This window comes from Streptomyces sp. NPDC051987 (assembly GCF_040680735.1).
GTDB lineage: Bacteria > Actinomycetota > Actinomycetes > Streptomycetales > Streptomycetaceae > Streptomyces.
The window spans coordinates 1-57,671 of sequence record NZ_JBFAXI010000027.1; the positions used below are offsets into that span (position 1 = coordinate 1).

Annotated in this window: 31 protein-coding genes, 1 tRNA gene and 1 pseudogene; 19 read left to right on the forward strand and 14 right to left on the reverse strand. The window is 72.2% G+C overall.

Going from position 1 to position 57,671, the window contains the following annotated elements; translation table 11 throughout:
- The 17 genes from AB0M11_RS16910 to AB0M11_RS16990 form a co-directional block, all read left to right on the forward strand.
- Window positions 1–831, forward strand: an 831-nt coding sequence (locus AB0M11_RS16910) for a biotin/lipoyl-containing protein (protein ID WP_365706018.1), incomplete at its 5' end; no start/stop codon positions are given.
- Window positions 832–895: 64 nt separating this feature from the next.
- Window positions 896–1,822 (forward strand): hypothetical protein, encoded by a 927-nt coding sequence (locus AB0M11_RS16915; RefSeq protein WP_365706020.1) that lies wholly within the window; start codon window positions 896–898, stop codon window positions 1,820–1,822.
- A gap of 62 nt (window positions 1,823–1,884) precedes the next feature.
- On the forward strand, window positions 1,885–3,342 hold the full coding sequence (locus tag AB0M11_RS16920; protein WP_365706022.1) for an FAD-dependent monooxygenase: 1,458 nt from the start codon (window positions 1,885–1,887) through the stop codon (window positions 3,340–3,342).
- A gap of 151 nt (window positions 3,343–3,493) precedes the next feature.
- Window positions 3,494–3,823: a TcmI family type II polyketide cyclase gene (locus tag AB0M11_RS16925; RefSeq protein WP_365706024.1), complete on the forward strand. Its 330-nt coding sequence runs from the start codon at window positions 3,494–3,496 to the stop codon at window positions 3,821–3,823.
- On the forward strand, window positions 3,820–5,094 hold the full coding sequence (locus AB0M11_RS16930; protein ID WP_365706026.1) for a beta-ketoacyl-[acyl-carrier-protein] synthase family protein: 1,275 nt from the start codon (window positions 3,820–3,822) through the stop codon (window positions 5,092–5,094). The genes AB0M11_RS16925 and AB0M11_RS16930 overlap by 4 nt, the downstream gene beginning before the upstream one ends.
- A complete protein-coding gene (locus AB0M11_RS16935; protein WP_365706027.1) occupies window positions 5,091–6,299 on the forward strand; it encodes a ketosynthase chain-length factor in 1,209 nt (402 codons plus the stop codon). The genes AB0M11_RS16930 and AB0M11_RS16935 overlap by 4 nt, the downstream gene beginning before the upstream one ends.
- Window positions 6,300–6,698: 399 nt before the next feature.
- Window positions 6,699–6,971: an acyl carrier protein gene (locus AB0M11_RS16940; protein WP_234535818.1), complete on the forward strand. Its 273-nt coding sequence runs from the start codon at window positions 6,699–6,701 to the stop codon at window positions 6,969–6,971.
- Window positions 6,972–7,065: 94 nt separating this feature from the next.
- Complete coding sequence (gene fabG, locus AB0M11_RS16945) at window positions 7,066–7,851, forward strand: 3-oxoacyl-ACP reductase FabG (protein WP_365706030.1); 786 nt, start codon at window positions 7,066–7,068, stop codon at window positions 7,849–7,851.
- Between the two features lie 29 nt (window positions 7,852–7,880).
- Window positions 7,881–8,819 (forward strand): aromatase/cyclase, encoded by a 939-nt coding sequence (locus AB0M11_RS16950; protein ID WP_365706032.1) that lies wholly within the window; start codon window positions 7,881–7,883, stop codon window positions 8,817–8,819.
- 3 nt (window positions 8,820–8,822) lie between these two features.
- Window positions 8,823–11,081, forward strand: a complete 2,259-nt coding sequence (locus AB0M11_RS16955) for an SDR family oxidoreductase (RefSeq protein WP_365706034.1) — start codon at window positions 8,823–8,825, stop codon at window positions 11,079–11,081.
- A gap of 4 nt (window positions 11,082–11,085) precedes the next feature.
- On the forward strand, window positions 11,086–12,681 hold the full coding sequence (locus AB0M11_RS16960) for an MFS transporter (protein WP_365706036.1): 1,596 nt from the start codon (window positions 11,086–11,088) through the stop codon (window positions 12,679–12,681).
- Between the two features lie 2 nt (window positions 12,682–12,683).
- Window positions 12,684–13,139: an acyl carrier protein gene (locus tag AB0M11_RS16965; protein ID WP_365706038.1), complete on the forward strand. Its 456-nt coding sequence runs from the start codon at window positions 12,684–12,686 to the stop codon at window positions 13,137–13,139.
- Window positions 13,140–13,147: 8 nt separating this feature from the next.
- Window positions 13,148–14,026: a 4'-phosphopantetheinyl transferase superfamily protein gene (locus AB0M11_RS16970; protein WP_365706040.1), complete on the forward strand. Its 879-nt coding sequence runs from the start codon at window positions 13,148–13,150 to the stop codon at window positions 14,024–14,026.
- A 115-nt stretch (window positions 14,027–14,141) separates the two neighbouring features.
- Window positions 14,142–15,653, forward strand: a complete 1,512-nt coding sequence (locus tag AB0M11_RS16975; protein ID WP_365706149.1) for an acyl-CoA carboxylase subunit beta — start codon at window positions 14,142–14,144, stop codon at window positions 15,651–15,653.
- Entirely contained in the window at window positions 15,650–15,913 is a 264-nt protein-coding gene (locus AB0M11_RS16980) for an acyl-CoA carboxylase subunit epsilon (protein WP_365706042.1), read from the forward strand. Before AB0M11_RS16975 ends, AB0M11_RS16980 begins: the two co-directional genes overlap by 4 nt.
- Window positions 15,914–16,049: 136 nt before the next feature.
- On the forward strand, window positions 16,050–16,631 hold the full coding sequence (locus AB0M11_RS16985) for a nuclear transport factor 2 family protein (protein WP_365706044.1): 582 nt from the start codon (window positions 16,050–16,052) through the stop codon (window positions 16,629–16,631).
- Window positions 16,632–16,635: 4 nt separating this feature from the next.
- Entirely contained in the window at window positions 16,636–16,947 is a 312-nt protein-coding gene (locus AB0M11_RS16990; RefSeq protein WP_365706046.1) for an acyl carrier protein, read from the forward strand.
- 284 nt (window positions 16,948–17,231) lie between these two features.
- On the opposite strand, the gene AB0M11_RS16995 is transcribed toward AB0M11_RS16990, so the two are convergent.
- The 13 genes from AB0M11_RS16995 to AB0M11_RS17055 all read right to left on the reverse strand — a co-directional run bounded on the left by AB0M11_RS16995 (window position 17,232) and on the right by AB0M11_RS17055 (window position 55,978).
- Window positions 17,232–35,660, reverse strand: coding sequence for a hypothetical protein (locus AB0M11_RS16995; protein WP_365706048.1), 18,429 nt, complete (start codon window positions 35,658–35,660; stop codon window positions 17,232–17,234).
- A complete protein-coding gene (locus AB0M11_RS17000) occupies window positions 35,657–36,022 on the reverse strand; it encodes a hypothetical protein (RefSeq protein ID WP_365706050.1) in 366 nt (121 codons plus the stop codon). Before AB0M11_RS17000 ends, AB0M11_RS16995 begins: the two co-directional genes overlap by 4 nt.
- 48 nt (window positions 36,023–36,070) lie before the next feature.
- A complete protein-coding gene (locus tag AB0M11_RS17005) occupies window positions 36,071–36,511 on the reverse strand; it encodes a YbaB/EbfC family nucleoid-associated protein (RefSeq protein ID WP_365706052.1) in 441 nt (146 codons plus the stop codon).
- A gap of 61 nt (window positions 36,512–36,572) precedes the next feature.
- A complete protein-coding gene (locus tag AB0M11_RS17010) occupies window positions 36,573–39,743 on the reverse strand; it encodes a hypothetical protein (RefSeq protein WP_365706054.1) in 3,171 nt (1,056 codons plus the stop codon).
- A gap of 89 nt (window positions 39,744–39,832) precedes the next feature.
- Window positions 39,833–40,375 carry a hypothetical protein gene (locus tag AB0M11_RS17015; RefSeq protein ID WP_365706056.1) on the reverse strand — a complete coding sequence of 181 codons (543 nt, stop codon included), beginning with the start codon at window positions 40,373–40,375 and terminating at the stop codon, window positions 39,833–39,835.
- Window positions 40,376–40,381: 6 nt separating this feature from the next.
- Complete coding sequence (locus AB0M11_RS17020) at window positions 40,382–40,669, reverse strand: WXG100 family type VII secretion target (protein ID WP_123973434.1); 288 nt, start codon at window positions 40,667–40,669, stop codon at window positions 40,382–40,384.
- 54 nt (window positions 40,670–40,723) lie between these two features.
- Window positions 40,724–41,065 carry a WXG100 family type VII secretion target gene (locus AB0M11_RS17025; RefSeq protein WP_365706058.1) on the reverse strand — a complete coding sequence of 114 codons (342 nt, stop codon included), beginning with the start codon at window positions 41,063–41,065 and terminating at the stop codon, window positions 40,724–40,726.
- Between the two features lie 157 nt (window positions 41,066–41,222).
- A complete protein-coding gene (locus AB0M11_RS17030) occupies window positions 41,223–44,681 on the reverse strand; it encodes a right-handed parallel beta-helix repeat-containing protein (RefSeq protein ID WP_365706060.1) in 3,459 nt (1,152 codons plus the stop codon).
- Entirely contained in the window at window positions 44,678–48,205 is a 3,528-nt protein-coding gene (locus AB0M11_RS17035; protein WP_365706062.1) for a hypothetical protein, read from the reverse strand. Before AB0M11_RS17035 ends, AB0M11_RS17030 begins: the two co-directional genes overlap by 4 nt.
- A gap of 4 nt (window positions 48,206–48,209) precedes the next feature.
- The gene (gene eccB, locus AB0M11_RS17040) at window positions 48,210–49,736 is read right to left on the reverse strand and encodes a type VII secretion protein EccB (RefSeq protein ID WP_365706064.1); all 1,527 of its coding nucleotides are present in this window, start codon (window positions 49,734–49,736) and stop codon (window positions 48,210–48,212) included.
- A 12-nt stretch (window positions 49,737–49,748) separates the two neighbouring features.
- Window positions 49,749–51,143 carry a type VII secretion integral membrane protein EccD gene (gene eccD / locus AB0M11_RS17045; protein WP_365706066.1) on the reverse strand — a complete coding sequence of 465 codons (1,395 nt, stop codon included), beginning with the start codon at window positions 51,141–51,143 and terminating at the stop codon, window positions 49,749–49,751.
- Between the two features lie 94 nt (window positions 51,144–51,237).
- Window positions 51,238–55,227, reverse strand: coding sequence for a type VII secretion protein EccCa (gene eccCa / locus AB0M11_RS17050; protein ID WP_365706068.1), 3,990 nt, complete (start codon window positions 55,225–55,227; stop codon window positions 51,238–51,240).
- A gap of 304 nt (window positions 55,228–55,531) precedes the next feature.
- Complete coding sequence (locus tag AB0M11_RS17055; protein WP_365706070.1) at window positions 55,532–55,978, reverse strand: DUF1772 domain-containing protein; 447 nt, start codon at window positions 55,976–55,978, stop codon at window positions 55,532–55,534.
- A gap of 92 nt (window positions 55,979–56,070) precedes the next feature.
- Here AB0M11_RS17055 and AB0M11_RS17060 point away from each other — a divergent pair, with 92 nt between their 5' ends.
- Window positions 56,071–56,649, forward strand: a complete 579-nt coding sequence (locus tag AB0M11_RS17060) for a TetR/AcrR family transcriptional regulator (protein WP_365706072.1) — start codon at window positions 56,071–56,073, stop codon at window positions 56,647–56,649.
- Window positions 56,650–57,015: 366 nt separating this feature from the next.
- Window positions 57,016–57,315: pseudogene (locus AB0M11_RS17065) on the forward strand (transposase); the annotation flags it as partial.
- 41 nt (window positions 57,316–57,356) lie between these two features.
- Here AB0M11_RS17065 and AB0M11_RS17070 read toward each other — a convergent pair.
- Window positions 57,357–57,432: transfer RNA gene (locus AB0M11_RS17070), tRNA-Arg, on the reverse strand.
- Between the last annotated feature and the right edge of the window lie 239 nt (window positions 57,433–57,671).

Here is a 57,671-nt window from a genome sequence, read left to right on the forward strand (position 1 = left end):
TTCCGGATCGCCGACGGCGAGGAACTCGGCTACGGCGACCCCGAGCTGCGCGGCCATTCCTTCGAGTTCCGCATCAACGGCGAGGACCCGGGCCGGGGCTTCCTGCCCGCCCCCGGCACCGTCACCCGCTTCGACGCCCCCTCCGGCCCCGGCGTCCGCCTGGACGCGGGCGTGGAGGCCGGCTCGGTCATCGGCCCCGCCTGGGACTCCCTGCTGGCCAAGCTGATCGTCACCGGCCGCACCCGCGCCGAGGCCCTGCAGCGGGCCGCCCGCGCCCTGGACGAGTTCCAGGTCGAAGGCATGGCCACGGCCCTCCCCTTCCACCGGGCGGTGGTCCGGGACCCGGCCTTCACCGGCGATCCCTTCCGCATCCACACCCGGTGGATCGAGACCGAGTTCGTCAACGAGATCGAGGCCTTCACGCCCGATCCGGCCGCCGGTCCGCAGCCGGCGGAGGCCGGTCGCGAGACGGTGGTGGTCGAGGTCGGCGGACACCGGCTGGAGGTCTCGCTGCCCGCGGTGCTGGGGCCGGTCCCGGACCGGACGCTCGTGGGGGCGGCCGCCGCGCCCCGCAGTCGCCGCCGCACCGCCGGCGGCTCCGCGCCCGCCGCCTCCGGGGACACGCTCACCTCTCCCATGCAGGGCACCGTCGTCAAGGTCGCCGTCGCCGAGGGACAGACCGTCGAGAAGGGCGACCTGGTCGTCGTACTCGAGGCCATGAAGATGGAACAGCCGCTCACCGCGCACCGGTCCGGCACCGTGACCGGCATCGCCGCCGAGGTGGGACAGGCCCTCGCCGCAGGCGCCGCGATCTGCGACATCAAAGACTGATCGCAGACTGATCAAGACCGATCGAGGACTGATCGCTTTGGCAGCACTCAGCTATACCGACGCCATGAACGACGCCCTGGAGCGGCTGCGTTCCGTGGGGTACGAGCACGGGCGCAGCTACGTCAACCACGCCCCGATGGCAGCCGAGGCCCTGGCCCACATGGGATACGCCGACGAGGTGGCCGACTGGGTGGAGGGCCATCTGCGCAGCCACACCTTCCACGACGTCCCCGAGCGGCGGTTCACCCTCGACCCGGCCGACGAGGCCGACTGGCGGCAGGCGCTCGGCGAGTTCGGCCGGGTCGCCGACTGGACCACGCTGTTCGAGCGTGAACTCGCCGAGAGCGCGTGGACCGACGTCCTGGTCCGCTGGTGGCCCCGGCTGCTGCCCGGCATGTCCGGGGTGCTCACCCACGGGGTGATCCGCACCGCGCACGCGGTCCGGGCGGTGGTGACCGCGGGACCCGACAACCGCAGGCAACTGGCCGAACTGGCGCAGGGACTGGGGTACTGGGCGGCCCGCTACTCGGAGGGCGGGGTCCTCGTCGAGGAGGACGCCGACGGGGGAGGGGACAGTGCCGGCGAGGACGCGGTACGGGCGCTGGACGGGCTCGTCGCCGAGTTCTCCGGCATCTACGCCACGCTCGCGCTCCCGCACCCGATCCCGCTGATCCACTCCGTCACCGGGCCCGCCGCCGTACGGCTGGTGGTGGAGCACCTGCCGGCCGACCAGCGGTGGCCGTCGTACCGGGTGGCGCGGGCCGTCAGCCGCACGATGCTGGGCTGGTTCCACGCCGTGCCCCGGCCCGAGGTCCCGCTGCCGGCCGCCCCCGACCCGGCCGCCCTGTTCGCCGAGGCGGTCCAGATCGGCGACGAGCACGCCATCAAGCTCGCCGAAGTGGCCGTACGGCACGAGGCCCTGGCGCCCGACCCGCGGCACGCGGCGGCCGCGCACGTCGCCAACCGGGCGATCGGCCGCCTGTACCGCTGACAGTTCGTCTTCGCCGACGGTCTCCCCGACGGGGCCGTACGGAACCGTTCCCGAGGAGTGTCATGGACGCACAAGTCATCGTCGTGGGCGCCGGGCCGGCCGGCATGATGCTCGCGGGCGAGCTACGGCTCGCGGGCGCCGACGTCATCGTCCTGGAGAAGCTGCCCGCGCGCACCGGAGAGTCGCGCGGCCTCGGCTTCACCGCCCGCACCATGGAGGTCTTCGACCAGCGCGGACTGCTGCCCCGCTTCGGGGACATCGAGGTCAGCAACGTGGGCCACTTCGGCGGCCTGCCGGTCGACTTCGGTGTCCTCGACGGTGCGCACCAGGCTGCCAAAACGATCCCGCAGTCGGTCACCGAGACCGTCCTGGAGGAGTGGGCCGGCCGCCTCGGCGCGGACATCCGGCGCCGCCACGAGGTGCTGTCCGTCAAGGAGAAGGAGGACAGCGTCGAGGTCGAGGTGCGCGGACCCGAGGGCGTGCACCGGCTGCGCGCCGAGTACCTGGTCGGCTGCGACGGCGGCCGCTCCACCATCCGCAAGGCCGCCGGGTTCGACTTCCCCGGCACACCCTCGACGCTGGAGATGTACCTCGCCGACGTGAAGGGCATCGAGCTGGAGCCCCGGATGATCGGGGAGACCCTGCCCGGCGGGATGGTCATGGTCGGTCCGCTGCCCGGCGGCATCACCCGGCTGATCATCTGCGAGCGCGGCACCCCGCCGCAGCGCCGTGAGAAGCCGCCCACCTGGGCGGAGGCCGCGGCGGCCTGGCAGCGGCTGACCGGCGACGACATCTCGCACGCCGAGCCGGTCTGGGTGTCCTCCTTCGGCGACGGCACCCGCCTGGTCACCGAGTACCGGCGCGGCCGGATCCTGCTCGCCGGCGACTCCGCCCACATCCACCTGCCGGCCGGCGGCCAGGGCATGAACACCAGCATCCAGGACGCCGTGAACCTCGGCTGGAAACTGGGCGCGGTGGTGCGGGGGCGGGCGCCGGAGACGCTGCTCGACACCTACCACGACGAACGGCACCCGGTCGGGGAGCGGCTGATGATGAACACCCGGGCGCAGGGGCTGCTGTTCCTGTCCGGTCCCGAGGTGCAGCCGCTGCGCGACGTCCTCAACGAGCTGATCCGCTACCCCGAGGTCAGCAGGCACCTGGCGGCGATGGTGTCCGGGCTGGAGATCCACTACGACCTCGACGGGGGCGGGCATCCGCTGCTCGGCCGGCGCCTGCCGAACGTGCCGCTCACCGGGCATCGGAGGGTGGCCTCCAGCACGGAGGCGCTGCGCGCCGGGCGGGGCGTGCTGCTCGACCTCGCCGACAACGAGCGGCTGCGGGAGCGGGCGTGGGCCTGGCGAGACCGGGTGGATGTCGTGACGGCGGTGCCGGCCGACGGTGTGCTGGAGGGCACGTCCGCGGTGCTGGTGCGGCCCGACGGTTATGTGGCCTGGGCGGCGCCCGGGAGTCATGCGGATCTGCCGATGGCCCTTGAGCGGTGGTTCGGGCCTGCGCGCTGAGGGCGCCGCCGGGAGTGCCGGGTCGTGTCGTGTTGCGGCTGCCCCGCCGTCGTGGCCGGTCGCGCCCACGCGGCGGCAGCCGCAGATCAAATGCAGCCTCGCGCCCCTTTGTGGGGCGCATTTTGCTGGACCCCTCTAAGGAGTGAACCCCATGCACAGCACTCTGATCGTCGCCCGGATGGAACCGGGTAGCAGTGCGGAAGTCGCTCGGCTGTTCGCGGAGTTCGACCGGACCGAGATGCCGCATCTGATGGGCACGCGGCGTCGTGAGCTCTTCGCCTACCGCGGGCTGTACTTCCACCTCCAGAGCTTCGACACCGACAACGGCGGTGAGCTGATCGAGGAGGCCAAGAGCGATCCGCGGTTCGTGCGGATCAGCGAGGACCTCAAGCCGTTCATCCAGGCGTACGACCCCGCCACCTGGCGGTCCCCCGCCGACGCGGTCGCCACGCGCTTCTACGACTGGGAGGGCCGGGCGTGAACGCCAGGCGAGTGGTCATCACCGGGGTCGGCGTCATCGCCCCCGGCGGTGTCGGCACCAAGAACTTCTGGAACCTGCTCAGCGAGGGCCGCACCGCGACCCGCGGCATCACCTTCTTCGACCCGTCGTCCTTCCGGTCCCGGGTCGCCGCCGAGGTCGACTTCGACCCGGAGGAGCACGGGCTGAGCCCGCAGGAGATACGGCGGATGGACCGGGCGGCGCAACTGGCCGTCGTCAGCGCCCGCGAGGCCCTGGCCGACAGCGGGCTCGACCTGTCCGGCGCCGACCCCTACCGGGTCGGGGTCAGCATCGGCAGCGCGGTCGGCGCCACCATGGGCCTGGACCAGGAGTACCGGGTGGTCAGCGACGGCGGCCGGCTCGACCTCGTCGACCACACGTACGCCGTCCCGCACCTCTACAACTACCTGGTGCCCAGCTCGTTCGCCGCGGAGGTGGCCTGGGCCGTGGGCGCGGAGGGCGCGGCCACGGTCGTCTCCACCGGGTGCACGTCGGGGCTCGACTCCGTGGGCCATGCCGTCGAGCTGATCCGTGAGGGCTCCGCCTGCGCGATGATCGCCGGCGCCACCGACGCCCCGATCTCCCCGATCACCCTGGCCTGCTTCGACGCCATCAAGGCCACCACCCCGCGCAACGACGACCCCGAGCACGCCTCCCGCCCCTTCGACGGCACCCGCAACGGGTTCGTGCTGGGGGAGGGGTCGGCCGTGTTCGTCCTGGAGGAGCTGGAGGGGGCACGGGCCCGCGGGGCGCACATCTACGCGGAGATCGCCGGCTACGCCTCCCGCTGCAACGCCTTCCACATGACCGGGCTGCGGCCCGACGGCGCGGAGATGGCCGAGGCCATCACGGTCGCCCTCGACGAGGCGCACCTGAACCCCGAGGCGATCGACTACATCAACGCGCACGGCTCCGGCACCAAGCAGAACGACCGGCACGAGACCGCCGCGTTCAAGAAGAGCCTCGGCGACCACGCCTACCGGACCCCGGTCTCCTCGATCAAGTCGATGGTCGGGCACTCGCTCGGCGCGATCGGCTCCATCGAGATCGCCGCGTCCGTCCTCGCCATGGAGCACAGCGTCGTGCCCCCGACGGCCAACCTGCACACCCCCGACCCCGAGTGCGACCTGGACTACGTGCCGCTCACGGCACGTGAGCACCGTACCGACGCGGTGCTCACCGTGGGCAGCGGGTTCGGTGGCTTCCAGAGCGCGATGGTGCTCGCCCGACCGGAGAGGAGCACCGCCGCATGAGCACGCGGACCGTGGTGACCGGGCTCGGCATCGCCGCGCCCAACGGACTCGGCACGGACGACTACTGGGCCGCCACCCGCGCCGGGAAGAGCGGGATCGGCCGCATCACGCGGTTCGACCCGTCCGGCTACCCGGCGAAACTGGCCGGTGAGGTGCCCGGGTTCAGCGCCGGGGAGCACCTGCCGAGCCGGCTGCTCGCGCAGACCGACCACATGACCCGCCTCGCGCTCGTCGCGACGGACTGGGCGCTGGCCGACGCGGACGTCAGCCCGGCCGACCTGCCCGCCTACGACATGGGCGTCGTCACCGCCAGCTCCTCCGGCGGCTTCGAGTTCGGGCAGGGGGAACTGCAGAAGCTGTGGAGCAAGGGCAGTCAGTTCGTCTCGGCATACCAGTCGTTCGCCTGGTTCTACGCCGTCAACAGCGGCCAGATCTCCATCCGCAACGGGATGAAGGGCCCCAGCGGGGTGGTCGTCTCCGATCAGGCCGGCGGCCTTGAGGCGCTCGCGCACGCACGCCGGCAGATCCGCAAGGGGACACAGCTCATCGTCTCCGGGGCGATCGACGCGTCCATCTGCCCGTGGGGATGGGTGGCGCAGCTCGCCAGCGACCGGCTGTCCACGTCGGAGGAGCCGGACCGGTCGTACCTGCCGTTCGACCCCGCGGCGGCCGGGCACGTGGCCGGCGAGGGCGGGGCCATCCTGATCCTGGAGGCCGCGGAGACCGCCGCACGGCGGGGCGCCCGGGTGTACGGGGAGATCGCGGGGTACGGCGCGACGTTCGACCCGGCGCCGGGCAGCGAACGGCCGCCGGGGCTGCGCAAGGCGATCGAGCTGGCGCTCGCGGACGCGGGGGCCGACGCGGCCGACGTGGACGTGGTGTTCGCCGACGCGGCGGCCGTGCCGGAGCTGGACCGGGTGGAGGCGGACGCGATCAGTGACGTGTTCGGGCCGCACGGGGTGCCGGTGACCGCGCCGAAGACGATGACGGGGCGGCTCTACTCGGGAGCGGCGCCGCTGGATGTCGCGACGGCGCTGCTGGCCGTCCGGGACGGGGTGGTGCCGGCGACCGTGAACGTCTCGCCGGAGGCGGGGTACGACCTCGACCTGGTGGTGGGCGAACCGCGGCAGACCGAGGTGCGGACGGCGCTGGTGCTGGCGCGGGGCTACGCCGGGTTCAACTCGGCGATGGTCGTCCGGGCGTAGCGCTCCCGCCGCAGGGGCTCGCGCCCCGACGCGGCCGCGGGCCGGTGGGGCTTCCCGCGCAGTTCCCCGCGCCCCTTGCGGGGCACTGCCCAGCCGCGGCTGCTCGTGACGCTTCTGCGCCGCGGGCAGGTGTGCCGTCCACGGGTTCGCGCCCCGACGCGGCCGCGGGCCCGTGGGGCTTCCCGCGCAGTTCCCCGCGCCCCTTGCGGGGCGCTGCCCAGCCGCGGGCAGGTGGGTGCGGCGGCATGCGGCGAGCGCCGGTGAGCGTCCCCACCCCCCGGTCCCGGCCTCGGGCCCGCTCAACCAGACCCGCCCGTCCTGGCCGGCCCCTCCCTCTCTCCCACGCCCGGGGCCGGTCGGACGGGCGTTCCCATTCGCAGTCGTGAAAGGAAGATCACCGTGGCAACCCAGTCCTTCACCCTGGACGACCTCAAGCGGATCCTGCTGGAGGCCGCCGGCGCCGACGAGAGCGTCGATCTCGACGGGGACATCCTCGACACCGACTTCGAGGAGCTCAGCTACGAGTCCCTCGCCATCCTGGAGACCTGCGGGCGCATCGAGCGGGAGTACGACATCACGCTCGACGACACCGTGGTGACCGAGGCCAGGACGCCCCGCGAGCTCCTGGCGCTCGTCAACGCACAGCTCGGCGACGTCGCCGCCGCGGCCTGACCTCTCTCCTCTCCCCTTCCCCTCCGCGGCCGTCGGCGCCCGCCCTGACCGGGCGCCGGCGGCCTTCCCACGCCCCTGAAAGGGAGCCGCAGACATGTCCGAACAGCAGCAGAGGGTCGCCCTGGTCTCCGGGGCCACCAGCGGAATCGGTCTCGCCACGGCACGCCTGCTGGCCCAGCAGGGCCACCGCGTCTTCATCGGCTCCCGCGACGCCGGGAACGTCGAGCGGACCGTGAAGGAACTGCGCGAGGAAGGCCTCGACGTCGACGGCACGGTCCTCGACGTGCGGTCCGCGCTGTCCATCGAGAACTTCGTGCGGGCCGCCGTGGAGCGGTACGGCACCGTCGACGTGCTGGTCAACAACGCCGGCCGGTCCGGCGGCGGGGTGACCGCCGACATCGACGACGAGCTGTGGTACGACGTCGTCGAGACCAACCTCAACAGCGTCTTCCGCCTCACCCGCGCCGCCCTCACCACCGGCGGCATGCGCGAGAAGAGCCGGGGACGGATCATCAACATCGCGTCCACGGCCGGCAAGCAGGGCGTCGTCCTCGGGGCGCCGTACTCCGCCTCCAAGCACGGCGTGGTCGGCTTCACCAAGGCCCTCGGCAACGAGCTGGCCCCCACCGGCATCACCGTCAACGCCGTCTGCCCGGGGTACGTCGAGACGCCCATGGCGCAGCGGGTGCGCGCCGGTTACGCCGCCGCGTACGACACCAGCGAGGACGCCATCCGCGAGAAGTTCACCGCGAAGATCCCGCTCGGCCGCTACTCCACCCCCGAGGAGGTCGCCGGTCTCGTCGGCTACCTCGCCTCCGACACCGCCGCCTCCATCACCGCGCAGGCCCTCAACGTCTGCGGCGGCCTCGGCAACTTCTGAAACCCCCGGCATCCTCTAGGAGTTCACCCATGTCCCAGCCGAAGGAAGTCGAGCACGAGATCACGATCTCGGCGCCGGCCGCCGAGGTCTACCGGCTGATCGCCGACGTGGCCAACTGGCCGCGGATCTTCCCGCCGACCATCTACGTCGACCACCTGGAGCGCTCCGGGAACGAGGAGCTCATCGGCATCTGGGCCACCGCCAACGGCCAGGCCAAGAACTGGACCTCGCGCCGCGTCCTCGACCCCGAGGGCCTGCGGATCACCTTCCGGCAGACCGTCTCCACCCCGCCCGTCGCGAGCATGGGCGGCACCTGGATCATCGAGCCGCTCGACGAGGGCACCTCGCGCGTGCGGCTGCTGCACGACTACACCGCCGTCGACGACGACCCGGCCGGGCTCGCCTGGATCGACGAGGCCGTCGACCGCAACTCCCGCTCCGAGCTGGCCGCGCTGAAGACCAACGTCGAACTCGCCACCGCCTCGCAGGAGCTGACGTTCTCCTTCGAGGACACCGTCCGGGTCGACGGGGCGGCCAAGGACCTCTACGACTTCGTCAACGAGGCCGACCGCTGGTCCGAGCGGCTGCCGCACGTGGCGACCGTCCGGCTCACCGAGGACACCCCGGGCCTGCAGACCCTGGAGATGGACACCCGCGCCAAGGACGGCTCGACGCACACCACCAAGTCGTACCGGGTCTGCCTGGACGGCCGGAAGATCGCCTACAAGCAGACCACCCTGCCGGCCCTGATGAACCTGCACACCGGCTACTGGACCTTCCGCGAGACCGACGAGGGCACCTTCGCCTCCTCGCAGCACACCGTCGTGCTGCGTCCCGAGAACATCGCGAAGATCCTGGGTCCCGACGCGGGCGTCGCCGAGGCCCGTGAGTACGTGCAGGGCGCGCTCAGCACCAACAGCCGCGCCACCCTGAACCACGCCAAGGCGTACGCCGAAGCGAGGCGCTGACCCATGGCCGGTGCCGACGCGTTCGACACGCACGTCCTGGTGGTCGGCGCCGGACCCGTCGGGCTGATGCTCGCCGGGGAACTGCGCCTCGGCGGCGCCGACGTGACCGTCCTGGAACGGCTGGCCGCGCCCACGACGGAGTCCCGGGCGTCCACCCTGCACGCCCGGACGATGGAACTGCTGCTCCAGCGCGGGCTGCTGGACGGCCCCGGCGGCTTCGCCGACCCCGAGCCGCCGCCGCACGAGCCCCGCGGCCACTTCGGCGGGCTCCCCCTCGACCTCACCCTGCCCAGCAGCCACCCCGGGCAGTGGAAGGTCCCGCAGACCCGCACCGAGGAACTCCTCGGCGCCTGGGCCGAGCGGCTCGGCGCGCGGGTCCTGCGGGGCCATGAGGTCCTGGAACTGGTGCAGTTGCCGGACCACGTCCGAGTCCTCGCCGAACACCAGGGCGCGCGCCGGGAGTTCACCGCCCGGTACGTCGTCGGCTGCGACGGCGAGCAGTCCGCCGTGCGGCGTCTCGCGGGCATCGCCTTCCCCGGCAACGACGCCGAACGGGAACTGATCCGCGCCGACGTCGACGGCATCGACATCCCCAACCGGCGGTTCCAGCGGCTGCCGAACGGGCTCGCCATCGCCGCCCGGCGCGGGGACGGCGTCACCCGGGTGATGGTCCACCGCTTCGGCACCCCGCCGCGCGCGGGGCAGGCCGGCTTCGCCGACATCGTCACCGCCTGGCGGGAGGTCACCGGCGAGGACATCGCCCACGGCACCCCGCTGTGGGTCAACTCCTTCGGCGACGCCTCCCGGCAGGCCGAGCACTACCGCGCGGGCCGCGTGCTGCTCGCCGGCGACGCGGCCCACCAGCAGATGCCGATCGGCGGCCAGGCCCTCAACCTCGGCCTCCAGGACGCCGTGAACCTCGGCTGGAAACTCGCGGCCACCGTCCGCGGCCGGGCTCCGGCGGGGCTGCTGGACACCTACCACGACGAACGGCACGCCGTCGGCCGCCGTGTCCTGTCCAACATCCGCGCCCAGGCGCGGCTGCTGCTCGGCGGGCCCGAGGTGGAGTCGCTGCGCTCGGTCGTCGGCGAACTCACGTCGTACGAGAGGGTCCGGGCGCACCTCGCCGGCATGATCAGCGGCCTCGACGTGCGGTACGGGGACGACGAGAACGCGCTGGTCGGCGCGCGACTGCCCGAGACGCGGCTCGACTCGGGCGCGACCACGGCCGAACTGCTCTGTTCCGCACGCGGGTTGCTGCTGGTGACCGACCCCGCGCTCGGCGGGGCGGCGGCGGACAGGTCGGCGTCCGTGGACACGGTCGTCACCCGTCCCACGGGGCCCCTCGACGGCCACGCCGCCGTGCTCGTACGCCCGGACGGCTACGTCGCCTGGGCCGGCGACACGGCGGACGGCCTGCGCGCGGCCCTCGACCGCTGGTTCGCACCCGACCTCCCGCGTCCCTCCCACACACCACAACCAACCGTCAGGAGAAGGAAGATGGGCAACCTGACCGGAAAGACCGCGCTCGTCACCGGCGCCAGCCGGGGCATGGGCCGGGCCACCGCCGAACGGCTGGCCGCCGACGGCGCGCTGGTCGCCGTGCACTACGGCACCAGTGCGGAGGCAGCCGCCGAGGTGGTCGCCGGGATCGAGAAGGACGGCGGGCGGGCGTTCGCCGTCGGGGCCGAACTGGGCACGCCCGGCGACGTCCACGAGCTGTTCCTCGCGCTGGAGGCGGGACTCAAGGAGCGCACCGGCGACACCGAGCTGAACATCCTGGTCAACAACGCGGGCGTGATGGGCGGGGTCAAGGCCGAGGACACCACGCCGGAGCAGTTCGACCGGATCTTCGCCGTCAACGCCAGGGCGCCGTTCTTCGTCATCCAGCGGGCGCTCGCCAACATGCCCGACGGCGGCCGGATCGTGAACATCTCCTCCGGGCTGACCCGGTTCGCCAACCCCGACGAGATCGCCTACGCGATGAGCAAGGGCGCCGTGGAGCAACTGGCGCTGCACTTCGCCAAGTTGCTGGGCCCGCGCGGGATCACCGTGAACAGCGTCGCGCCGGGCATCACCCGCAACGGCAACCCGCTGTTCGACATCCCCGAGGCCGTCGAGGCCATGTCCGCGCTGTCCGCCTTCAACCGCGTCGGCGAGCCGCAGGACGTCGCCGACGTCATCGCCTTCCTCGTCTCCGACGACGCCCGCTGGGTCACCGGCTCCTTCGTCGACGCGAGCGGCGGCACGCTCCTCGGGTGACGCGGTGACGACGACCCTTCCGGCTCCGGCCGCCACCGGCCGGCTGTGGGGGCTGCTGCTCGTCCTCGCCGGCAACATGCTCATCGACGCGCTGGAGGTGTCCGTGGCGGTGGTGGCGCTGCCCGCCATCGGCACGGACCTGGGGCAGCCGCCGACGGTCACCCAGTGGGCGATGACCGGCTTCGCGGCCGGCTTCGGCGGCCTGCTCCTCTTCGGCGCCCGCGTGGTCACCCTGCTCGGCCGCCGACGCGTCTACCTGGCCGCCCTCCTCGCCTTCGCCGCCGCCTCCGCCCTCAGCGCCCTCGCCCACGACCCCTGGCTCCTGCTGGCCACCCGCCTGCTCAAGGGCTTCTGCGCCGCCCTGACGGCCCCCACCGGCCTGGCCATCATCACCTCCGCCTTCCCGGAGGGCCGCCCACGCACCCGGGCGGTCTCCGTCTACACCCTCTTCGGCGCGGGCGGCTTCACCACGGGCCTCCTCCTCTCCGGCTGGCTGACCGAAACCTCCTGGCGCTATGCCTTCGCCTTCCCGGCCCCGGTGGTCCTCCTGCTCTTCGCCTTCGGACTCCGCCTGATCCCGAACGAGCACCCCGCCCCCAGCACACCGAACGAGACCCCCCCGAAGGACCTGGGCACACCAACCGCCCTGAAGGGACCGGCCGTCTCGACCGAGGCTGCGCTGAGCGCCCTGAAGGGGCGCGGGGAACTGCGCGACCAGCCCCCACCTCCCCGCACCCGAACAACGGCCCGGAACTTCGGCATCCCCAGCGCCCTCACCTTCCTGGGAGCCCTCCTGGCCCTGGTCCAGGGCATCACCCAACTCCCCACCCACCCCTGGACCACCCCGCAGACCGCCGCCCCCCTCACCGCGGCCCTCCTCCTCCTGCTGCTGTTCCGGCACATCGAGCACCGCTCCACCGCCCCCCTCCTGAACATCGGCCCCTCGCTGCGCCGCAACCCCGCCCTGCTCCGCTCCGCCGCCGGCGCCGCCTGTCTCAACGGCTCCTACCTGGGCCTCCTGTTCGTGCTGACGTACCAGACCCAGACCCTCGCCGGCTGGTCCCCCCTCCGCACCGCGCTCGCCCTGCTCCCCGCCGCCGCGCCCCCGGCGCTCACCGCACTGGTCTCCGGCCGCCTGGTCACCAGGTTCGGCGCCCCCCGCCTCATCGCGGCCGGCGCCGCCTGCGCCTTCGCCGGCTTCCTGCTGCAACTGCGCCCGCACGCCTGGCCGTTGGACTACCCGGGCCGGATGCTCCCGACGCTTCTCCTCGTCGGCGTCGCCTTCGTGCTCTCCTTCGCCGCGCTCAACATGCAGGCGATGTCCCGCCTCACCCCCGCCGACCGGCTCACCGGCAGCGGCCTGTACCAGACGGCCGTCCAGCTCGCCGCGCTCCTCGCGGTCGCCCTCGTCGCCGCCCTGCTCGCCGCCCACACGCCGGCGCCCGGCGCCGGTCCGGCCGCCGCGGCCGCCGCCTGCCGGCCGGCGCTGACCCTGGTCGCCGCCCTCGGCTTCCTGGGCCTGCTGGCCGGCCTCACCGGCCTGACCCGCACCGCGACCCCACCCGCGACCACACCCTCCTCACTCCACCACGGGGAATGACCATGGACCAGACAACCCAGACCTGGGTCTTCGACGACCTGGACGACGAACTCGACGACCTCGACTACGAGTTCGAGCACGACGAGATCGTCGAGGTGGTGCCGCCCAGCCTCACGCACCTCGCCTCCGTCGGCCTCGCCGAACGCACCCGGCTCATCGACGCGTACGTCCGCGGCGAGCTCGCCCGGGTGCTGCGGGTGACCCCGGAGAGCATCGACACCGTGGGCCGTCCGATGAACAGCCTGGGCATCGGGTCCATCACCGGCCTGGAACTGCAGCGCCGGATGGAGGCCGCGCTCCGCGTCGACGTCAACCTCAACCGGCTGCTGCGCGCCAACAGCGCCGCCGAGCTGGTCGACTGCCTCGCCGGACAGCTCGGCCCGGAGGACAGCCCGCACAAGCACGCCGGCCGGGACGAGCACCACCTGGTCGCGCACGACGTGCCGAGCCCGAGGTGATCGGGGAGATGCCGGTCCTGGAGTTCGGCCCGGCGGCCACCGGCCTCGCCGCCGGGCCGGGACTGCCCGCCGCCGGGCAGCTGGACGTCTGGCTGGTCCGCCGGGCCGCCCTGGAGACCGCGGCCGAGCTGCTCGACCTGTCCGAGCTGAGCGAGCCGGAGCGCCGGCGGACCGCGTCCTTCGTCCGGCCCGCGGACGGGGTGACGTACGCCTCCGCGCATGTCGCCCTGCGCCGGCTGCTCGGCGCCTACCTGGGGCTGGCCCCGCGGGACGTGCCGTTCGTGCGCGAGCCCTGTCCGGGCTGCGCCGAGCCGCACGGCCGTCCGGCGGTGGCCCACCCCGACCCGCCGCTGCACTTCTCGCTCGCGCACAGCCACGGCATGGCCGTGGTCGCCGTCTCCCGTACGGTCGTCGGCGCCGACGTGGAGCGGCTGCCGCGCGCCGAGACCGTCGAGGTCTGCACCCCCGCACTGCACCCTGGGGAGCAGGCGGAGCTCGCCGCGCTCGACGACGCCGGGGAGCGGCGCGCCGCCTTCGGGCGGCTGTGGACCCGCAAGGAGGCCTATCTCAAGGCGCTCGGCACCGGGCTCTCCCGCGACCCCGGCCACGACTACCTGGGCGCCGACCCGCACCGCAGGCCGGCCGGCTGGACGCTGCTCGACCTGCCGTCCGGGCCCCGGCACAACGCGGCCGTCGCGGTGCGCGGCGCGGCGCCCGACCAGGTCACCGTGCGCTGGGTGCCGCCGACCGCGCTGCACGCGGGCGGGACGGTCGACCTGGACGCCGACGGGACGGTGGGCGTGCCGGTGGCCGTACCCGCGGCTGCGCCCGTGCCTGCGCCCGTGCCTGTGGGTGTGACCACCCGAGTATCCGACTGGGGAGCGTGACCCGCCAATGTCACTCGAACAGAAAGCCGATCGTGGGGCCGGGCGCCCGAGCCTGCACGACCGTGAGCACCGCGGTCAGTGGACCGCGGCCGAGCGCATCGAGGAGCTCGGCCTGATGAAGGAGGCGGCCCGGCACGGCGACCCGCTCGCCACCGAGCGCCAGCACGCCAAGGGCAAGCTCACCGCGTACGAGCGTATCGAACTCCTGCTCGATGAAGGGTCGTTCAATGAGGTCGAGATGCTCCGCCGCCACCGCGCCACCGGCTTCGGCCTGGAGAAGAAGCGGCCGTACACCGACGGGGTGATCACCGGCTGGGGCACGGTCCACGGCCGTACCGTCTTCGTCTACGCGCACGACTTCCGCATCTTCGGCGGCGCCCTCGGCGAGGCCCACGCCCAGAAGATCCACAAGATCATGGACATGGCCATGGCGGCCGGCGCGCCGCTCGTGTCGCTGAACGACGGCGCCGGCGCCCGCATCCAGGAGGGTGTCTCCGCCCTCGCCGGCTACGGCGGCATCTTCCAGCGCAACACCCGCGCCTCCGGGGTGATTCCGCAGATCAGCGTGATGCTCGGCCCGTGCGCGGGCGGCGCCGCCTACTCGCCCGCCCTGACCGACTTCGTCTTCATGGTGCGGGACATCGCCCAGATGTTCATCACCGGACCGGACGTGGTGAAGGCGGTGACCGGCGAGGAGATCACCCAGAACGACCTCGGCGGCGCCGACGTCCACGCCGGCGCCTCAGGGGTGGCCCACTTCGCCTACGACGACGTGCGAAGCTGCCTGGAGGACGTGCGGCACCTGCTGTCGCTGCTGCCGTCCAACAACCGTGAACTGCCGCCCCGGTCGGCGACCACCGACCCGGCGGACCGCCGGACCGACCGGGTGCTGGAGCTGGTCCCGGACGACCCCGGGCGGGTCTACGACATCCGGACCGTCATCGAGGAGATCGTCGACGACGGCGACTACTTCGAGGTCCAGCCCGACTGGGCCACCAACGTGGTGTGCGCGCTGTCCCGGCTGGACGGCGAGGTCGTCGGCCTGGTCGCCAGCCAGCCCGCCTCCTTCGCCGGCGTCCTGGACATCGACGCCAGCGAAAAGGCGGCGCGGTTCGTGCAGTTCTGCGACGCCTTCAACATCCCGCTGGTCACCCTGATCGACGTCCCCGGCTTCCTGCCCGGCGTGGACCAGGAGCACAACGGCATCATCCGGCGCGGCGCCAAGCTGCTCTACGCGTACTGCAACGCCACCGTGCCGCGGATCTCCCTGGTGCTGCGCAAGGCGTACGGCGGCGCGTACATCGTCATGGACTCCCGGTCCATCGGCACCGACCTCGCCCTCGCCTGGCCGTCCAACGAGATCGCCGTGATGGGCGCGGAGGGCGCCGCGAACGTCATCTTCCGCCGGGAGATCGCCGCATCGGACGACCCCGAGTCCACCCGGGCCCAGAAGATCAAGGAGTACCAGGCGGAGCTGATGCACCCCTACTACGCGGCCGAGCGCGGTCTGATCGACGACGTCATCGACCCGCGCGAGACCCGCTCCACCCTCATCCGCGCCCTCGCGATGCTGCGCAGCAAGCAGGCCGACCTGCCGTGCCGCAAGCACGGCAACCCGCCGCAGTGAGCGCCCCGGAGACCGCGGGCGACGCGGACGGCGCGGACGGCGCGGACGGCGCGCTGGTCATCAGGATCGTGAAGGGGCAGGCGAGCCCCGCCGAGCTCGCCGCCCTCACCACCGTCCTGCTCGCCCGCGCGGCCGCCCTGGCCGCGGTGCACCCCTGCCCCCTGGAACCCCGCCCGGTGGCCGGCTGGCGCCGACCGGAACGCCTCCCCATTCATCGCGACCCCCGCGGCTGGCGCCTCACAGGCACCCGAGCGGCCTGACCGACGCCGAGCGGTCCGGCCGGCGGCCGTTCTCCCGCGCGGCGCAGCCACGGTCGTGCGGCTCTGCCGGTGGTGCCGGGTGGCGTGATCGGCCTTCTCCAACCGAATCCCCGACGAATCGAAAGTCACGGACCCCATGACCTCCCCGACCACCACGTCCCTCGACCACGCCGCCACGCTCTCCCATCTGCGCTCCGAACTCGACGCCCTGCGTGCCGAGTTCGGAGCGCTCGCCGACCGTGCGGCGGTCGCGGAGCTGATCGACCGCTACATCACCCTGCTCGACACCCAGGACGACCACGGCTTCGACCCCACCTGGCCGGCCACGGTCTTCACCCCGGACTGCCGGCTGGAGTTCCCGGTCGGCACCGTCGAAGGCCGCGACCAGGCCGCCGCCTTCCACCACGACCGCAAGTCCCGCTTCGCCCGCACCCACCACCTGGCCGCCAACTACGGCATCCACGTGGCGGGGGACACCGCCCGCGTCCGCGTCCACCTCATCGCGTCCCATGTGCACCACGAGGACGGCCCGGACCCGGACGGCCGCTTCGACATCGGCGGCTACAGCGAGGGCGAGGCGGTCCGCACCCCGGACGGCTGGCGGCTGCGCCGCTGGCGGTTCCGGCTGCTGTGGTCCGACGGCGCCGGCCCCCGCCCCGGCCCCGACCCCCGCGCACTGCGCAGCTCCCAGCCCCGACCACGCCAGACGAAAGGATGAGCCCGTGTCAGGCATACCAGCCACCTCCGCGCTGAACCTGGGCGCCCTGCGCGACACCTCAGGCGACGACCGCAGGCAGGTGTTCGAGACGTTCCTGTGCCGCAAGCTCGCCCAGCACCTGGACATCCCCCCGGCCCACCGCATCGCCCGCAACCGCCCGCTCTACACCCAGGGCATCGACTCCCTCACCGCGCTGACCCTCCAGCGCACCCTGGAGTCGGCCCTGAACATCCCGGTACCGGCCCACCACCTGCTGCGCGAGCAGTCGGTGGGCGAACTGGCCGCGACCCTGAGCGACCTGGTCGACCGGGCCTGACACCCGGGTGCCGGAGGCCACCGGTGACCGTGCTCGTCCCACCGGTGGCCCCCGGCACCCGGGCCTCGTGACAACGTTGTCCAACTCACCGCTGCATCGTCCCGTGCCCGTCGCCCTTCACCGCCGACGACTGGCAGCGTTTGCGGAGCCTGAGGACGCGGTACGACCCGGACGGCGTCTCCTGCTCCTACCTGTCACCGGACGAGACCTCCAGGACCGGACCGCGCCGACCGGTGCCCGACAACGGCCGCCCCATGGCCGGAAAGGCGAGTCGGCGGCGGGGTTTATGAGGTCTCGTCGGTCTGGGGGCGGGGCAGGTCGATCAGGATGTGGGTGTGGCGTCGGGTGTTCGTCGGATCTGGGTTCGGTGTGCTGTCGGCGGGCAGCGCGTTGCCTTCGGTGCGCGTTGTGATCTCGATGTCCTCGGGGGCCATGACGGTCTCCGAGTCGGCCTGGAGACGTGTGAGATGGACTGCCAGCGCCGAGCGGAACATGCCGGCCACGCTGTCCGCGCGTGCCTGTCCGCGCCGGAGCGCCTCGCCGAAGTGCGGAAGACCGTCGCGCATTCCGTTGGCGTGGCCGACCACCTCGACGCGGGGCGGCGGGAAGCCCGCCCTGACGTTCGCCAGCGAGGCCCACGCCACCTCGGCGGCCAGCCGGTGCACCGTCTCCCGCTGGGGTCCCGTCAGCTCGGACGATCCGTCCGCGAACTCGACCCCTCCGATGGTCAGCCGCTCGTTGCGGTAGGACGGTTGCACCACGCTCTCCTGCGGCGCGGCATGCGCTGGTTGTGGTTGCGCCGGGTGCTGCTGCTCCTGCGGGGGCCGGGGTGCCCGGGGCTGTACGTCCGTGTTGCCCGGCCCCCGGCGGGAGCGGGTCGGCGGGGCCGCGGGGGCGTCGCCCTGCCGGGGATCGTGCACCGACACCGTCGTCCGGCTGCCCTGCTCGGTGGTGACCGTGACCGGGAAGTCGGCCGCGGTCAGATGCGGCTGTGCCGAACCGTGCTGGTAGTTGATGAGGTGGCGGTCCAGCCGGTCCCGGAGTTCCCGGTGGACGGTGTCGGCCCGGACCTGGGCGCTGTCGGGGAAGACCCCGCCCAGCGTGGGACGGCGGTTGGTGCCGCGCCCGGTCACGGTGAGCCGCGGCAGCGGCAGCCCGTTGTGGTGGTTCCACAGCCCGGCGCGCACCACGTGCTCGGCCACGTAGGTCAGTTTGCGCGCCTCGACCTTGTTGATCTGCCGGGAGCCCTGGTCGAACCCGATGTCCACCTGGGGGAGCCGGTGACCGTGCACGATCACGGACGTCAGCGGGTTGGCCTCGGCAGACGGAGTGGAGCTGAGGAGGTCCGCGCTCACCTCGTGCATGGTCTCACCGGGCCGCTGGGAGAACATCCGGAAGTGCCAGAGCTCGCTGCCCTTGGGCAGGTCCGCCGCCTGCTTCATCCGCGCCTCGGCGACCTTGACCGTACGCTCGTACTCCGCCTTGGCGGCCGCTTCCTGCGGACTCCCCGGAGCCGTCGCACCGACCGCTCGCCGCGCGTCCGCCGCCTTGGTGAGCGCGTCGACCAGGTCCAGATGGCGGCCCAGTCTCTTGAGCGTGGCTTCGTCGGCCCCCCTCGCCCGCTGACGGTCCAGCTCGTCGCCGACGGCGGCGTGCAGCCTCCGGAAACCGTTCGGCGAGGTTCTGGTGAGGTTCTCCGCCACGGCCGATCGCATGGTGCCCGCGATCTGGGCGCGCCGGGCGAAGTTCTCCAGCGTGATCTGGTGTTTGCCGTCCTCGCTGGCGAGCACGACGGCGGCGAAGTGGTAGCCGAAGTGGCGGCCCTCCGGCGCGCTCGGCTTGGCGTAGTTGTGCGCCAGGCTCGGGAAGCCGTTCTCGTCCAGCGCGTTGATCGAGTGCACGAGGTAGGTCTCGCCGACCTTCGCCCAGGCGTGCTCGTTGATGCCGATCCTGTGCGCCGCGTCGGAGAGCACGTCGCGTCGCGGGTTGTCCAGCGGGTCGTAGCTCAGCGCGCTGCCGTAGGACTCGCCCGGTGTGGGACCGTCGCTCTCGGCGATGAGCCGGTCGTCCCGCAGCACCTGGCGCGCGGCCCACGACGGATCCAGGGGCCCGGTCGGCTCCCGGCCGTCGGCCACCTGGCCGAGAGCCTCCGCGAGGTAGTGGATGCCGGTGACCTCGGTGCGTCCCAGTGCGTTGATCGGGCCCGTGGCCACCCCGGAGCCGTCGGGATCCCGGAAGACCACATGTGACGCGGGCACGCCGCCCGACACCATCTGGGCGAAGTCACGGCAGACCTCCTCCTCCGACTTTCCGGAGCGGGTGAGGAACTGCGGGGCGACACGGACCAGTTCGCGATGGCCGCCCTTGCCGTCGCCGACGTGCAGCGCCAGGCCGTCCGCCTTGAGCCTCACCAGGCTGCCCGCGAGCGACAACTGCCGGTTGGCCGCTTCGACGGCCTTGGCGGTGGCGAAGACCTGCTGGCCGTAGCCGTACTGACGGTGGGCCAGCGACAGGTCCCCCGAGACATGCAACGGCGGGTGCTCGTCGACCAGTGTCTGCCTCATGCCCTGCGCGGGCACCGTCAGCTGCGGGACGTTGTCGGAGCTTGTCCGGCGGTAGTCGAAGGCGGCGTGGTACATGCCGGTCGGTTCTTCGAACAGCACGGTGTCGGGGGTGGTGCCGATCACCCGGTAGTCGGTGGTCGTCAGCGGCCGGGCCCGGAGGCGGTCCACCAGATCCGTCGGAGACAGGGCCGACTCCCCGGCGTCCCGCGGCGGGTGCAGCTTGCTCGCGTAGTCGGGGCCACCGGGGTCGTGACCCGGTGCCACGGGGTGCGTCACCGGGGTGTGGTCCGGGGACACGAGGGCGGTGTGGTCCTCCGCGGCGGAGTCGTGGCCGAGACTGAGCCCGTCGAACAGGTCCGACAGGCCGCCCTCGCCGCCCAGGAGCAGCGCCCAGCCGCCGCTCCCCCCGAGCAGGTCGAGCTGTTCGGCTCCGGTCTCCCAGTCGGTCGTGACACGCACATGCGAGTCGGTCGACCACACGGCGGTCCCGGTCCGGGCCGCGATGGACTGGGCGAGCCCGTGGTCCTGCCCCTGGGAGACGACCAGCAGGATGTCCTGGCCCTCGCCGCGCAGCGGGTCACGGGCGACGAGTGCGGCGAACTCCTCCGGGTCGGTCACATGGATCGCGCGGCCGCCCGCCATCAGGACGAGGTGGTCCGGGGTCCCCTGCGCGGTGATCACATACGGGTCGTGCCACGGTGCCGGATGCTCTGTCGGCCGCCCGTCCGGACCGGTCACCGTGTACTTCGTCAGATCCGGCGGGTTCGCCCTCGAACCCGTCCAGTCGCGCCCGGCCGCGTATTCCGACCCGTCGGCCAGCACGGTGTGGTTGTCCAGCGCGCCGTGTTCCGTCACCAGGAAGTGCGCGGCGAGCGCGGAGGCGTCCGTGACCGACTCGGGTCCGGCGTTCGCGGTGAGCGACAGCAGGTGCCGGTAGTCGTCCTCGGTCGGCTCGGTGTCCAGATGCAGCACCTGGCGGGCCAGCGACTCCAGGTGCGTGCGGCCGGCCGTGTCCGGTGTCGCACCGGGCAGATCCATCGCCCGCAGCGTGAGGAGGGCGCCGTGGGCGCTCTCGTACGCCTCCGGGTCGAGTGAATCGCCGTAGAGGCGGTCCAGCCACTCGTACTCGCGTGCCCGTTCCTCCGTGTACTCCTCCAGGACCCGGGACCAGTCCTGCTCCTCGTCCCGGTACGTCCCGGGAGCGTCGTGCTCGTTCCGTGGCATGTGCGGGTCGCGGGCCGAGGTGTCGTGCTGCGAGGCCGTGCCGCGGTGCGGGTCGGTCACCGGGTCGACCCAGGCATGGCGCCGGGTCACCGGCGGGGCGGCCGAGCGGGCGTCGTGCCAGCGGGGGTCCCGCGACAGCGGGGTGCGGTCCGTGTACTGCCGCGCGTCCGGGGCGGGGACGTCGTCGGCGGAGGCCGACGACGTCCTCGGAGGCTCCTGGGTCTCGGGGTGGCCCGCGCTGTGGTCCGTGCCGGGCCCCCCGACGTCCCCGACGAGCGCGCCGAGCAACTGGAGGTGACGGCCGCGCAGCCCGCCCTGGGCGAGACCGTACGGTGCCGGTTGGTGGAAGTCGCCCAGCAGGCTGCCCGGCACCTGCGCGCGGCCCGGTCCCTCGTCGTCCTCGCGGTACTCGTCGCGCAGACCGAGCTGGTGGCCCAGCTCGTGGGCGTACGCGACGGGATCCGCGTCCGGCCACCAGGTGCGCTGGTCCATGGGGCGGTCGTGGCCGGCGAGATCGACGACCAGATGGGGATCGGCGTCCTCGGTCACGCGTTCCACCGTCACATGCAGCAGGCTGCCGTCGGGAAGGCGGTGCCCCGGGCGGTTGTAGTAGTCCTCGGCGCCCTGTTGCAGCCGCTGCCACGGGGTCTCGGTGTCATGCCCCGAGCCGCTCCGGAAGGCGACGCGCACGGTCAGGTCGGTGACGGTGTTCTCGCCCACGCGGAAGGCGCGCGCGTCGAAGGCGGATCGCACCACGAAGCGCGGTGCGTGGTTCAGGCCGCGACGGGGCGTGACGGTGGTCGGGGTGTGATGGTCGCCGTCGCGGGTCTGCCGGGGCGATGTGTCGTCGGCGGCCGGGGCGTGGGTGGTGCTTGTGGCGCTCGCGGTGGGGGCGGACAGGGGTGCCCTCGGGGCCTTGGGGGCGACCTCCTCGGTCATGACGGGCGGGCGCCGCGTCGGGGCCTGGCTGGCGTCGTAGTGGTTGCGGCCGTTGTAGTACACATCGGTCGAACGGCCGGTGTTCTCCGGTCCGACCGTGCGCAGATGGGCCGTGCCGCCGCCGGTCGACTGGAACGTACGCAGCTGGATGCCGAGGGTGTGGGCCACCAGCGCGGGGAACATCTCGCCCTCGGCGGTGTTCCACGCGTCGTTGCCCGGCACCCAGTTCTCCAGGGCCCTGATCAGCGCCCGGTGCTCCGCCTGCGTCAACGGCCGGTGCAGCGCCGAGTCGACGACGGCGCCGACCATACGGTCATGGCTGTCGATGTAGTCCAGGGGCAGGGGGCCGGAACGCCCGGTGACATAGGCGAACTGGGCGCGCGGTGCCAGGGCGGTGTCTCCCAGGGTCCAGTTGCCCTGGTGGTCCGTGGTCTCCGGTACCTCGTTGGCCGCCCGCTCGGCCGCTTCCTGCGCGGGGAGGTGGTGCGGTGCGCCCATCAGTTCCTGGGTCCGCGCGTCCACGTAGAGATTGCGCAGAGCCTCCGGACGGAGCCAGTCCGGGGACATGACGTGGTCGACCCCGTTGGCCTGCAACCGCGTCTGGAGGGCGTCGAGGTTCTGGGTCTGCAGTTGCTGCCGGAGCTGGTTCTCCTGGCTGCGGCGGTACAACTCGGTCACGTCGAACGGGAGATGCTCCGCCCGTGTCGTCTGTACATAGCGCAGCACCTCCTGGCGGAGGGCTTCCGCGGCGCGGCCCAGGGGGCTGTCGGACCTGACGGGGCCCTGCTGGGTGCGGATCTGGCGCAGCACCGCTTCGTGCTGGGTGTGCGCGTTCCCGGAGGAGCCCTGGCGCAGTGCGGCGGGCCAGTGCTCGGGCGGGGTGCTCGCCACCACGGCGTACAGCAGACACCGGCCGTCGCCGGGCACCTGGACGCGGGGCGTCGGCTGCTGGACGACCGTGGACTCCGACGTATCCGGTTTCGTCTGCTGGACGTCGGCGGTGACGTGGTGCGTGGTGGTGGGCGTGGTCTGGCTGGTGGTGCTTGTGCTTGTGCTTGCGGTCGCGGTCTTGGTCGTGGTCGCATCGTGCGTGGCGACCGGTGCAGGGGTTTCCGGGGCCGCCTCCGGTGCCTTCACCTCCGGTGCCTTCACCGGAGGCTTGACCATGTCCGGCGTCTCCTCGGCGGGCTTGACCGCCTCGTGCGTCTTCTCGGGTTCCTTGACGTCCTGAGGGGTCTTGGCCGGTGACTCGACGTCTCCCGAAGTCTTGGCCTGCTGCTTGGTGCCTTCCGCGTCCTTCACCTGCGGTGAGGTGGAGTCCGCGTCCTTCACCTGCTGCGTGGTGTCGTCGGTCTTCTTGGCCGTCCAGTAGTAGACGTGGCCGTCGGTCTGCGAGGTGTTCCCGTACGTGCCGTTCTCGTCGTACTTCTGGGTGGTCAGCCGCACCGGCTGCCGCATCAGCACATGCGCGCCCTTGAGCGTGGCCTTGCCGGGTTCGGTGGCCTCCTTGCCGTGCGGGAGGTCCGGAGGTGCGAGGGTGCGGGTCGGGACGCCGGGCGCGCGGGTCACCGGCGAGCTGCTCTCGAACGTCTGGTCGCGGTCGATCTTCAGGGCGTTCGTCGGGAGGGGAACGACGACGGCCGGGTTCTTGGTGGTCACGAGGCCGGCCAGAGGCGTCAGGCTCGCGTTGAGACCGTTGCTCGCGGTCGTGGACGCCTCGTGCTCCGTGGAGACGGTGATCTCGTCGCTGCCCTCGTCCCGAGTGGAGATCTCCTGTGCCTCCCCGGTGGGCTGCAGACGGACTTCCAGGCCGGTCCTGCCGTCGGCGCCGAACGGGACCGTGCGGTAGCCGTTCGCGGTGTCCTTGAGCTGGTGGAAGACCGTGGGCAGGGTGGACGAGGACAGTGCCTGGCGCAGCGACACCTGCTGCTCCAGCGGCAGGCGCTGCTCCCTGACCAAGGGGTTGCCGGTGCCGTCCAGCCGAGGGTCGGAGATGAAGGAGCTGACCAGCTTGTGCGCGGCCTCGGGGGTCATGGCCCCGGCCCAGCGGCCGACCGCCGAGGCGACCGAGCCCAGCCCCCAGGAAATGGTCGACCCCGCCTTGCCGAGTGCGCTGTCGGACCAGGGACGGGGCGTGGTGAGCACCGTCTGCGCGTGGTCGAGCAGTGCGTCGGGGTTGTCGAAGCCCACGAGGTCGTGGGCGGAGTCCAGCGACGCCTGCCAGCGGTCCCGGTCGGCCTGCGAGGCGGTGACCGGCTGCATCTCGATGGTGTTGCCGCCGTCGTGGACCTGGGGCGGCTGCGACGACTGCGGGTTCGGCTCCTGCGGGCGTGCGGCGGCCTGTTCGGCGGTCTCGGTGAGCGACTTGGGGACGTAGGCATGAACCGGCCACGACGGGTCGACGGGCCGGGGCTTGGCGAGGTTGACGAAGCGTCCGTACTCGAAGCGCTGGGTCACGGTGACCTCGAAGCGCATACGGTTGGAGAACTTCACCGTGTCGCCGAACTTCGACGTCTTGTGCTCGACCTTGGTGGTGACACCGCTGTCCGCGCTCTTGGTCCGGCTGCCCTCGCCGCCGCCGGACGGGGCCCACGCGACGCTGCCCAGACCGGACTTCTTCTCCTCGGCCTTGACCTCGGCCGCGTCCTGGCCGGGCCTGGGCTTGACCACGGGTGCGTAGGACACCCGGAAGTTGCCGTCGGCGCCCAGCGACCAGTTGTGGCCCGCGCCGCCCTTGACCGTCTGCGCGATGGTGACCTTGCGGGTGGTGTCGCCGGTGGAGTGGTCGCCCTCGTCGGTCCACTTGTCCTGCGGGATGCCGCGTACCAGCACCTCGGTGATCACGCGCTGGGTGCGGGACTCGTGGACGCGGTAGTCGAGGATGCCGCGGCCCACCAGGTCCTCGTAGTTGGCCGAGAGGTTCTCCGGCGAGAACGTTCCCGCGAACGGCAGAGCCGTCTCCGGTACGTCGGCGGGCGTGTCCAGCCGGCGGATCTGCCGGTCGATCTCGCCGAGGATCTCGTCGGACTTCGGGATGTCGGCGGTGGCCCCGCCGAGCAGTCCGGAGGTCAGCAGCGGTGCCTGACGCGTGCTGGAGGAGGCCGGGGTGCTGGTGTCGCCGGTCCCGTCGTTTCCGAGTTTGCGTACGTCGTCGTCCGAGAGCAGCACTACGACCCGGTGTTTGCTGATCTGCGGGTCTCCGAGGGTGACGTTGCCCTTCCAGTCCGTGACGCGGCCCTGGACGGTGACGTCCGCGTCCGCCTCGTAGACGTGCCAGGTGCCCTTGTACGCCGCCTTCCGCGACGTGGTCGTCTTCTGCTTGACGTTCTCGCTGATGTTGTGGCCGGCGCCGCCCTTGCCCTTGACACCGCCGCGCACCTGAAGGGACGCGTCGGGGCTGTCCTTGGACGGGAAACGCCCGGCGTCGAAGCCGAGTCCCGCCTTGAAGGCCAGGGAGGTCTTGTCCGCCACCGCGGTGGACCCGCTGGACTTGGTCTCGATCTCCAGCTTGCCCTCGCCGGGCAGCGTCTCGTGGAACCTGAAGTTGCTCAGACGCGTCCGGGTCGACAGTCCGATGGTGTCGCGGTTGCGGCCCGAACCGACCTGCTCGTCACCGCTGTTGGCCCACCCGCCGTGCGAGGCGGAGACCATGGACCGCAGGTGGTCCTCGTCGGTGATGCCGTCCAGGGCATCCTTCAGGTCGGGCGTCGACGTCTCGTTCTTCCTCTCGAAGGCGCTGGTCAGCGACCGCTTCGCGGTGTCCCGGAAGTCGTCGGAGCCGGTGACATGGCGGATCGCGTGGCGCTGCGGCAGCACGTCAAGCTCGGGGATGGTCCGCGGCGGCGCGGTATCGGTGCCGGTGGTCTCCGGTTTCCGCGCGACCTCGACCGTGAGGCGGCCGTCCGGCTTCACCTGCCTGGTGTGCTGCATATGGGGCGAGGGCGCGTCGGTGGACAGATGTGTGGTGGGCTGCTCCGGGTTCTCGACGCCGACCATGACGTGGTACGTCACCGGGTGGGCGTAGACGTCGGTGTCCGCCTCCAGGGAGAACTGCCGCTTGACCTCGGTCTCGGCACCCGTGGTCAGACCGTGCGAGGGGTTGTGCGCGGTGATGTCGAGGCTGCCGATGGCGAAGCCGCGCGTCACATCCGGGTGGTCCAGCGAACTGCGCACGTTGCCCGCCAGGTTGACGACGTGCTTCGAACTGCGCGTGACGGTCTTGTCGGCCCCGGTCGTCCGGGTGGTCACGGCCTTCGTCGTCGACTTGCCCGAGCGCACGTAGTCGCCCTTGGACGGCTCGGCCTTGATCAGGATCTCGTGGGTCCTGCCCTCGCGCAGTGGCAGATGCGAGCCCTTCAGCGTGATCCGGTAGGAGCCGTCGAGCAGCTTCGGACCGGAGTCGCGCAGCCGTGAGGGGGCGAGCTGCTGGCGCAGCGAACGCAGGTTCTCCCATGCCTCGGGGGTGATCCGGGGACGGTTCGCGGTGCTCGCACCGTCGTGCGCCGTGGTGGTGCCGGGGGCGTCTCCGGTTCTCGGGGTCCGTGCAAGGAAGTAGCCATCGACCTCCTCCAAGGGCGACGGCCGGGCCGCCCGGGAGGGCGCGGGCAACGACTGGCGCTGGGGGTGGATCGCCTCCGGCGGCGGCAGCACACCGGGCGAGCTCTTCCACATCTCGCGCACGATGTGGTCCTCCAGCTCCGACGAACCGGGGAAGTCCAGGAACGTGGTGCGCTGGGCCGCGACCGGTCCGGTGAGCCGGCCGGCGTCGAGCGGTGGGTGGTCGCCGGTGGTGGCGGGCGTGGACCCCTCGTGCGGGACGGCGCGCAGCACCTCGCCGTTCTGCGGGTTGATGGTGATGGCGATGTGGCCGACGGTGTCCTCCGGACGCCGCTCGGAGGGCGGCGGGGTGTGGTCCCCGATCTTCGTGGTGCTGGTGCCGTGCAGCCCGTCGAGCCCCGGCTGCAACCGGTGCCGGATCAGCTGGACCCGCAGACGTACGTTGGTCGCGACCAGGTCGGCCTTGCCGGTGTGCTCATGGCTGGACTCGGTTCCGACGGCGTTCTTGCCCTTGACGCCGTGTGTGAGGTTGCTGGAACCCGTGTAGCCGGCGGTGCCGGTCAGCCACGTGGACTCGGAGCTGTCCTTCGCCTTCCACACCTGGCCGGTGGCGCCGCCGCTCAGACCCAGCGACCAGGAACTGTTCTCCGTACGGTTCTGGCCGTGCTCACCCGTCGACTTCGACCCCAGGGTGGCCTTGCCGTCCACGGTGTGCAGAGCCTGGGAGCCGTCCGGCTCCACCGTCAGATGCAGATGGGCCCTGCTGCCGTCGCTGAGCGTCAGCGGCTTCGACAGCAGACCCCAACCCGAGGCGTGCTCGAACTCGTTGATGACATTGGACGGCTGGAAGAAGTCCTCGATGTCCCGGTGCGCGGTGCCGTCCGGTCGCGCCTCGCGCGGCAGCGCCTCGTAGACCGCGTTCCGTGCCGTGTCGAGACCGGTGATCGACACCGGGTGGCCGGCGGCGGGCCTGGGAGGTCGGGAGTCCGGTGCGGCGACGGTGTTCGGCTGGTCCGTGCGGGCGGGGTCCCAGCCCTGCCAGGTGCGCGGACGGCCGTCGGCCAGGTCCTCCGGCCGGGGCACGTCGGCACGGACCGTTCCGGTGACGGCGTCATGCGTCCCCTTGGCGCCGAGCTGGGTGCCCTGATGGTCCGTGACCTTCACCTGGTAGGTGAAGTCGGACGTGTAACTGTCGGTCTTGCCGGTGAAGGCGATCTGGTTCGCCGTCTGGGACGACGACTTGACCGTGGTCTCACGGCCGTGCGTGGCGCCGCCCAGCTTCCCGGAGGGGGTGACGAGGACCGACAGTTCGTTGTTGACGGGACGGATGATGGTCGGCCCGAACTCCAGGCCCGCCTCGGAGGAGGTCATCTCCGTCGTGCGCGGGTCGGAGTCGTGCGTCGACTCGGACGGTACGCCGAAGCCCTCGCCGTCGTTGTCCTTGGCGGCATCGGTCGTGGCGTCGAGGCGCCAGGGGGAGGCGGTGGCCTTCACCTCGACCTCGTAGGGCCTGCCGTCCACGTGGACGGTGAAGCGCCAGCCGCCGTTGACCATCGCGCCGTGCTGCTTGCGGAAGTTGGCGGGATCGAGGGCGGCGTCCAGGCGCTGTACGACGGACGTGTCCTTGCCGTGGCCGCCGAGCAGCGTCTCGACCCGCGTACGCACGCCCTCCGGACCCGGGTCCTCGGTGATCTTCTTGCCGGCGAGGGTCTCCGTGTGCCGTCCGTCGAGGACCGGCTCGGGGTCCTTCTGCGGGGGCGCGGGCGGCTTCTCCTGCTCCTCGTCGCCGGAGGTGCTGTCGTCCTTGGCGGGAGTGTGGTCCTTGGCCGGGGTGTGGTCCTTCTCCGGCTCGTCCTTGGGGGCGTCCTCGGACTTGTCCAGGGTGTCCGTCGTGTGCGGTTCCTGGCCGAGGGGCTCCTGCTCCGGCTTCTCGCGGGGCTCTTCCTTGGTGAGGGTCTGCCCCTGCTTCTCGTCCTTGTGCTGGCCCCCCTCGTCCTTGTGCTGGCCCCCCTCGTCCTTGTGCTGGTCCCCCTGGTCCTGGTGGTCCCCCTGGTCCTGCCGGCCCTCGTGGTCCTTGGAGTCCTCGGAGTCCTTGGGCTCCTGGTGGTCCTTGGGCTCCTGGTGGTCCTTGGGCTCCTGGTGGTCCTTGGGTTCCTCGTGGTCCTTGGGGTCCTGCTGGTCCCGGTCGCCGCGGGTGTCCTTGTCCGTGCCGCCGTCCGACGGGGTGTCGTCCTTGGGCGACTCCTCCGGACGCCGGGTCCAGGTGAGTTCGGCGTGGTCGTTCTCGGGTCGGAAGCGCAGCAGCGGTTCGCCGTCGGGACCGTGGTGGGAGCCGACGATCTTGTCGAAGATGGACTTGCTGAAGGGGGAGGGCGGGTTCCAGAACATGTGGGCGCCGTGCATGACGGCGATGTCCTTGGCCTGCATCTCCTTGATCAGCGCGTCGTGCTCCTCCAGCGGGATGCGGGTGCCGCCCGGGGTGGAGATGTCGAACAGGTCGTGGTCGCCGGTGATGGGCCGCTGGATGCCGTCCTCGCCGATGCCGTGAACCACGCCGTCCACGACGGTGAACTTGTTCTTCTTCTCCAGCAGCGCCATCTTCGCGGCGAGTTCGTGGTATTCGGTCGAGCGCTGGTTGTGGCGGGAGAGGACCTTGTCCCAGTCGCCCGGGGGGACGGTGCTCCGGTCGGGCGTCCTGGGCTTGAAGTAGCCGACGAGTCCGATGTTCTTGGGGTCGGCGCCGAGGTGGACGTCGGCCTCGTTGATGGTCTTGGCCTTGATGTCCTGCGGTTTGGCCATGGCTCCGGCGTCGAGCCATTTGGGCGCGGTGGGGTTGGTCGGGCGGACGTCGATGACCAGGCCCTTGTCCCGGGCGATATCGCGGAAGCCCTTGAAGTTCTTCTCCGGGATGCCATAGGTCTGGCGCGCCGTGTACGAGTTGACCTCACCGGTCTTGAGCGGTTCGGTCCAGGTGAGTTCGGCGTGGTCGTTCTCGGGGCGGAAGCGCAGCAGCGGTTCGCCGTCAGGGCCCTGGTGGGAGCCGACGATCTTGTCGAAGACGGTCTTGCTGAAGGGGGAGGGCGGGTTCCAGAACATGTGGGCGCCGTGCATGACGGCGATGTCCTTGGCCTGCATCTCCTTGATCAGCGCGTCGTGTTCGGGATGCGGGATCCGCGTGCCGCCCGGGGTGGAGATGTCGAACAGGTCGTGGTCGCCGGTGATGGGCCGCTGGGCGCCGCCCTCGTCGATGCCGTAGACCACGCCGTCCTTGACGGTGAACTTGTTGTCCGTCTCGTACGCCGCCATCTTCGCGGCGAGTTCGTGGTATTCGGTCGAGCGCTGGTTGTGGCGGGAGAGGACCTTGTCCCAGTCGCCCGGGGGGACGGTGCTCCGGTCGGGCGTCCTGGGCTTGAAGTAGCCGACGAGTCCGATGTTCTTGGGGTCGGCGCCGAGGTGGACGTCGGCCTCGTTGATGGTCTTGGCCTTGATGTCCTGCGGTTTGGCCATGGCTCCGGCGTCGAGCCATTTGGGCGCGGTGGGGTTGGTCGGGCGGACGTCGATGACCAGGCCCTTGTCCCGGGCGATATCGCGGAAGCCCTTGAAGTTCTTCTCCGGCATGCCATAGGTCTGACGCGCCGAGTGCGCGTCGACCTCGCTCGGCTTCGGCGAGGTGGACGTCGCCTGTTCCTCGTGCGTCGTCGTGTGTTCCTGGTGCGGCGTGGACTGGTCCTCGTGCGACGCGGTCGCCGGTTCGCGCTGCCGTGTGGGGTCGGAGACCGGGTCCACCCAGGTGTGCCGGCGTGGGACCGCGGGTGCCTGGTCACGCGAGTGCTGCCAGGCGGGGTCGTCCGCCGGATCGTCGTGCTGCTGGTGCTGTCCGTGGCTCTGGTCGTCGGACACCGACGCAGGCAGGTGCTGGGTGCCGTCGTGCGCGCCGGTGTCGTCGGTGGAGGGGCCGGGGAGTTTCGGCGCCACCTGGTCCGAGGAGCCCTGGTCGCCGGACAGGTGCGGCCGGGCGGTGTCCAGGGCGCCGTTGCGCACCAGGGAGTCGACCATCTCGTTCACCGAGCGGCCGCCCTGGAACAGGCTGTACATGTCGTCCGGCACGATCGGCCGGTAACCCTGCTCCAGCAGCAGCTTGGGCAGCAGGATCTGGACGTTGGAACGGAGGTTGCCGTCCTCGAAGGGGTGGATCACATGCAGTGACCGGACCGTACGGGCGATCGAGGCGAGCTTCGTCCTGTCGTCGACGCCGGGCTCGGCGACCCGCTCGTAGTGCTGGTGGAACACCGTGTCGACGAGACCGGGCGCCTCGCCCTTGCGGTAGTTGGTCGACAGCGCCGGGTTGTTGTGCAGGAAGCGCGTGAGGATGGTGGCCGGCTGCGGCTTGGGCAGACCCTTGGACCAGTCGTGCGTGGTCATGTCGTAGACCAGGGCCCGGTCTCCGACCTTCTCGTCGAAGATGTCGGGGGCCAGTGTCTCGCCGCGCAACGGGAAGTGCGTGGGACGGCCGCCGGACCAGTCGAGATCGCGGCCGAGGTGACTCGTCGCCAGACCGTGCATCGTCCGGTACGACGACGCGTCCATCGGCGTTCTGACCGTCTCGGGGTCACCGAGGAACTTCTTGTAGGCCGCGACCATGCCCTTCTGGAAGCCGGGAGAGCGGTCGTGGTCGTAGTACGAGCCCGGGTCGTGGGGGTAGGCGGCCTGTGCCTCGGCGTGGTTCTTGGGGTCGATGTAGAACTTCCACCACTCGTTCTCGGGCAGGTAGTCGTGCAGAGTGCCCGGCTGCGGCCCCCTCGGCGCGACCGACTCGCCGGTGTGGTCCTGCGGGTGGTCCGTTCGGTGGTCGCCGGTGTGGCCCTGGTGGGAGAGCAGATCGTCGTGGCCCGCGGTGAGGGCGCCGAGAAGCTGGAGATGGCGGTCGCGCAGGCCGCCGTGGGTGAGTTCCTGGTGCTCGGGGCGCTGGTGGAGGTCGCCCAGCAGGCTGCCCGGGATGTGCGGGCGCTGCGGTGCGGTCTCGTCCGCGTACTCGTCGCGCAGCCCCAGCTGGTGGGAGATCTCGTGCGCGTACTCGACGGGCTTGGCCCCGGGCGTCCAGCTGCGCTGGTCCATGCCGTGGTCGCCGCCCACCAGGTCGACGGTCAGGTGGGGCTTGTCGCCGGGGCCGACGCGCTCGATGGTGACATGCAGCCGGTCGCCGTTGGGCAGCGTGTACTTCGGGTCGTTGAAGTACTGCTTGACGCCCTGCTGCGCCCGCTTCCAGGTGTCGTCGGCGTTGTGCAGGCCCGAGCCGACGTCGCGCAGCGCCACGCGCACGGTCAGATCGGTGTACGGGGTGTCGCCGACGGTGAACCGCCGCTGGTCGAAGCCGGACCGCACCACGTAGCGCGGGGTGCGGTCCAGCCGCATCCGGGGCGGCGGGCCGGGACTGCGCAGGTCGTCCAGTCCCTCGGTGCTGGGCACCGGATGGTGGCGGGGATCGGTCGAGTCCTCGTGCGACCGGCCGGACTCCGAGCCGTCCTCGGAGGGGCGGTGGGCGACGAGTTGCTCGTTCTCCTGGTCCTTCCGGCGCGGCTGCTCCTCGTGCGTCGGCCGCGAGCCGGTGTCCGGTTTCGTCCCCTGCTCTCCAGAGGAGTGCTGGTCGCGGGCGGGGGAGTGGTCCGCGGGGACCTTGACCGCGTTCCCCTCCGTGGAGGTCCCGCCATGCGGGGTCGTGGTGTGTTCGTGGGCCGGTGTGTGCTCGTCGGCCGGTATGTGGTGCTCGGCCGGTGTGTGCTCGTCGGTGCCGCCGTGCTGGTCGGTTCCGGTGGTGATGCGGTCCAGGTGGCCCTGGGCCTCGGGGTTCCCGGTCTGCTCTGCCAGCTCCTGCCGTAGCGTGCTGGTGCGTTCGTCGTACGTCTGGTGCGCGGACAGCTCCTCGCGCACCTCGTCGATCCGGCGCCGGGTGTCCTCGGCAGCGCGGGAGTCGCCCCCGAGGAGCTGTTCGGTGCGCTGATCCCGCAACTGCTCCAGCCGGTCCGACAGTGCACGCACCTGGTCCTGGCGGTCCTGCTCGCGCCGGCTCAGGTGCCGGTCCAGCTTGTCGAGGGCGTCCTTGGCCTCCCGCTCGCCGGTCGCCTCCTGAGCCTGCCGGCGCAGCTCGGCGGCGCGGGGGTCCCCCTCCCCGTCGTGGAGCGCGTCGAGGCGGTCGCGCAGTTCCTGCTCGGTGGGGTGGTGATCCTCGGAGGTGTCCGACCTGAGCCGGTCGAGCCGCTGCTGGAACTGCTGCTCCTCGCGGTGGTCGTGGAGCTCGCGCAGCGCGCGGTCGGCCTCGTCGGCGGTGGCGGCCCGGTCCACCTGCTCGCGCAGTTCGCGCTCGCGGTCGTCCGCACCGTCGTTGAGGGCATCGAGGCGGCGGCGCAGGTCCTCCTCGCTGCCCCGCTCCGGGGCGCGCTCCGGCGTCGGCTCGTCCGACTTGAGATGGTCGAGGCGCTGCTGCAACTCCTGCAGTTCCCGGTGTTCCTGCAGGTCCCGCAGCGCGCGGTCGGCCTCGTCCGGCGTCCTGGCGTCGTCGAGCCGCTCGTGCAGCGCCGCGGTCTCGGGATCGGGCTCGGCGGAGGAACGCAACCGGGCCAGCCGGTCGTGCAGTTCGGCGTCCCTGCGGAGGTCGTCCAGCTGGGAGCGGAGCCGGTCGGCGGTGGGCCCGTCGGTGGTCATGGCGAGGCGCTGCCGTACGTCCTCGACGTCCTGGTGGAACGGGCGCGGCGCGTCCTGACCGGTCAGCGTCCCGGAGGGAACGTGGCTCTCGACGTACGCGGAGTACTCGTTGAGCCTGCTGTCGAGCAGGTCCGGGTCTCCGGAGCGGCGCGCCTCCTCGACCGAGTCGACCTTGCTCTGCCACTCCTCCTTGGAGCCGGTGAGGTTGGTCAGCCGCTCGAAGCCGCCCTGCGCGTGCGTGTGGAACGCCTCGTAGCGCCGGCTGGTGGTACGCGTCTCCACATGGGCCCGGAAGTCGGCGAGGTGCTGTCCGGCGCGGTCCCAGTCGTCGGACGCGGTGGCCTCCTGGATGGCGCGGGTGTACGTGTCACGGTCGTCCTTGGACATCCCGGCGGTACGCGCGGCGCGGTCCAGATCGGCGGTGCGCTGCCTGATCCCGGCGTCGGGTGAGACGGGCCGGGTCGTCGGCGGGGACGGGGCCTGGTGCAACGGGGTCGGCGGGTCCGGGTCGTGCGTGGGCACGACAAGGGTGTCGAGCTGCCGGAGCTGCTCGTCCGTGCTGGCCGGGGAACGGTCGCCGAGGGTGCCGTCCTGGTGGTCCTGCGGGTGCGGTGTCGCACCGGGCTCGTGCTGCGGGACGTCCGGCAGGACGGGCGTGTGCCCGTCGCCGGTGGGCTGCCGCACCGGAGGCGTCGACGGCTCGTGCTGCGGGGTGTTCGTCCCGCTCCCGGTGTCCGCACGCGGGCGGGGCGCCCGGGGCGCGACTTCGTCCCCGCGCGTGCCGCTGTTCGTGGCGGGGGAGTGGCTGGTGCTGGTGCTGGTGCTGGTGCTGGTGGCGGTGGACGGACGCGGCTGTGGGGCCGCGGTGGACTCCTGGCGCGGTGCGGACTCCGTTCCGGTGCGCGGGGCGGACGACGACTCCACGTTCACGGTGGGACGCGGGGTGCCCCCGGACTCGGTGGACGGACGGTTCGTCCCGGTCGACGGGGCCTGCGGCTGGGTGGTGCCGGTGGTCGGCGTCTGCGACCGGTCGGTTCCGGTGGTCGGCGTCTCCGGCCGCGCGGACACGGGGCCGGGCGTCCGCTGGGTGCCCGTCGCGTTGCCGGGGGTCTGCGGACGGTCGGACACGGTGCTCGGGGTCTGCGACTGGTCGGCCACGGAGGCGGGCGGTTGCTGACGGCCCGTCACAGTACTGTCGTCATTGCTCGATACGTGCTGATGATCCGTCACGGAGACTGCGCCCTGGTGTCCTTGGGCCACCGTGTCGGGCGCCGGCGTGTTCTCGTGCGGCACGGACGTCACGGTGTGGTCGGTCCCGCCGTGGCCGTTGGACGTGGTCTCGAAGCCGGGCAGCCCGCCGGAGCGCCCTGTCTGCTCCGGGACACCGGAGGACGTGTGCGGCGCGGACTCGGTGGTGATGTGCGGGGCGGTGTCGCCCGTGCCGCCCTCGGTCGTGCTCGGGCCCCTCGACTCGGTCGTCGGCCGGGTGGTCCCGTGTTCGGTCGTCCCGCCGCGGTTGCCGCCGCTGGTGGGGTCCGTGCCGGTGGTCCCGCGCGATGTGCCGTTGCTCCCGGAGGTGCCGCGGCCCGAACCGGTCCCGGTGTCTCCTCGGGTCCCTCCCGTACGCGTACCGCCCGTACCCGTGTCGACCACGCCCGTGCCACCGGTCCCGGTACCTCGGGTACCGGCCGTGCCCGAACTGTGGGGCACGTTCGTGTCCAGGCCCTTGCCGAGGCCGGTGGTGCCGAGACCGTTGCTCTTGCCGAGACCCTCGCCCTTGCCGAGACCCTCGCCCTTGCCCAGGCCGCCGGTGTCGAAGTTCTCCGCACCGGGGAGGCCGGACCCGCCCTCGGAGGGGACCTTCGGGAGGTGGATGTCGGCCGTGGACGGCAGATGGACGTCCGGGGTGTGGATCTCGGTGTGCTCGCCGCCGCCGAACCTGCGACGGCCTCCGCCGCCGCCCATCGCGCCGATGATGCCCGAGGTCACGGCGGCGCCCATGTCGTTCTCGCCGCCGAAGACCTGTTCCATGACCTCGGTGGTGACGACGCTGGAGACGCCGCCGATGACGCCCTTGCCGATCAGGGAGGCCGCGAACTTCGGCGCGAACGCCGAGCCGGCACCGGAGAAGACGCCGCCGATCGCACCGCCGATCGCGCCGCCCTCCACGGCCTGCAGCGTGGCCGCGGTGTCCCACTGGGTGCGGTCGCCCTTGAGGAACTGGATCCCCTGGATCACCGCGTCCATGCCGACCATGAACCCGACACCGGTGGCGATCGAGATCAGCAGCCGCTTCAGCAGCATCTTCACGATCATCCGCACGCCGGTGACCAGCGCCGGGATCACCTCAGGCGCCCAGAAGGCGAGTTCGGCGATCTCGACCGCCAGCCAGATCAGCTGCGCCAGGATCATGTACTTCGCGTACTCAACCTGCAGCCCGGTGTTCTTGCCCAGCTTGCCCAGCTGACCGGCCGCATCGGCCATGTCGGGGAGATTGGACTTCAGCTGCTGCGTGAAGTTGGAGAACTCGTCGGCGACCTCGCCGCCGATGCTGTGCAGCACACCACTGGTCGCGGGATCGATCTCGCGACTGATGGCGGTCAGCTGCCGGGCAGCGTCCTCCCACGCCTCGCCGAGGCTGCGCAGCTTGTCCTCGTCGCCTTTGGGCCAGTCCTGGCCGACGGCCAGCTTGGCGACCCAGCCGAGTTCCGGGGGCAGGTTGATGCTCATGACCTGGTGTTCTTCACCCGGGACTCGGCAGGGTGGACCTCGGTGGCTCCCAGACGCTTGGTCGCCTCGATGTTCTGGTCCTCCATGCGTTCGAGGTTGACGGCCATCGTCCGGATGCCGTCGTGCATGCTGTCGACCAGCTGGCCCATCTGCCCGGTGCTCTCGATGATCTGCTTCCTGGGCGTGGCGTACTGCTCGTAGAACTGCCGCCCGGAGGCGTCGTCGCCCCAGCAGTCGCCCAGTTCGCCGAGCCGGCCCTCCAGGCTCCTGCCGATGTCACGGAACCGCGCGGCCAGTTGCTGCACATACGGCAGCTGGTTGCGCAGCCCGTCGGTGTCGACGTAGAACTCGCCGTCAGCCATGTGTTCCTCCCGAGGTCGTGTGGTCGTGTCGGGGTGCGGCGCCCGGGGTCACCGGGCGCCGTCGTGCCGTGCGTCCGGGCGTCCGCCCGCGATGTACTCGCGCACCGACTCGGGCATACCCGGCTCGTCGTCCAGCAGCGTCGTGGGGTCGACCTTGCCCTCCACCAGGTCGGTGATCTTCACCCCGGCCGGCAGCCCGAGCGAGCTGACCTCCGCGACCGCCTCCAGGGCGTTGGCGCGGGCCTGCCGGATGGTCGTCAGCAACGCCTCGGACAGTTCCTTCGGCGTCATGCGGTGGTACGCGCCGGTGGGGAACTCGATCGCGGTGACCTCGCCCTGCGCGTTCACGGTCGCCTTGACGGTCTGCCGGGGGGCGGTCGCCGTGCCGGTCACCTCGTTGATCCGGCGCCGGGCCTCGACGGCCTCCGTGCGCTGTTTGCGGTACAGCGCCAGCAGGTCCTCGATCTCCTCGTCGTAGGGGCTGGTCATATGAGTCTCCTTGGGTGCGGCGATGGTGCGCAGGCGTACGGGCGCCGCGGGGCGGGCGGCGTCACAGGACCGCTCCGGCCCCGTCCGAGGCCGCCAGACCCCAGGTGTCGCCCTCCTGGACCAGCAGGTCCGCGATGCCGCGGCTCGGCTGCTCCTCCTCCGCGGTCTCCGTCTCGTCCTCCACCGGCTCCTGCGCGGGCAGTTCCGCGGTGAGTTCCGAGGGGTCGCCGGAGAACGAGCGCAGCGGTACGGCGGGGATGACGGTCTCCCCGGGGGCGGCGGCCGCCGACCGGTTGGGCCGCCAGGTGGACAGCCGGGGGCCGTCCGCCTCCTCCTCCAACGGGGCGGCCGCGCGGCCGGTCCAGGTCTGCTCGTCCTCCGAGGCGTAGCCGGGCGCCTGGACCTCCTTCTCCTCCTCGGTCGGCACGGACCACAGCAGCGGTACGAACGACGACCCCGAGCTGTCCCACGCCTCGGTGTCCTCCGACTCCGGGTCGCCGGACGGTGCCGGCGCCACCTGGCCGTCCGGCAGCTCCTGTTGGTACTCCTGCTGGTGCTCCTGCTGGTCGGAGTCCTCGGAGACCAACCGCTGCGGCGGTACCGGCTCCCTCTCCGTGTTCCCGTCCTCGCCCGTCGGCCGCGGCGGCACAGGCTCCGTCGTCTCCCCGTCGCCGTCCCCGTCCGCCGGGTCCTCGGGACCGGATCCCGCGGACGCGGACGACGTCCGGCCCCGGCCGCCGCCCACCGGCAGCAGGATCACGGCCGCGTCGTCGTCCCGGTGCCGGTGCCGCCGCTCGGCGGGCGCCGCTCCGGAGTCCGCCGAGCCCGCGACGGCGGCGGTGCCGGCCGCCGCCACCGCGGCCGAGCCCAGCAGCGCGGCGGGCAACGCGCTCTCGCCCAGACCGTCGTGGGCGCCGACGACCGCACGGTCGCCGTCGGGGTCCGCCTCCGGCGACCAGGGCAGCGTGTCGGGCGCGAGCAGGCCCGAGGCGTCGGGCCGCTCCTCCTGTGGACCGGGGGAGGCGGCGGCCGTGGCCGGCATCATGCCGGGCACGGCGGGTTCGCCCACCGCGGGGGCGGCCGGCTCCTCGGCCGCAGCGGCGGCCGCCACCGGGTCTGCCGCCGGCTGCGGTGCGATGGGCAGCCCGTCCGAGCCGATCATCACGCCCTCGGGGAAGGCCTGCGCCGCGACCACGCCCGGCAGCACGAGGCCCTCGCCGCCCGCCGCGGTACCGCCCTCGATCTCGTCGGGGACGCCGGGCTCGCCGGTCCACGGCTCGGCGTCGGGCTCGAGCAGCCCGGAGGCGTCGCTCGGGTCGGCGGTCCCCGTGCCGGCGGCGGGGCTGCCCCCGGCCATGCCCGGCATCATCGGCATACCGCCCGCGCCGAGGGTCTCGCCCTCCGCGGTGCCCAGTGCGCCGGGGAGCGCCTCGGCCTCCTCGTCGAGAGGCAGTCCCAGCCCCTCGCCGCCCGCCTGTGCCCCGCGTCCGCCGATCTCCTCGGAGGTCTCGGGGTCGCCGGTCCAGGGTTCGGCCTCGGCGTCTAGGAGGCCGCTGGCGTCGCTGGGATCGGCGGTGCCGTTGCCCTGGGGCGTGCCGCCGGCGCCCATGCCGGGCATCATCGGCATGCCGCCCGCGCCCAGTCCCGTTCCGACGCCCTCGTCGGTGCCGAGGCCGCCGGGGAACGCCTCGGCCTGTTCGTCGAGGGGCAGCCCGAGTCCGTCGCCGCCGGCTTCGGCGCCCCTGCCGCCGATCTCGTCGGCCAGGCTGGGGTCGCCGGTCCAGGGTTCGGCCTCGGCGTCGAGGAGGCCGCTGGCGTCGCTGGGATCGGCGGTGCCGTTGCCCTGGGGCGTGCCGCCGGCGCCCATGCCGGGCATCATCGGCATACCGCCCGCGCCGCCGGCGGAGAGGCCCTCCGAGGATCCGGCGAGGTTCGGCGACTCCAACGCGTCGCTCAGCGACGGCGAGTTGAGCCCGTCCGGCAGGCCCGACTCCGTACCGAGGCCGCCGGGGAACGCCTCGGGGGAGACCGCGCCGAGGCCGTCCCCCGCGCCCAGGCCGCCGGTGCCGCCGACGCCTGTGTCTCCGGGGAACCCCTCGGGAGAGGTGCCGTCGGCCCAGCTGGAAGGGTCCTCGGAGAGGTTGCTGCCCAGCGGCAGCTCGCTCCCCGTGCCGGTGTTCAGGCCGCCCGGGAAGGGGGTGGCCGCGAGGTTCGCAAGGCTGGGAACGCCGTCGAGGTTGCTGCCGCCCGGGAACGCGGTCGGGTTGAGCGCGCGGTCCAGCGCGCTGGGATCGAGGGTGTCGTTGCCCAGGCCGCCGTCTCCGAGACCGTTCAGCCCGGGCGCGTTGCCGTCGACTCCGGTGCCGCCGGTGAACGGGGCGGGGGTGGCGAGCGCCTCCATCGGGTCCAGTCCCGACAGGCCGGGTGCGTCGGTGCCCGAGGTGTTGGGGGCGGAGAACTGCTGCGGGTCCAGCGGATTGACGTTCGGCAGATTGCCGGAGTCGGGCAGATCGGGGTTGTTGACGTCCGGGACGTTGTTCGGCACATCGGGGTTGTTCGTGGGGCTGGTGACCGGCGGCGGGGTGTGCACCGAGTCGATGGTGACCTGGTACTCGCCCGCCAGGCTCTTGAGGACCGCGCGCATGTCGCTGGTCATCATCTCGACCAGCTGGGGCTTCTCATGGATCGGGATCAGACCGTTGCTCATCGGCTTGACGCCCATGCGCACGGCCTGGTTGGCGTACCAGGTGTCGATGTCGGCGATCTTGACCTGGGCGTTGTGCAGGTTGACCGAGTTGTCCGCGAGCTGCTGGGGGACGGAGTTGCCCGCCTCACCGCCGGACAGCACGTCGGACGTCGCCTTCACCTGGCGGGAGAAGGTGTTGATCATGTCGAGGAAGGCGTCCGCGGCGTCGCCCTTCCACGGGCCGTTCTCCCCGGCCAGCGCCTTCGCCTGGTCGGCGATGGCCTTGGCGATACCGGAGAGCACCACCTGCGCGTTCAGGAAGTGGCCCGCCGCGTCCATCAGGGACTGGGGGTCGGAGATGCCCTTCGCGCGCTCCTGGTTCGAGGCGGAACCGGTTCCGGCGGACATGCCGTTGATGGCCGCCATGATCTGCTTCCAGTCCCACGAGTTGTAGTCGTTGATCGAGCCCGGATCGGTTCCGGGATCGCCGAAGACACCGTCGCCGCTGTCGCTGAACCCGCCGGTGTTGTAGTCCGGGCTGCCCATGTGTTCCCCAGTCTCCTGCTCACGCCTCGGTCAGGGGCCCCCGCCGTCCCCCGGTGCCTGCCGGCACCGGGGGACGGGAGGACCGTCGGTCAATGCGCTCCGCCGCCGGACCCGCCGGCGTCGGTCACCAGGCTGGTGAAGTCACTGGTCGTGGTCTGCATGGCGTTCTGCAGATCCGTGGCCTTCATGTGCCCGGCGTCTTCCAGAGTGGTGTACTGCTGCGCCAGCGCCTTCACGCCGTCGCGCAGATCGCCCAGGCCCTGGGCGAGGTCCTGGAAGACCTTGATGTACTGCTCCTTCAGCCCGGCGTCGGCGTTCGGACCGTTGACCTTGGTCCGGATCTGGTTCGCGTGGTAGAACGCGCCGGGTTCGACCTGCACCTTCTGCAGGGCGTTGGCGGCGTCCCGCGTCGGCTGGATCAGCTTGTCGATGTTGTTGGCGAACAACAGCATCGACGGCGTGTCCACGCTGGTACCACTACCGGGGTTGCCCGAACCACCGGGCACGTTCGGCGGGGTGAAGGTCGAGGCCGGGGGCACATTGCCGTGCCCGGCCGCGATCGTCGTGCCGCCGTCGTAGTGCTGGGGCGTCGTAGTGGACGAATTGTTGTTATGAGGGCGGGTGGCCGGCATCTCGGATCACCCCCAGAGCTGAACGCCCTGGCGCTCACCGCTCGAGTAGTACTCGTTGATGGTGCCGAGCATCTGGGTGGCGGCGGCGGCCTTCTGGGTCATGTCCGCGGCGGCCGCGTCCCACTGCGCCTTCACCTGCGCGTAGGTCTGCTGGGCGTCGCTGGTCCACTCGCTCAGGTGCACCTTCGCCTGGTTGTCGAGGTCGGCGAGGGTCTGGTTGATGCGCTGGGTGATGGAGTTCATCTCGCCGACGATGTAGTCGACCTGCTCCATCTGGACGGTGTACGTGGCCATCTTCTGTCCGGCTCCTTCGTGGGGGCGGCTGGTGTGTCGGTCAGTGACGCTGTGTCAGGAGGGAAAGCCCGGCAGGCCGATGTTGCCGGAGGCCATCTGCTGCGCTACCTGCTGCGCCTGCTGCTGGGTGTTCTCGTGGGTGTTGGCGTAGACGTTGGTGTTCTGCGCCAGCTTCTCCAGCATGGTGCGCAGCGCCTGGTTCACCTTGTCGAAGTCGTTCAGCCACTCCTGCATGGCGTTGTGGTAGACGTTCGCGGCCTCGCCGCTCCAGCTCGCCCGCAGACCCTCGATCTGGCCGTCCATCTGCGCGTAGGAGCCGGTGGTTTCGTCCAGGGCGGTCTGGAAGCTGCCCTGGGCGGCGGTCATTCCCTGTAGTTCGACTGACGTCAGTGCCATGGTGTGGTCCTCTCTTGTCCTACGGCGTCGGCCGGAGCCGATGACAGCGATGTCGCTCCCAGGCAGGGAGCACATCCGCGCCGGATGGTGGGGGGTTCACCCGCCGGCCGCCGCATCGCGTCGAAGGATCGCGCGACCCGGCAGTGGCGGACGTTTCTCATGTCCGCACCAGAGACTCCGTTTGCTGATGCGGTGGTTCCGCCTGGCCCGGTGTCGGCTTCGCCACTTCCGCGGCGAAGGCGGGCGGCGCCGGGGCGGCGGGCGCCTGGACGGGCGCCGCGTCGGGCGCCGCGTCGGGCGCCGTGTCGGGCGTTGCCGGAGGCTGGGGGAGATCCGAGGCGGAGACGGTACGGGTACGGGCGGACGCCGCGAGCCGCTCCGCCAGGCGGCGCGCCTCCCAGGCGCCCCCGCGTGGCGGCGAGGCCTCGAAGGAGGCGGCCAGCACCTTGGCCGCCTCGTCGGACAACTCGAACCCGAAACCGTGGAGTTGACGCCTCACCAACGCGATGGCCTGGTCGGCGGTGTAGGGATCGAGCCGGAGGTACTCGGCGAACTCGTGCAGTATCTCGCCGCGTTCGCGGGTCAGCTCCCGCAGTCCGGCGGGCGGTCCGCACAGCGCCAGCACCGTGCCACCCGGGGTGGCGGCCAATCGGGCCAGCCCGTCGAGCACCGCCGTACGCTCGGCCTGGGGGCGGCGGCCGAAGGCGTCGTCGAGGTTCAGCACCAGCAGTCCGCCCTCCGCCTCCTCCAGGGCCGTGGCCAGCCGGTAGGCGGGCTGCTCCGGCCAGCGCGCCGGGAGGGCCGACAGCCGCACCTCGTGGACGGTGCCCGTGGTCAGCAGCCCGGCCTCCGTGAGGCACCGTCCGTACGCTCGGGCCAGCGCCCGTCGGCCGCTGCCCAGCGGGCCCTCCAGCACCACATTGGCTTGTGCCGAGATCGGCCGGCCCGGCTGCGCCTGTGCCTCCACCAGCGCCTCCAGCCGGTTGCGCAGCGCTGCCCGGGCCGTGTCCAGACCGGTCATCGCCGCCAGCTTCCGCAGCCCCGCGGACGGGCCTGCCGCCCCGGTGGCGGGGCCCGGCTGCCGCGTCGGGGCGGCGGCCTGACCGGTACGCGCAGACGGTGCTCCCACGTCGCCCTTCGCACCGGCCTGGTCGGCGGGCACCGTGATCACGTCGGCGCCGGTCAGCCGGGACAACTCGTTGTCGTCCTGGGGCGGTTCGGCGGCGAGACGGGACGCCTGCTTGCTGATCATCTCCTCGAAGACCTGCCGGGCGACCCGCCCGTTGCCGAAGGTGTCGCTCTTCGGCACGTCCTCGAAGTAGCGGTCGAGCGCGTCCAGCGCCGATTCCGACAGCTCGTAGTAGTGCTTGGCGCACAACCCCCTGACGATGGTGACCAGTTCCTCGGGGCTGTAGTTGGGGAACTCCACGGTGCGCGCGAACCGGGAGGCCATACCGGGGTTCGAGGCGAGGAACTGGTCCATCTGGGCGGAGTACCCGGCGACGATCACGACGACCTCGTCGCGGTGGTCCTCCATCAGCTTCATCAGCGTCTCGACTGCCTCCTGACCGAAGTCCGGGCCGGTGCCACGGGACTGGTTGGTCAGCGTGTACGCCTCGTCGATGAACAGCACGCCGCCGAGCGCCTTGTTGAAGACCTCGGTCGTCTTGATCGCGGTACCGCCGATGATCTGCGCCACCAGGTCGGCGCGGGCCACCTCCACGATGTGGCCCTGGCTGAGGATGCCCAGTTCCGCGAGGACCGCACCGTAGAGGCGGGCCACGGTCGTCTTGCCGGTGCCGGGCGGCCCCGCGAAGACCAGATGCCGGCTCATGGGCGGCATCGGCAGGCCCATCTCCTGGCGGCGCTGCGTCATCTTGTTGAGGTTGATCAGGCCCGTGACCTCGCGCTTGACGCTCTCCAGACCGACCAGCGCCTCCAGTTCCGCCAGCGGGCCGGTACCGGTGTGACGGGCCCCCTGCGGCTGCGGACCGCTCTCCTGGCCGCTCGCACCGCCGAGCGCGTCCGCGCTGGTGACCGTACGGCCGGACGGGGCACCGCCGGTGTCCACCCGCTCCACCGACACCCGGCCGGACTTGAGCTGGTGCACCGGCACACCGCCGTTGTCACGCACCTCGCAGTCGTGCACCCGCACCGGCTCGTCGGTGTTGCAGCGCACCCCGTCGCCGCCGTTGTCGAAGACGGCACAGTTGGTCAACTCGGCCCGCGAAGAGGCCTGTACATGGACGCCATGGCCACGTGCGCCGTTGACCCGGCAGCCCACCGCGGTGACCGCGCCGCCCCCGGTGACCCGCAGGCCGTCGCTGTCGGAGCCGGTGAACTCGCTCTCGCGCACGGTGAGTTCGGCCTCGGCGCCGACGACCGTGGTGCAGCCGGAGAAGGCCGATCCGTCCACCTCGGCACGCGCCCCCGAGGCGAGGGCGAGCCCCGTGCCGCCGCCGGAGCGCACCCGTACCGCCGACAGCGTCGCGGAAGCGCTCTCCTCCAGCTCGACGGCGACCGGTCCGCCGACGGCCAGCTCGGCCGACCGCACGGTCAGCCGGGCCTCGGGCCCCGCCGCACGCAGCGCGGCACCATTGCCGCCCTCGGTCTTCAGCCGCTCCAGCACCACCTCACCGCCCTGCGCGTGCACGGCGACCGTCCCGGCGCCCTGCACGGTCAGATCGGCGCCTTCGGCGCGTCCGTCGGCCTCCACCAGCAGGCCGGTCGGCGTACCGCTGACACGGCAGCCCTCCAGCCGGGGACGCCCGCCGGGTGCCACATGGACGCCTTCGCGCCCGGCACCGGAGATCACACAGTCGCGCAGCACCGGTGCGCTGCCGCCGCCGACGTGCACCGACTGTCCCCCCGAACCGGAGAACGAGCAGCGGGTGAGCGCCACTTCGGCCGTGCTCGTCAGATACGCGTCCAGCGCCGCGCTCCCGGTGACCTCCACCTCGGTCAGGTCGGCGCGGGCGTTCTGCTCCACGGCCAGCGCGGGCTTGCCGCAGCCGGAGATCCGGGTGGCCTCCACCACCGCCGTGGCCTGTCCGTTCACACAGACTCCGTTGCCGCGGGCCCGGTCCAACTGGCATTCACGCAGCGTCAGCCGGCCGTGCTCGGCCACCACGACCGCCGACGAACCGACCTCCTGGATACGCGAGCGCTCCACGACGTTGCCGCCGCCGGAGGCGATCACGATGCCGGCGCCCTGGGCGTTGGTGATGTGGCAGTCGCGCAGCGCGACCACGCCGTCCTGCCAGGCCAGCACGGCGGCCCACGCCTCGCCGGAGATCTGGCACCCGTCGAGCGCGGCCTGCCCGCGCCGTACGTCGAGGACCGGTGCCTCCCGGTCGGTGCCGGACAGCTTCAGACCGGTGAGCTGCACGGCCTCCGCCTCCAGCACCACGGTGCTGCCCGAGGCCGAGGAGATCTCCACCGGGCCGCCCGTGCCCTCGGCAGCCAGTGTCACCGCGCGGGTGATGTAGAGCGTCTCGTCGTACCGCCCGGGGGAGACGGTGATCAGCGCGCCGTCGGTGGCGTCCGCCAGGGCTTCGGCGATGGCGCGGTAGGCACCGGGACGGTCCGGGGACACCAGTAGCACGGGCCGGGTCACAGCTTCGCTCCCTTGTCAGACGCACTCATGTCGCCGCCGTCGCCGCGCGGACGCCGCGGCTGTGCCGCACCGATCAGGCCCGGGGGCGTGCCGAAGCGTTCCTCCGGCCGCGTGCCGCCCTGCTCGTCGTCTGTGGCCGCCGCGGAGGCGCCCGCGTCGTTGGCGCTCAACGCGCCCGCCGCACGCTCGAGACCGTCGAGGGCGATCTCGTCCAGCGGGACGCGCTGGACGTCCACCGTGCCGTCGGAGGCGATCTCCGACGGCGACAACTCCCGCATGAGGACGGGCCCTTCACCGTCCGAGGGGCGCAGCACCTTGAACGTGGTGCCGGGCAGGAACACCACCCGGTACGGCTCGGACGGGTCGATCAGGCTGGTACGGCGGGCCGTCATCGACCAGATGAGGAAGTCGGTGCCGTTCTCCGGACCGGGGTGCGGCGCGCTGTACGCGGTGCAGAACGCCCACTCGGTCGTCAGCCGGCCCTCCCGGTACCACCCGCGCTCCATGGCGGTGGCGGGGGCCCGCAACAGCGCCGCGCCACGGTAGGACGGCAGCCTGCGCAGCCCCGCCGCCACACAGCGCGCCAGGGGGACGTGCGGGCCGACCTGCGCGGACCGCACCGCGTCGTCCACCTGCCGGCTGTCGCCGGACAGGTAGAGCCGTACGGCCACCAGATCGGTGAGGGCGTCGGCCGCCTCGCTCCGACTGCCGCCGCGCAGCCCCGGGGACTCCGACATCACCCGTGAGACCGTGCCCGCGACCGCGTTGTACTGCGTGCTGAAGGTGCGCCGCACCCAGTCACGTTCCTTGCTCGTGCCGCGTTCCGGCAGCACGGCACAGGCGGAGCCCTTGGGCACCGGCTGGACCCTTACCCCCGCTCCGGCCGCCGGGGCGGCGGGCGGCACGGCGCTCCCGGGCCCGTCGGACGCGGCCGGTGCGAGGGAAGGCGTGACCGGGCCGCCGGAGCCGTCGGGCACCGGCGCGGGACCGGGACCGGCAGGCCGTGCGGGAGCGGCGGCCGGGGCGTCGGACTCCAGCCGGATCATCCGTGCCGGGGCCGGGACGGCCCGGGCCGCCGGCTTGGGTACGGCGGGCACGGGCGCTTGGGAAGCCTGAGGGGCCTGAGGGTCGGAGGGCGGCGTCCGCGGCGCTTCCGGGTCCTGCGGCACGGCGGCTGCCGGCCCGTCCGGCGCCGACGACGGAGTCTGCTGGGGCTGCCGGGCCTGCGTGTCGGGTGCGTCCGGTGCCTGCGGGACACCCGGCTCGGCGTCCGGGGCGTCCGGTGCCGTCACCTGGGTGTTCGCGGGTACGGAAGTCGGGCCGGACTCCCGGCCGGACTCCGGGGCGGGAACAGGCGGCTCCGGCCGGAGGGCAGGCGTCGGCTGCTCGCCGGAGCCGCCGGAGCCGCCGGAGCCGCCGGAGCCGCCGGAGCCGCCGGTGTCGCCGGTGTCGGTACGGTCGGGCGCGGCGGCGGGGCGCGGGGCGGTCCGCGGCGGCTCGACCGGAGCCTCCGGCTCACCTGTGGGCGCCGGCTCGGGCACGGTGGGCAGCTCGGGGTCGGCCGGCGTGACGGGACCGTTCGGGGCGGGCGCAGGCGCGGGCGGTACCGGACCCCGCGCGGGTGGGGGTACCCGGAGTGGCTCACCTGCGGGTGCCGGCTCGGAGACGGTGGTCAGGGCGGTCAGCTTGGGCAGCTTGGGGCGGGACGGCGTGACCGGACCGTTCGGGGCAGGCGCGGGCGGTACCGGACCCCGCGTGGCGTCCGGCGCCGGTGGGGGCATCGGGAGCGGATTGCCGGTGGGCGGCGGCTCGTGCGGGGCGTCCGGGCGCGGACGGGGTGCGATGCTCCCGGCCTCCGTGGCCACCGTCGCCACGCGGGCGGCCGCACCGCTCGTCTCGTCCCCGTCCGCCCCGGACCGGCCGGCGTCGGACTCCGTGCGGGGCAGGGCGACCGACGGTACGTCGGATTCGGTACGGGCGGCCTGGGGCGCCGGGGCAGGCGCGACCGCCGAGGCAGCGTCGTTCCTGCCGGCGACGCGAACGGCCGGTGACTCGTCGAGTTGGTTCAGCGCGGACGCCCGGCCGGGGGCGCCGGCCGGGACGGCGGCGCGCTCCCGTCCCTCCTGCGGCCGGCCCGTCGACGCCGGGGCCCAGGGCGCGACGTCGACCGGGCGGCGCTGCCTGGTGAGGGGCGGTGCGACCCGCTGCGGGCCGTAGGCCGCGGGGTCCTGCGGCGACCACAGATAGGCGTCGTCCGGCACACCGGCCGCCACGCCCGGCGCGTCGGCGGGCACGACCGTGAAGCCCACGCGGCGGTCCGGGTCGAGCTTCCACAGCATGTCCTCGGCGAGCGCGCGCATACGGTCTTCCGCGCCGGGGGTGCTGCGGTCGTAGAGGATGGCCGCATAGCCGGGCGCCGCCGGTATCCGCCGTACCGCGTCACTGCCCACGGGTTCGACGGACGGGCGCATCCACAGTCCGCTCTGCACGACCTCCAGCACCGCGTCGTGGGCGTACTCGTAGACGCCGGCGGAGATCTCCGGCACCTCGACGAGCGGCCGGCGCAGGCCGAAGAGGGCGGGTGGGGCAGGGGTGTCGCCAGTCCGCGGGAAGTACATCAACTCGCTGACGAACGGCCGGTGGCCGAGCGTGCCGTCCGGCCGCAGCGAGGCCACCTCGGGGGAGTCGAGACCGACGCGCGCCGAGACGGGTACGCCGGTGTACAGCACCACCTGCTGGCCGAGGGCGTCGGCGAGTTCCTGGCCCAGCGCTTCGGCGCCCTCGGGCAGCGCGACCGGCCCGAGGTGCAGAAAACGCACCCAGGAGCGCGCGGACGGCAGGACGGTGTCCCACAGCCGGGCCACGTCCGACAGCGTGACGGGAGGCCCGCCGGGGCTGCCGAGGACCACGGTGAGGATCTCGGGGTGACTCGGCAGACGGTCGACCAGCCGCTGGCCGCTCTCCGGGGAGTCGGGGAGGTACGGGCTGCGCACCCACACGCCGCTGGGGACGGGTTCGACCAGGCCATGGCCGCTGGTCGCCCAGGGACGGTCGAAGGTCGAGAACTCCCAGCGGGGCTTGGGGAAGCGCCGGGAGTCGCGTTTCGCCGGGTGGCCCGGACGGAAGCTCAGCCACCCCGCACCGTGCTCACTGGGGATGAACAGGCCGCCGCCGTCGGTCGGCAGCACCTCGCCGTCCGGGGCCAGCACCAGCCGGTCCAGCCGGTCCGCGATCCGCTGGGCGGTGCGCCGCGACTCCTGCGGCGTGGCGCGTCCGAAGACCAGGCGCAGGCTGTGACCACGGTGGGCCAGCAGGCGTGCCACCGCGTCCGCCGAGTCCTCCAGCGTGCCGAACGGCAGGTCCACCACGGCCACGGTGTGCTGGGGATCCGGCGCCAGCCCCGCGGCGAACGCGGCGGCCTGCGGGTCGGGTTCGCCCTTGGGATGGATCAGCAGCGCGTGCCCCACGACGCGGCACTGCAGACCTGTCCCTGCCGCCCGCACGGCGCCCACTCGGATACGCATCCGCTCACCCCACCCGCGCCGAGTGGCCGTTGGGTGACGGGTCCGTGCTCACCGAGGGAACAGGAGCGGTGCCCGCAGCGGGTGCGACGCCCTTCGCCGACGATCCCTTCGCCGACGATCCCTTCGCCGACGTTCCCTGCGCCCCGCCGAGACCGCTCGTGGACGACGGCGAGTCCGCCGAACTTCCGTCCTGCGCCGCCGCGTTCACGGTCAGCGCCGCCACCGTGCGGCCCAGCTCCGGCCCGCGCGGCAGCACAGCCAGCAGGGCCTCCGGCAGGGGCACCGCACTGGCGCCGCCGATGCCGAGGTCCTGCGCGGCGGCGGAGTCGCCCAGCGGATAGGCGATGCCCCGGTCGGTGACGAGGTAGGTCAGCGGATGCGTCGCCCGGGCCGCCACCTGCTGCTGGTCGACTGCGTACACCCCGTGCGACGGCGGCACCAGCACCTGCCGGCTGCCGGTCGCCGCGGCACCCCCCTCGACCGCCACGGTGGCCTTCAGCCGGATGCCCTGGGCCGTCTCGCGCAGGCACACCGCCTGCGCGGAGGTGTCGGCGGCCGGGGCATTGAGGACGTCCGGCAGAGCGTCGGTGAGGGACTGGTCGGCGGAGACACGGGCGGCGGCGATGTCGGTCGCCGACACCTCACGCGGTGCGGGCGCGCCGTGCTGCGCCGCGAGCAGCGCGGCCTCCGTGGCGCTCACCGGGGCCACGCCGTCGGCCGTCATCACGTACGAGCGCTTGGCGCCCGCCGCGGACGTGGTGAACAACTGGCCCACGGCGGCCGGCTGCCCGGCGACCTGCCCGCCGGCCTTGCCGGCCCCGTCGAGCTTCGCCGGAGCGAGGACGGCCCCGGTCGGCACGGCCGCCAGCCAGGCGGCGGGCGCGGCGATGGACCGGTCGCCGTCGAGTCCGAGCGCGATGAGCGTGGCGTTTGACGGCACCGGGTACTTGGTGCCCCGCCACAGCAGGTACCGCTTGCCGTCCGGCGCCTTCAGCAGCAGCTGACGGCCGGCGGGGAAGGCGGTGGCCCGGTCACCCGGCGCGAAGTCGACGACCCGGCCGGACGGCAGATCCGGCCGCAGGCAGTCGGTCCAGGTCGACGGCAGCAGGGCCGCCGGGGTGGGCAGGGAGTCGGGGGCGCCGCTGATCCCGACCGGGGCGCCGTGCGCCACGTCGGCCAGCGCCTTGGACTGCACGGTGCGCACGGTGCCGTGGCCGGTCAGCAGCAGGGCGGACGCGTAGTTGCGTACCGGGCGCAGCTGTCCGTCCAGGTAGAGGTAGCGGTTTCCGGTCTCCTTCTCCACGATGATGGAGCCCGGCTCCCGCCACGCCTGAGTGGTCACCGGCGACAGCTTCCCGTAGACGAGGAATCCCGCGCACAGCAGCACCACGATGCCGGCGCCGAAGAAGGTGCCGAGCGCGGCACGTTTGGTGGGGCTGTCGCCGCGGCCGGGGTCGCCGCTGACGAGGGCGGTGGCGAGGCGGCCCATGGCGAACTGGTACGCCTGCATGTGATCGCGTCGTGTCTGCACGCTCCGGCCCCCTCAGCTCGCCAGCGAGCGGAAGTAGGAGTACGCGTGCAGGGCTTGGAGCAGCAGCGGCAGCAACGCGATGGCGGTGAACGTCTCCAGCAGGTCGCCGCTGTGGCCCCACACCGGGAGCAGCCGTCCGCGCGGCAGCCGCCAGGCCGCCGTCAGCAGGGCGGCGACCGCCGCGAGCAGCACGGCCACCACGGCCACCCGGGCTCCGGTACCCGCCAGGGCGAACCGGGTCAGCAGCACCGTGATCAGTCCGATCGCTCCGGCCACCACCATCGGCACCCGCTGCGCGGTCCGGTTCAGGCCGCGCGACCGCAGCAGCACCGCACCGGCGAACACCAGCGGCAGCAGCCAGCCGATCCAGCCGGTGCCACGTGTCATGTACCAGAAGGCACCGGCGTAGACCAGCGCGGAGGACAGGCTGAGGGTGTCGAGGTAGGCGCTGGCCAGCTTGACCCGGCTCTCCACCCGTTCCTGTGGCTCCGGGTCGATGTCCTCCTGCAACTCCTCCGCGTTGTGCGGCAGTCGGGGGACGCGCAGCCGGGCCGTACGCAGGGCCAGCCGGGGCCCGAAGTGGCCCAGTACGAACATCGCGACCGCCACCACGGACACCGCCTGGGCGCCGTGCCAGTCGGCCGCCCGCATCAGCCCGATGCCCACGGCGGCGGCGAGCGCGGTCAGCAGTACGGTGCCGGGGACCACCAGCGGCAGCGGACGCAGCGCCAGCAGGCTGACGGAGAGCACCACCGCACAGGCCGCCGCGGCCAGCACCCCCGGCATCCCCGGTGCGTAGCCACCGTGCGGGCCCTGACGGACCGCCAGTCCGGCGAGTGCGCCGAACGCCAGCGAGCCGAGGCCGGCCACCAGCACGGTGCCCCGGTCGGCGCCGAGCCGGGCGGCGACCACGCAGCCGGCGGCCAGCAGTACGGCGATCACCCCGGTGCCCGCCGCGGTCGGCACCCCCGGGCCCAGCCCCAGCAGGGCGGCGGCCAGCGCGGGCAGGGCCAGCACCGCCATGGCCAGCGCGAGCCTCCGGGTCAGCTCCGGGCGCCAGCGGCCCGGCAGCGCGTCCACGGCCTGCGCCACACCGTCGGCGACGTCGTCGAAGTGCAGCGCGGGCAACGGCTCCTCGGCGGGCCGCAGATGGAGGACGTCGCCGTGGCGCAGGGACAGCGTGGCCGGGGTGCCGTCGACGTCGAGTGGCTCCTCGCCGAGCCGTTGCAGCACCCAGGGCCTACCCCGGTCGGCGGTGTCCTCGGTGACGTGGCGCACCAGCACCGGCAGCAGCGCGGAGACCGGTGTGGTGAGCGGGATCGCCAGGTCGGACCGGCCGGTGGGACCCACCACCGTCACCCGGCACACCTCCGAGGCCGGTGCGGTGACCGCATGCGGTGAGGTCATCGTGCTGCTCCTGTGGTGCGGTGGTGGGGGGCGGGCGGAAGCGGCGAGAGGCGGTGTGGGGCGGCTGGGGACCGGCGCGGTTCCGGGTGTCGGGTCACGGGGTCACCAGTCCGGTCTGTACGAGCTTGACCGACCGGCGGGTGACGAGCTGGGCCCGGCCCGAGGGGAGGGTGCGCGGCTTGGCCTCGCCGAGGAACTTGCCCTCCTCCTTGGGATACGAGAACAGCAGCGCGGGGTTGCCCAGTTCCCACAGCCGGCGCAGCACCGGGTCCATCATGGCGCGGACGGCGCCGGAGGTGCTGCGCGCGACCACCAGGTGCATGCCAATGTGGAGGCCCTGTGCGAGCAGGGGCACCAGCGGTGCCATGGGCGAGGGCGCGCCCGGGGTGCCGGAGAAGAGGTCGTAGTCGTCGAGGAGGACGAACAGCCGTGGCCCCTCCCACCAGTCGCGGCGGGCCAACTGCTCGGGGCTGATGTCCGGCCCCGGCACCCGCTTGCCGACCGAGACCGAGGCGCTGGTGGCGAGTTGGGCGAGGGCGTCGCCGTCGACGACGTAACCGACCCGGTACTCCTCGGGCACCGAGGTGAGCAGTCCCCGGCCGGGGTCCGCGACCATGATGCGGGCCTCGTCGGGGGTGTAGCGGGAGGTGATGGAACGGATCATCAGACGCAGCGCGTTGGTCTTGCCGGTCTCCCCGTCGCCGAACACCATCAGATGCGGGGTGACCGAGAAGTCGTGCCAGACCGGCTCCAGCCGCTGTTCGTCCCAGCCCAGGCAGACCCGCAGATCGCCCTCCGCCTCCGGAAGCTGGTTCACCGGAAGGCGGGTCGGCAGCAGGCGCACGCCGGGTGCGGTACGGCCGGTCCAGAAGGTGTCGATCTCCGCCACCGCCGCCTTGGTGGCGGCCGTGAGGTCGGCGGTCTCGCCGGAGCTGTCCAGCCGGGGCAGGGCGGACAGGAAGTGGTGACCGCCCGCGGTCAGACCGCGGCCCGGCTGGTGCGGGACGGTCGCGGCGGTGCGGGAGCCGACCTCCGACTCCATGGAGTCACCGAGGCGCAGTTCGAACTTGGTGCCCAGCAGGTCCCGCAGGCGAGGACGGATCTCCGACCAGCGCACGGCGGAGCCGATCACATGCAGACCGAACGACAGTCCGCGCGCGGCCATGTCGATGACACGCGGCTCCAGGTCCTCGTAGTCCTGGCGCAGGGTGCCCCAGCCGTCGACCACCAGGAACACGTCGCCGTAGGGATCGTTGATCTCGCCCGTGGCCCTGAGCGCGCGGTAGGCCGTCATCGACTCCAGGCCGCGTGAGGTGAACTCCTCCTCGCGCTTCTCCAGCAACTGCGTCAGCTCCGCCACCGTACGCAGGACGCGGTCGCGCTCCAGACGGGTGGCGACCGAGCCGACATGGGGCAGACCGGCCGTGGAGACCAGGCCGCCGCCGCCGAAGTCGAGGCAGTAGAACTGCACTTCCTCCGGGGTGTGGGTCAGCGCGAGGGACATCATCAGCGTGCGCAGCATGGTCGACTTGCCGGTCTGCGGGGCGCCGACCAGACCGATGTGACCGTCGGCGCCGGACAGGTCGGCGACCAGCAGCTCACGCAACTGCTCGAAGGGCCGGTCGACGATGGCCAGCGGCACCCGCAGCGAGCCCAGCGCCGGATAGTCCGCAGCGCTCATACCGCGCACCGGGTCGGGGACGATACCGGGCAGCAGCTGGTCGAGGCTCGGGGACTCGGTCAGCGGAGGCAGCCATACCTGGCGGGCCGGCGGGCCGCTCTCCTCCAGCCGGCCGATCAGCACCTCCAGCAGACTCTCCTCGCTCTGCTCGGCGCCCGCGGCCGGCCCGGCGGGCTCCTCGCGCTCGGCGGACCGCAGCGGCCTGAGCTCGGCGAGGTGTTCCTCGGTGCGTTCCGACAGCAGCATGCCCTGCTGCGCCAGGCCGAACACGGTGATCTCCTGGGCGGCCCTGGCCTGTTCGGCGCTCTGCTCCGCCTCGCTCACCGGCTCCGGCGCGGGGCCGGACACGTACGCGGCCTTGAAACGCACCAGGTTGGTCGTGTCCACCTTCAGATAGCCGTTGCCCGGTGCCGACGGCAGTTCATAGGCGCTGGAGACACCGATGACGCTGCGCGATTCCATCGAGGAGAAGGTACGCAGGGCGATCCGGTAGGACAGATGGCCCTCCACCTTGTGGATGCGGCTTTCGTCCAGGCGCTGGGAGGCGAGGAGCAGATGCACGCCGAGGCTGCGTCCGAGGCGGCCGATGGAGACGAAGAGGTCCACGAACTCCGGTTTGCTGGCCAGTAGTTCGGAGAACTCGTCGACGATGATCAGCAGCGACGGCAGCGGGGTGAGGTTCGCCCCGGCGCCCCGCGCCTTCTCGTAGTCGAACAGCGAGGAGTACCCGGAGTCGCGCAGCAGCTCCTGACGGCGAATCATCTCGCCGTTGATGGAGTCGCGCATCCGGTCCACGAGATGGATCTCGTCGGCGAGGTTGGTGATGACTGCCGAGGTGTGCGGCAGCCGGTCCATCCCCAGGAAGGTCGCGCCGCCCTTGAAGTCGACCAGCACCAGGTTGAGGACCTCGGAGGAGTGGGTGGCGACGAGACCCAGCACCAGCGTGCGCAGCAGTTCGCTCTTGCCGGAACCGGTCGCACCGATGAGCAGGCCGTGCGGGCCCATGCCCCCCTGCGCCGACTCCTTGATGTCCAGCTCGACGACCTCGCCGTCCTCCGTGACACCCAGCGGCACCAGCAGGCGGGCCGACTGGGCCTGCCGCGGGCGCCACTTGGCGGCCACGTCGAAGGTGCGCGGGTCGCGGATGCCCAGCAGGGCGGTCAGGTCGAAGTCCGAGTCCAGCGCCTGGTCCGTCAGGTCGACGCTGCCGCTGGTGCGCATCGGCGCCAGGGTGCGGGCCAGGGTGTCGGCCTGGGTGCGGCTGAGCGCGTCGGCCTCGGCGGTGACCGTGTCGTCACCGGAGGGGAAGGCGACACTCGTGCCGTGTGCCGTGAGCCGCAGCACCTTCGGGCCACCGGTCATCGCGCCGGTCGCGTCCAGCAGAACGACGTTGCGCAGCCCACCGTGCAGCAGCCGTGAGGTCTCCGGCAGCCGTATCCCCTGCGCCACGATCACCACGAACGGCTCGGCCACGCTGGGGGAGGCGTCCGGGTCGTGGTCGGGGCGGTCGCGGACGTCCGTGCCCAGCAGCTCCAGCAGCGTGTCGTGGTCCTCGGCCGCCAGCCGGACCGGACCCGCGTCGTCGGCTTCGCTCGGATGGGCGTTGTGCGGCAGCCACTTGAGCCAGTCCCACTCGTCCCGCGCCGACTCTCCACCCAGTACGGCGATCCGCAACTCGTCGGGGGAGTGGAACACCGCGAGCTGACCGATCATCGCGCGTAGCAGGGCGAGCGCGGGCTCCGGTTCGCCCGCGAGCTCCACGCTGGTGAAGCGGCGCAGTGCGACCGGGATCGGCAGCCGCGGCACCGTCTGATGCGCCTTGGTGAACCGCCGCAGCGAGATGGCCGTCAGCGGCTCCAGATCCTCCACCGGTTTGGTCTGCGGGGGCAGGAACTCCAACGCCGCCCGCCGGATGCCCTGTCCGATACGGACACGGGCGAAGTCCCCATGAGCGGGGCGGCGTTCCCACAACCGGGTGCCCATCGCCAGTGCCCACAGCTGTCCCGGATCGGGGTTGTCCCACAGCAGGGCGGACCGCTGCTGGGCGGCGGCCTGACGGGCCTGACGACGCTTCTGCGCCAGATAACGCAGATAGTCACGGCGTTCCGCGCGCATCCTGCGGCGGCGCTCGGAACTGGACCGGCCGATCTGGGTCAGCGTCATGCTGACCATGGCGACGCCCATCATTCCGGACATCAGGTACGTCGTCGGCCCGGCACTGCGCATGGAGAACATCAGGACCATGGCACCGGTGCCCAGCCCCATCGGCAGGTACATCAGCGCCGACCCGAAGTCGGCGCTGGCCGGCTCCCCCAGAACAGGTGGCTCGGCCAGTTCGATCTGACCCTCGGGCAACTGCGGACCCTCCGCGCGCGAGGATCGCTTGGCCACCACGGTGCTCAATATGTGACCTCTCTAGCGCGTGCATGCCCATCGATCCCCGGGCAACGCGGGATGTTTCGACAGGTGTTGATCGGTTCAACAAGTGGAGTTGGCAGCCCCCGTTGGTCTGATCCTAAGCCTACGAAATTTTTGTCAGATGAACTTACCTTGATGTTATGTATGCCTCCCGGGAAAACTTTGCTTCATTTTTTAACTCCTTGTAGCTATGGGGAGTTGGGGGACTTGGCTGAAATGCGGCGGGTGAAATCCGCCCAACTCCCCCTGAGGGCCGTTGAAGTTCCTCACTCCGTCAACGGGGCACGGCTCAGACGAGGGCGGCGGCGAGCAGGGTGAAGGCGGCGATCAGGACGGCGACGCGGACGTAGTGGTAGCGGCCCCAGCGGTCCAGCTGCTCCTTCCAGTCGGCGGGCCGGTTCTCGGGGGTCCAGGTCTTGTTCCGGTTGTTGATCGGGACGAGCAGCAGTATCGACATGACCACACTGACGATCAGCAGTCCGGCGGCGGTGACGACGAGTCCGGCGCCGTGACGGTGCCATCCGGCGATGGCCCAGATCGCGCTGAGGGCGAGCGAGCCGATGTACCAGAACGGCATCAGGGCGCCGAGCATCCGGCCACCGTGGGCGTGGCCGAGCTGGCCGCTGTCCTCGGGAAGTGCGTCCAGGATCCGGTTCATGATGAAGGCGACGGAGAACTCCACCCCCACCATCAGGCCGACGACGACGGTGGTGACGACCTCGAGTGTGTCGAGCATGACGATCCCTCCAGTTGGGCTAGCGTTGCTAGCGGATGAGGCAACACTAGTGCTGCTGTCGCTCGGATGTCTAGCAGTGCTAGGGTGAAGTCATGTCGGTACAGGAACGCAAGGAACGCGAACGTGCGGCCCGCGAACGCCTCATCGTGGCGACGGCCCGCGAACTCGCCGAGCAGCAGGGCTGGGACGCGGTCACCACCCGCCGCCTCGCCGAGCGCATCGAGTACAGCCAGCCCGTCCTCTACAGCCACTTCCGCGGCAAGCGGGAGATCATCGGCGCCGTCGCCCTGGAGGGCGCCACCGAATTGGCCGTGTTGCTACGGGCCGCGACCCGTGCCGCGGACGGCCCGCGCGCCCGGGTCGCCGCCCTGGCCCGCGCCTACCTCGACTTCGCCGCACGCAACCCGGCGGTCTACGACGCGTTGTTCCAGCTCGACGGCGGCCTGGCCTACGCACAGGAGGACACCCCGCAGCCCTTGAAGGACGCCTTCGCCGCCCTTCTGGAGAGCCTCGGCGAGGTCGCCGGCGACGGTGTCGACCCGGGGCTGTTCACCGAGGTGTTCTGGGCGTCCCTGCACGGCCTGGCGACCCTGACCCGCGCGGGCCGCCTGCTGCCCGAGTACGCCGAGCCGAGGGTGGAGCTGCTGGTGGACCGGCTCGCCGTGATCTGACGCGACGGCCCGGCGCTCCCCACTCGGTACCCGCCCCGGACGCCGGCTGTGCCGAGGCGGGCCGTTGCGGGGAGCGGAGCACGAGCAGGGTGATCTCGCCGGGGGCGAAGACGCGGAACGGCGGGCCCCGGAAGCCGGTGCCGCGGCTGGTGCAGAGGAGGGTGCGGGCGCCGTGGCGGCTGCGGCCGGCGCGGAGGGGCTGGTCGATGCGGACCAGGTGGTGGAAGGGCCAGATCTGGCCGCCGTGGGTGTGGCCGGAGAGCTGGAGGTCGACCCCGCCCGCTTCCGCCCGGTCGACGAACGTGGGCTGGTGTGCCAGAAGCAGGACGGGCAGGTCGGGGTCGGCGCCGCTCAGGGGTCCGGCGAGATGGGCGCAAGCACCTCGTCGAGCACGCCGCCGCTCTCGGCATCGACATGGAGATCAGCGCCCGCACCCCCGGAACCAGCAGATTCACTCCGATACCCAAACGCTGGGCCGTGGAACGGACCTATGGCTGGCTCATGCTCCACCGCCGCCTCGCCCGCGACTACGAGACCCTCCCCGCCCGCTCCGAAGCCATGATCCACCTCGCCATGACCGACCTCATGGCCCGCCGCCCCACCGGAGGGAACACCATCTCCTGGCGCGCCATGAGATCACCGGATCAAATCCGCATACCGGGATGAAACAACGAGAGAAAACGACCTCTTGGTCGCGAGTGAGCCAGTGGCGCCCCCGGCAGGACTCGAACCTGCGGCCAAGCGCTTAGAAGGCGCCTGCTCTATCCACTGAGCTACGGGGGCCGGCTGTGCTGGCCGTGTACGGACTGCCCTGGTGGGGGCGGGTCCGTGACGTTGCCGGGGACAAGGATAGAACTCCCCGATCCGTGTCCCTGTTGCTTCGCCTCCGTGGCTCAATGTGGAGGTTCGGTGAAGCGGTCCTGATAATCGCAGGCAGGTACGAATCGTGCATCGCTTTTGGCGCCTGGCGCACCGGGTGTTGTGCACTCGTTATGCCTGGACTGTGCCTCCGTCCCAGTCGC

Bases quoted from the DNA above. Each gene is read 5' to 3' on its own strand.
- AB0M11_RS16915 (WP_365706020.1), top strand. From the start codon at position 896: ATGAACGACGCCCTGGAGCGGCTGCGTTCCGTGGGGTACGAGCACGGG.
- AB0M11_RS16920 (WP_365706022.1), top strand. From the start codon at position 1,885: ATGGACGCACAAGTCATCGTCGTGGGCGCCGGGCCGGCCGGCATGATG.
- AB0M11_RS16925 (WP_365706024.1), top strand. From the start codon at position 3,494: ATGCACAGCACTCTGATCGTCGCCCGGATGGAACCGGGTAGCAGTGCG.
- AB0M11_RS16935 (WP_365706027.1), top strand. From the start codon at position 5,091: ATGAGCACGCGGACCGTGGTGACCGGGCTCGGCATCGCCGCGCCCAAC.
- fabG (WP_365706030.1), top strand. From the start codon at position 7,066: ATGTCCGAACAGCAGCAGAGGGTCGCCCTGGTCTCCGGGGCCACCAGC.
- AB0M11_RS16950 (WP_365706032.1), top strand. From the start codon at position 7,881: ATGTCCCAGCCGAAGGAAGTCGAGCACGAGATCACGATCTCGGCGCCG.
- AB0M11_RS16955 (WP_365706034.1), top strand. From the start codon at position 8,823: ATGGCCGGTGCCGACGCGTTCGACACGCACGTCCTGGTGGTCGGCGCC.
- AB0M11_RS16965 (WP_365706038.1), top strand. From the start codon at position 12,684: ATGGACCAGACAACCCAGACCTGGGTCTTCGACGACCTGGACGACGAA.
- AB0M11_RS16970 (WP_365706040.1), top strand. From the start codon at position 13,148: ATGCCGGTCCTGGAGTTCGGCCCGGCGGCCACCGGCCTCGCCGCCGGG.
- AB0M11_RS16975 (WP_365706149.1), top strand. From the start codon at position 14,142: ATGAAGGAGGCGGCCCGGCACGGCGACCCGCTCGCCACCGAGCGCCAG.
- AB0M11_RS16985 (WP_365706044.1), top strand. From the start codon at position 16,050: ATGACCTCCCCGACCACCACGTCCCTCGACCACGCCGCCACGCTCTCC.
- AB0M11_RS16995 (WP_365706048.1), bottom strand. From the start codon at position 35,660: ATGAGCATCAACCTGCCCCCGGAACTCGGCTGGGTCGCCAAGCTGGCC.
- AB0M11_RS17000 (WP_365706050.1), bottom strand. From the start codon at position 36,022: ATGGCTGACGGCGAGTTCTACGTCGACACCGACGGGCTGCGCAACCAG.
- AB0M11_RS17005 (WP_365706052.1), bottom strand. From the start codon at position 36,511: ATGACCAGCCCCTACGACGAGGAGATCGAGGACCTGCTGGCGCTGTAC.
- AB0M11_RS17010 (WP_365706054.1), bottom strand. From the start codon at position 39,743: ATGGGCAGCCCGGACTACAACACCGGCGGGTTCAGCGACAGCGGCGAC.
- AB0M11_RS17015 (WP_365706056.1), bottom strand. From the start codon at position 40,375: ATGCCGGCCACCCGCCCTCATAACAACAATTCGTCCACTACGACGCCC.
- AB0M11_RS17020 (WP_123973434.1), bottom strand. From the start codon at position 40,669: ATGGCCACGTACACCGTCCAGATGGAGCAGGTCGACTACATCGTCGGC.
- AB0M11_RS17025 (WP_365706058.1), bottom strand. From the start codon at position 41,065: ATGGCACTGACGTCAGTCGAACTACAGGGAATGACCGCCGCCCAGGGC.
- AB0M11_RS17035 (WP_365706062.1), bottom strand. From the start codon at position 48,205: ATGCGTATCCGAGTGGGCGCCGTGCGGGCGGCAGGGACAGGTCTGCAG.
- eccD (WP_365706066.1), bottom strand. From the start codon at position 51,143: ATGACCTCACCGCATGCGGTCACCGCACCGGCCTCGGAGGTGTGCCGG.
- AB0M11_RS17055 (WP_365706070.1), bottom strand. From the start codon at position 55,978: ATGCTCGACACACTCGAGGTCGTCACCACCGTCGTCGTCGGCCTGATG.
- AB0M11_RS17060 (WP_365706072.1), top strand. From the start codon at position 56,071: ATGTCGGTACAGGAACGCAAGGAACGCGAACGTGCGGCCCGCGAACGC.